This is a genomic window from Kitasatospora sp. GP30 (assembly GCF_029892145.1).
GTDB classification, from domain to species: Bacteria; Actinomycetota; Actinomycetes; order Streptomycetales; family Streptomycetaceae; genus Kitasatospora; species Kitasatospora acidiphila.
In genome coordinates, this window is record NZ_JARZAH010000039.1 from 1 (window position 1) to 56,196 (window position 56,196).

54 protein-coding genes and 5 tRNA genes (1 of these 59 only partly in view) are annotated in these 56,196 nt (G+C 72.6%); 47 read left to right on the forward strand and 12 right to left on the reverse strand.

What is annotated here, in order from left to right; translation table 11 throughout:
• Window positions 1-47: 47 nt before the first annotated feature.
• From P3T35_RS33270 to P3T35_RS33280, 3 genes are all read right to left on the reverse strand, one after another.
• Entirely contained in the window at window positions 48-470 is a 423-nt protein-coding gene (locus P3T35_RS33270) for a DUF742 domain-containing protein (protein ID WP_101382324.1), read from the reverse strand.
• Between the two features lie 103 nt (window positions 471-573).
• On the reverse strand, window positions 574-987 hold the full coding sequence (locus tag P3T35_RS33275; protein WP_101382325.1) for a roadblock/LC7 domain-containing protein: 414 nt from the start codon (window positions 985-987) through the stop codon (window positions 574-576).
• A 10-nt stretch (window positions 988-997) separates the two neighbouring features.
• Window positions 998-4,744, reverse strand: a complete 3,747-nt coding sequence (locus tag P3T35_RS33280) for a nitrate- and nitrite sensing domain-containing protein (protein WP_101382326.1) — start codon at window positions 4,742-4,744, stop codon at window positions 998-1,000.
• A 508-nt stretch (window positions 4,745-5,252) separates the two neighbouring features.
• On the opposite strand from P3T35_RS33280, the gene P3T35_RS33285 reads away from it, so the two are divergent.
• The 8 genes from P3T35_RS33285 (at window position 5,253) to P3T35_RS33320 (ending at window position 8,667) form a co-directional block, all read left to right on the forward strand.
• Window positions 5,253-5,474, forward strand: coding sequence for a hypothetical protein (locus P3T35_RS33285; RefSeq protein WP_101382327.1), 222 nt, complete (start codon window positions 5,253-5,255; stop codon window positions 5,472-5,474).
• 124 nt (window positions 5,475-5,598) lie between these two features.
• On the forward strand, window positions 5,599-6,396 hold the full coding sequence (locus tag P3T35_RS33290) for a fumarylacetoacetate hydrolase family protein (protein WP_101382328.1): 798 nt from the start codon (window positions 5,599-5,601) through the stop codon (window positions 6,394-6,396).
• Window positions 6,389-7,912, forward strand: coding sequence for a glutamate--tRNA ligase (gene gltX, locus P3T35_RS33295; protein ID WP_101382329.1), 1,524 nt, complete (start codon window positions 6,389-6,391; stop codon window positions 7,910-7,912). Before P3T35_RS33290 ends, gltX begins: the two co-directional genes overlap by 8 nt.
• Window positions 7,913-8,135: 223 nt before the next feature.
• Window positions 8,136-8,207: transfer RNA gene (locus P3T35_RS33300), tRNA-Gln, on the forward strand.
• Between the two features lie 31 nt (window positions 8,208-8,238).
• Window positions 8,239-8,311 (forward strand) — tRNA-Glu (locus P3T35_RS33305).
• 45 nt (window positions 8,312-8,356) lie between these two features.
• Window positions 8,357-8,429 (forward strand) — tRNA-Glu (locus P3T35_RS33310).
• Window positions 8,430-8,462: 33 nt separating this feature from the next.
• Window positions 8,463-8,535, forward strand: a tRNA-Glu gene (locus P3T35_RS33315).
• Between the two features lie 57 nt (window positions 8,536-8,592).
• Window positions 8,593-8,667 (forward strand) — tRNA-Gln (locus tag P3T35_RS33320).
• Window positions 8,668-8,813: 146 nt separating this feature from the next.
• Here P3T35_RS33320 and P3T35_RS33325 read toward each other — a convergent pair.
• Window positions 8,814-9,527 carry an IclR family transcriptional regulator gene (locus P3T35_RS33325; protein ID WP_101382330.1) on the reverse strand — a complete coding sequence of 238 codons (714 nt, stop codon included), beginning with the start codon at window positions 9,525-9,527 and terminating at the stop codon, window positions 8,814-8,816.
• A gap of 151 nt (window positions 9,528-9,678) precedes the next feature.
• Here P3T35_RS33325 and leuC point away from each other — a divergent pair, with 151 nt between their 5' ends.
• The 4 genes from leuC to P3T35_RS33345 all read left to right on the forward strand — a co-directional run bounded on the left by leuC (window position 9,679) and on the right by P3T35_RS33345 (window position 13,028).
• On the forward strand, window positions 9,679-11,100 hold the full coding sequence (gene leuC / locus P3T35_RS33330) for a 3-isopropylmalate dehydratase large subunit (protein ID WP_101382331.1): 1,422 nt from the start codon (window positions 9,679-9,681) through the stop codon (window positions 11,098-11,100).
• Between the two features lie 3 nt (window positions 11,101-11,103).
• Entirely contained in the window at window positions 11,104-11,700 is a 597-nt protein-coding gene (gene leuD / locus P3T35_RS33335; protein ID WP_101382332.1) for a 3-isopropylmalate dehydratase small subunit, read from the forward strand.
• A gap of 298 nt (window positions 11,701-11,998) precedes the next feature.
• A complete protein-coding gene (locus P3T35_RS33340; protein WP_101385284.1) occupies window positions 11,999-12,226 on the forward strand; it encodes a hypothetical protein in 228 nt (75 codons plus the stop codon).
• A gap of 133 nt (window positions 12,227-12,359) precedes the next feature.
• Entirely contained in the window at window positions 12,360-13,028 is a 669-nt protein-coding gene (locus tag P3T35_RS33345; RefSeq protein ID WP_101382333.1) for an HU family DNA-binding protein, read from the forward strand.
• A 154-nt stretch (window positions 13,029-13,182) separates the two neighbouring features.
• Here P3T35_RS33345 and P3T35_RS33350 read toward each other — a convergent pair whose 3' ends face one another.
• Together P3T35_RS33350 and cofC are read right to left on the reverse strand one after the other, a co-directional pair.
• A complete protein-coding gene (locus tag P3T35_RS33350) occupies window positions 13,183-13,404 on the reverse strand; it encodes a hypothetical protein (protein WP_101385285.1) in 222 nt (73 codons plus the stop codon).
• 111 nt (window positions 13,405-13,515) lie between these two features.
• Window positions 13,516-14,193, reverse strand: coding sequence for a 2-phospho-L-lactate guanylyltransferase (gene cofC / locus P3T35_RS33355; RefSeq protein ID WP_101382334.1), 678 nt, complete (start codon window positions 14,191-14,193; stop codon window positions 13,516-13,518).
• A 142-nt stretch (window positions 14,194-14,335) separates the two neighbouring features.
• Between cofC and P3T35_RS33360 the strand changes: the two genes are divergently transcribed.
• The 3 genes from P3T35_RS33360 (at window position 14,336) to P3T35_RS33370 (ending at window position 17,425) form a co-directional block, all read left to right on the forward strand.
• On the forward strand, window positions 14,336-15,211 hold the full coding sequence (locus tag P3T35_RS33360; protein ID WP_101382335.1) for a lysophospholipid acyltransferase family protein: 876 nt from the start codon (window positions 14,336-14,338) through the stop codon (window positions 15,209-15,211).
• Window positions 15,212-16,213, forward strand: a complete 1,002-nt coding sequence (locus P3T35_RS33365) for an NAD(P)H-dependent glycerol-3-phosphate dehydrogenase (protein ID WP_101382336.1) — start codon at window positions 15,212-15,214, stop codon at window positions 16,211-16,213.
• Between the two features lie 69 nt (window positions 16,214-16,282).
• Window positions 16,283-17,425 (forward strand): D-alanine--D-alanine ligase family protein, encoded by a 1,143-nt coding sequence (locus P3T35_RS33370; protein ID WP_101382337.1) that lies wholly within the window; start codon window positions 16,283-16,285, stop codon window positions 17,423-17,425.
• A gap of 75 nt (window positions 17,426-17,500) precedes the next feature.
• Here P3T35_RS33370 and P3T35_RS33375 read toward each other — a convergent pair whose 3' ends face one another.
• Window positions 17,501-17,734 (reverse strand): Lrp/AsnC ligand binding domain-containing protein, encoded by a 234-nt coding sequence (locus tag P3T35_RS33375; RefSeq protein ID WP_101382338.1) that lies wholly within the window; start codon window positions 17,732-17,734, stop codon window positions 17,501-17,503.
• 238 nt (window positions 17,735-17,972) lie between these two features.
• Here P3T35_RS33375 and P3T35_RS33380 point away from each other — a divergent pair, with 238 nt between their 5' ends.
• The 3 genes from P3T35_RS33380 (at window position 17,973) to thiD (ending at window position 20,856) form a co-directional block, all read left to right on the forward strand.
• Complete coding sequence (locus P3T35_RS33380) at window positions 17,973-18,938, forward strand: thiamine-phosphate kinase (protein ID WP_101382339.1); 966 nt, start codon at window positions 17,973-17,975, stop codon at window positions 18,936-18,938.
• Between the two features lie 19 nt (window positions 18,939-18,957).
• A complete protein-coding gene (locus P3T35_RS33385; RefSeq protein WP_101382340.1) occupies window positions 18,958-19,983 on the forward strand; it encodes a 6-phosphofructokinase in 1,026 nt (341 codons plus the stop codon).
• Between the two features lie 72 nt (window positions 19,984-20,055).
• On the forward strand, window positions 20,056-20,856 hold the full coding sequence (gene thiD, locus P3T35_RS33390; RefSeq protein ID WP_101382341.1) for a bifunctional hydroxymethylpyrimidine kinase/phosphomethylpyrimidine kinase: 801 nt from the start codon (window positions 20,056-20,058) through the stop codon (window positions 20,854-20,856).
• A gap of 148 nt (window positions 20,857-21,004) precedes the next feature.
• On the opposite strand, the gene rpmB is transcribed toward thiD, so the two are convergent.
• A complete protein-coding gene (gene rpmB, locus P3T35_RS33395) occupies window positions 21,005-21,190 on the reverse strand; it encodes a 50S ribosomal protein L28 (RefSeq protein WP_035846000.1) in 186 nt (61 codons plus the stop codon).
• A 286-nt stretch (window positions 21,191-21,476) separates the two neighbouring features.
• On the opposite strand from rpmB, the gene P3T35_RS33400 reads away from it, so the two are divergent.
• The 10 genes from P3T35_RS33400 to mutM all read left to right on the forward strand — a co-directional run bounded on the left by P3T35_RS33400 (window position 21,477) and on the right by mutM (window position 31,047).
• Complete coding sequence (locus P3T35_RS33400) at window positions 21,477-23,099, forward strand: DAK2 domain-containing protein (protein WP_101382342.1); 1,623 nt, start codon at window positions 21,477-21,479, stop codon at window positions 23,097-23,099.
• Between the two features lie 41 nt (window positions 23,100-23,140).
• A complete protein-coding gene (gene recG / locus P3T35_RS33405) occupies window positions 23,141-25,363 on the forward strand; it encodes an ATP-dependent DNA helicase RecG (protein WP_101382343.1) in 2,223 nt (740 codons plus the stop codon).
• Window positions 25,364-25,478: 115 nt separating this feature from the next.
• Entirely contained in the window at window positions 25,479-25,988 is a 510-nt protein-coding gene (locus P3T35_RS33410; RefSeq protein ID WP_101382344.1) for a hypothetical protein, read from the forward strand.
• 53 nt (window positions 25,989-26,041) lie between these two features.
• Window positions 26,042-26,623 carry a 16S rRNA (guanine(966)-N(2))-methyltransferase RsmD gene (rsmD, locus tag P3T35_RS33415; protein ID WP_280708980.1) on the forward strand — a complete coding sequence of 194 codons (582 nt, stop codon included), beginning with the start codon at window positions 26,042-26,044 and terminating at the stop codon, window positions 26,621-26,623.
• A 59-nt stretch (window positions 26,624-26,682) separates the two neighbouring features.
• On the forward strand, window positions 26,683-27,174 hold the full coding sequence (gene coaD, locus P3T35_RS33420) for a pantetheine-phosphate adenylyltransferase (RefSeq protein ID WP_101382346.1): 492 nt from the start codon (window positions 26,683-26,685) through the stop codon (window positions 27,172-27,174).
• A 72-nt stretch (window positions 27,175-27,246) separates the two neighbouring features.
• Window positions 27,247-28,392: an ATP synthase F0 subunit B gene (locus P3T35_RS33425; RefSeq protein ID WP_101382347.1), complete on the forward strand. Its 1,146-nt coding sequence runs from the start codon at window positions 27,247-27,249 to the stop codon at window positions 28,390-28,392.
• Between the two features lie 178 nt (window positions 28,393-28,570).
• Window positions 28,571-29,203, forward strand: coding sequence for a DUF177 domain-containing protein (locus P3T35_RS33430; protein ID WP_101382348.1), 633 nt, complete (start codon window positions 28,571-28,573; stop codon window positions 29,201-29,203).
• Between the two features lie 2 nt (window positions 29,204-29,205).
• Window positions 29,206-29,379, forward strand: a complete 174-nt coding sequence (gene rpmF / locus P3T35_RS33435; protein ID WP_101382349.1) for a 50S ribosomal protein L32 — start codon at window positions 29,206-29,208, stop codon at window positions 29,377-29,379.
• A gap of 20 nt (window positions 29,380-29,399) precedes the next feature.
• Window positions 29,400-30,173 (forward strand): ribonuclease III, encoded by a 774-nt coding sequence (gene rnc, locus P3T35_RS33440; protein ID WP_101382350.1) that lies wholly within the window; start codon window positions 29,400-29,402, stop codon window positions 30,171-30,173.
• Window positions 30,174-30,189: 16 nt separating this feature from the next.
• On the forward strand, window positions 30,190-31,047 hold the full coding sequence (gene mutM, locus P3T35_RS33445; RefSeq protein ID WP_101382351.1) for a bifunctional DNA-formamidopyrimidine glycosylase/DNA-(apurinic or apyrimidinic site) lyase: 858 nt from the start codon (window positions 30,190-30,192) through the stop codon (window positions 31,045-31,047).
• 7 nt (window positions 31,048-31,054) lie between these two features.
• Here mutM and P3T35_RS33450 read toward each other — a convergent pair whose 3' ends face one another.
• The gene (locus P3T35_RS33450) at window positions 31,055-31,966 is read right to left on the reverse strand and encodes a hypothetical protein (protein WP_101382352.1); all 912 of its coding nucleotides are present in this window, start codon (window positions 31,964-31,966) and stop codon (window positions 31,055-31,057) included.
• Window positions 31,967-31,995: 29 nt separating this feature from the next.
• On the reverse strand, window positions 31,996-32,583 hold the full coding sequence (locus P3T35_RS33455) for a hypothetical protein (protein ID WP_101382353.1): 588 nt from the start codon (window positions 32,581-32,583) through the stop codon (window positions 31,996-31,998).
• Between the two features lie 214 nt (window positions 32,584-32,797).
• Between P3T35_RS33455 and P3T35_RS33460 the strand changes: the two genes are divergently transcribed.
• From P3T35_RS33460 to ftsY, 5 genes are all read left to right on the forward strand, one after another.
• Window positions 32,798-34,189, forward strand: a complete 1,392-nt coding sequence (locus tag P3T35_RS33460; protein WP_101382354.1) for a hypothetical protein — start codon at window positions 32,798-32,800, stop codon at window positions 34,187-34,189.
• Between the two features lie 75 nt (window positions 34,190-34,264).
• Complete coding sequence (locus P3T35_RS33465) at window positions 34,265-34,546, forward strand: acylphosphatase (protein ID WP_101382355.1); 282 nt, start codon at window positions 34,265-34,267, stop codon at window positions 34,544-34,546.
• Window positions 34,547-34,971: 425 nt separating this feature from the next.
• Window positions 34,972-35,175, forward strand: coding sequence for a hypothetical protein (locus P3T35_RS33470; RefSeq protein WP_101382356.1), 204 nt, complete (start codon window positions 34,972-34,974; stop codon window positions 35,173-35,175).
• A gap of 275 nt (window positions 35,176-35,450) precedes the next feature.
• Entirely contained in the window at window positions 35,451-39,080 is a 3,630-nt protein-coding gene (gene smc, locus P3T35_RS33475; protein ID WP_101382357.1) for a chromosome segregation protein SMC, read from the forward strand.
• A 38-nt stretch (window positions 39,081-39,118) separates the two neighbouring features.
• Window positions 39,119-40,342: a signal recognition particle-docking protein FtsY gene (ftsY, locus tag P3T35_RS33480; RefSeq protein WP_101382358.1), complete on the forward strand. Its 1,224-nt coding sequence runs from the start codon at window positions 39,119-39,121 to the stop codon at window positions 40,340-40,342.
• Between the two features lie 93 nt (window positions 40,343-40,435).
• Here the strand turns inward: ftsY and P3T35_RS33485 are convergent, their stop codons facing one another.
• On the reverse strand, window positions 40,436-41,128 hold the full coding sequence (locus P3T35_RS33485) for a bifunctional DNA primase/polymerase (protein WP_101382359.1): 693 nt from the start codon (window positions 41,126-41,128) through the stop codon (window positions 40,436-40,438).
• A gap of 337 nt (window positions 41,129-41,465) precedes the next feature.
• Here P3T35_RS33485 and P3T35_RS33490 point away from each other — a divergent pair, with 337 nt between their 5' ends.
• The 6 genes from P3T35_RS33490 (at window position 41,466) to P3T35_RS33515 (ending at window position 49,525) form a co-directional block, all read left to right on the forward strand.
• Window positions 41,466-42,923, forward strand: coding sequence for a hypothetical protein (locus tag P3T35_RS33490; RefSeq protein ID WP_101382360.1), 1,458 nt, complete (start codon window positions 41,466-41,468; stop codon window positions 42,921-42,923).
• A 192-nt stretch (window positions 42,924-43,115) separates the two neighbouring features.
• A complete protein-coding gene (locus P3T35_RS33495; protein WP_101382361.1) occupies window positions 43,116-44,456 on the forward strand; it encodes an ammonium transporter in 1,341 nt (446 codons plus the stop codon).
• The gene (locus P3T35_RS33500; protein WP_101382362.1) at window positions 44,456-44,794 is read left to right on the forward strand and encodes a P-II family nitrogen regulator; all 339 of its coding nucleotides are present in this window, start codon (window positions 44,456-44,458) and stop codon (window positions 44,792-44,794) included. Before P3T35_RS33495 ends, P3T35_RS33500 begins: the two co-directional genes overlap by 1 nt.
• A gap of 82 nt (window positions 44,795-44,876) precedes the next feature.
• Window positions 44,877-47,273, forward strand: a complete 2,397-nt coding sequence (locus P3T35_RS33505) for a [protein-PII] uridylyltransferase (protein WP_101382363.1) — start codon at window positions 44,877-44,879, stop codon at window positions 47,271-47,273.
• A gap of 88 nt (window positions 47,274-47,361) precedes the next feature.
• On the forward strand, window positions 47,362-48,921 hold the full coding sequence (gene ffh, locus P3T35_RS33510) for a signal recognition particle protein (protein ID WP_101382364.1): 1,560 nt from the start codon (window positions 47,362-47,364) through the stop codon (window positions 48,919-48,921).
• A gap of 67 nt (window positions 48,922-48,988) precedes the next feature.
• Window positions 48,989-49,525 (forward strand): GNAT family protein, encoded by a 537-nt coding sequence (locus P3T35_RS33515; RefSeq protein ID WP_101382365.1) that lies wholly within the window; start codon window positions 48,989-48,991, stop codon window positions 49,523-49,525.
• Window positions 49,526-49,577: 52 nt separating this feature from the next.
• Here P3T35_RS33515 and P3T35_RS33520 read toward each other — a convergent pair whose 3' ends face one another.
• On the reverse strand, window positions 49,578-50,348 hold the full coding sequence (locus P3T35_RS33520) for an SAM-dependent methyltransferase (RefSeq protein WP_101382366.1): 771 nt from the start codon (window positions 50,346-50,348) through the stop codon (window positions 49,578-49,580).
• Between the two features lie 183 nt (window positions 50,349-50,531).
• Here P3T35_RS33520 and proS point away from each other — a divergent pair, with 183 nt between their 5' ends.
• The 8 genes from proS to lepB form a co-directional block, all read left to right on the forward strand.
• Complete coding sequence (gene proS, locus P3T35_RS33525) at window positions 50,532-51,944, forward strand: proline--tRNA ligase (protein WP_101382367.1); 1,413 nt, start codon at window positions 50,532-50,534, stop codon at window positions 51,942-51,944.
• Window positions 51,945-52,255: 311 nt separating this feature from the next.
• Window positions 52,256-52,843 (forward strand): hypothetical protein, encoded by a 588-nt coding sequence (locus P3T35_RS33530; protein WP_101382368.1) that lies wholly within the window; start codon window positions 52,256-52,258, stop codon window positions 52,841-52,843.
• A 208-nt stretch (window positions 52,844-53,051) separates the two neighbouring features.
• The gene (gene rpsP, locus P3T35_RS33535; RefSeq protein ID WP_101382369.1) at window positions 53,052-53,477 is read left to right on the forward strand and encodes a 30S ribosomal protein S16; all 426 of its coding nucleotides are present in this window, start codon (window positions 53,052-53,054) and stop codon (window positions 53,475-53,477) included.
• A 2-nt stretch (window positions 53,478-53,479) separates the two neighbouring features.
• Complete coding sequence (locus tag P3T35_RS33540) at window positions 53,480-53,719, forward strand: RNA-binding protein (RefSeq protein ID WP_101382370.1); 240 nt, start codon at window positions 53,480-53,482, stop codon at window positions 53,717-53,719.
• A 98-nt stretch (window positions 53,720-53,817) separates the two neighbouring features.
• The gene (gene rimM / locus P3T35_RS33545) at window positions 53,818-54,366 is read left to right on the forward strand and encodes a ribosome maturation factor RimM (protein WP_101382371.1); all 549 of its coding nucleotides are present in this window, start codon (window positions 53,818-53,820) and stop codon (window positions 54,364-54,366) included.
• Window positions 54,367-54,386: 20 nt separating this feature from the next.
• Window positions 54,387-55,205 (forward strand): tRNA (guanosine(37)-N1)-methyltransferase TrmD, encoded by an 819-nt coding sequence (gene trmD / locus P3T35_RS33550; RefSeq protein WP_101385286.1) that lies wholly within the window; start codon window positions 54,387-54,389, stop codon window positions 55,203-55,205.
• Window positions 55,206-55,358: 153 nt separating this feature from the next.
• Window positions 55,359-55,709: a 50S ribosomal protein L19 gene (gene rplS, locus P3T35_RS33555; protein WP_101385287.1), complete on the forward strand. Its 351-nt coding sequence runs from the start codon at window positions 55,359-55,361 to the stop codon at window positions 55,707-55,709.
• Between the two features lie 65 nt (window positions 55,710-55,774).
• Window positions 55,775-56,196, forward strand: partial view of a signal peptidase I gene (gene lepB / locus P3T35_RS33560; RefSeq protein ID WP_101382372.1) — the 5' portion only. 469 nt of this gene lie beyond the right edge of the window; 422 of the gene's 891 nt are visible here — the first part of the coding sequence; its start codon is at window positions 55,775-55,777; its stop codon lies beyond the right edge, outside the window.

The window sequence follows — 56,196 nt, forward strand, 5'->3', positions numbered from 1 at the left end:
CGCCCGCGACGACGATCTTCGCCGAGGTGGTGGCCCGGGTGGCGGGGCTAGAGCTTGCGAAGTCCACTGAGGACCCTTTCGAGCAGCGTGACGTCCGGCGTTCCGCCCGACTCGCCGGCGGCGGCGGGCTGGTGGATGGCGACCAGGCCGGCTTCGGCCAGGTCGGCGACGAGGATCCGGGCCACCCCCAGCGGAACCCCGGCCAGCGCGGAGATCTCCGCGACCGACTTGACCTCCTGGCACAGCTGGACGATCCGCTGGTGCTCGGGCAGCAGGCCGCCGGTACGGGCGGTGCTGGTGGTGGAGACCAGCGCCTCCAGAGCGAGCTGGTAGCGCGGGCGGGTCCGGCCGCCGGTCATGGCGTACGGCCGGACCAGCGGCTGCTGCTCGTAACCGCCGTTGCCCTGGTCACCGTAACCGGAGCCGTACCCGTTGCCGTATGAACCGGCCGGTGTCGGGGGCGGGGTCATCTGGATCCTCCTTGCGCTGCGGCTGATGCTGAGTCAGCTGTGGGGTGTGGCGTCGGACCCGGGGTGCGCAGTCGGGTCCGACGGACGGTGAAGTGACTCCCGGTCAGTGCAGGAGGCTGCCCTGGAGTTCCGCGCGCAGGGCGGGAGTGAGGACGGCACCGGCTCGGTCGACGAGCAGGGCCATCTCGTAACCGACAAGGCCGATGTCGGAGTCGGGGGCGGCCAGTACGGCGAGTGAGGACCCGTCGCTGACAGCCATCAGGAAGAGGAAGCCGCGCTCCATCTCGACCACGGTCTGGTTGACCTCGCCGCCCTCGAAGATCCGGCTGGCGCCGGACGTCAGGGAGGTGAGGCCGGAGGCGACCGCGGCCAACTGGTCGGCGCGGTCCCGGGGGAATCCCTCGGACATGCAGAGCAGGAGCCCGTCAGCAGAGACCACCACCGTGTGCGACACCCCGGGGGTGTTCGCCACGAAATTGGTGATCAGCCAGTTCAGGTTGCTGGCTGCCTGACTCATCTGACTCAACTCAACGCTCCTGGTTGTGGTTGCCGAAGCCGTTGCCGCCCGGCTGCCCGAAGTCGTTGCCCTCCGGTGCGGGAGAACGGTAGCCGCCATTTGCTGAAACGTCACCGGCGGGTCCGCCGAAGCCGTCGGACCGGCCGTCCGCCGCCGGGAACTGCCCGGTCGGCTGACCCGATTCGGAGCCGGCCCGGCGACCCTGCTGGATGCCGCGGCGCAGGTTGGTCAGCCGCCCGCGCACCTCCTCCGGCGCCCGGGACACCTGCGGTCCGGTGAGCGGGGAGGTCTCGGCGGTGCCGGCCACCAGGTTGGCCTGCGGGGTCCGGCGGGGCAGCCCGGAGAGCGTGACGCCGTCCGAGCTGGGCGTGCGCAGCTGCTCGGCCCGCCGCCAGCGCTCGTCGTTGGCGGACGAACGCCAGGGCGCCTCGCCCGCCTCGTGCTGCGGCTGCCGCTCCTGGGCCGGACGGCCGCCGTAGGGCTGCTGCTCCGGCCCACCGGTGCCCGGCTGGGGGTGGCCCGGCGCGCTGGTGCCCGGCCGCTGCGGCTGGTACCCGCGCTGGCGGCCCTGCTGCGACTGGTCGGCGTCGGGCCGGTTCACCTGCACCGAGGCCATCCGGTTGGCGCCGCCGTTGCGGAAGACCGGGTCCTCGCCGAGCGGCTGGCCGTGCTCGGGGGAGCGCGGCGGGAGCGCCGGCTGGGCCTGCTGCGGGGCGAACTGCTGGTGCCCGGGGGCCGGTTGCTGCGGCTGCAGGGCGCGGGCCTCGGGGCCGCGGTGCGGCTGCGGGGCGTCGACGCTCGGCAGCACCGGCTCGACCAGGCCCAGGCCCAGCGGGTCACGCGGGTCGATCTGGCTGGCCTCGAACCGCGGCCGGTCGAGCGGCGCGGGCTCGGGGGCGCCGAGCACCGGCTGCGGCACGGTCGGAGGACCGGGCACCTCGGCGACCGGCTGCGGCTGCTGGGGCAACTGCGGCTGCTGCTGGGGCAACCGGGGCTGCTGCGGCTGCGGCTGCTGCGGCAACTGGGGGTGCTGCGGCTGCGGCTGCTGCGGCAACTGGGGGTGCTGGGGCTGCGGCTGGCCTTGCGGGCGGCCGGAGCCGGGGCCGGCCGGGCGCTGCGGCAGACCGCCGGGGCGACCCTGCGGGCCGACGTCGGTGCGCGGCCGCCGGTCCTGCGGCAGGCCGTCCGCCCGGCCGTGCTGCGGCTGCTCGGTGGCGCCGCCCCGGGGCGTCCCCAGACCGGTACCGCGCTGCGGCAGGCCGGAGCCGCCCGGCTGCTGGGAGAACGCGCCCTCGCGCAGCGACTGGCCGACCTCCCGGGTCGGCAGCCCTGCGGTCGGCAGCCCGCCGGTCGGGGCCGACGGCCCGCCGGGCTGACCCGGCCGGCCGGGCTGCGCACCCGGAGCCTGCGCACCCGGGGCCTGGGTGGCCGCCGGGCCCTGGGCGAGCTGCGGCCGACCGCCGGCCGCGGCCGGCCCGCCGCCCTGGCCGAGCGCCGGTGCGGGGCGCGAGGGCAGGCCGGCACCCTCGGCGCCGGCCTGCAGGGTGCGCTGCTGGCGCGGCGTCGGGCCGGCCCCGCGCTGGCCCTTGGGGGCGTTGTTCGGGCGGTCGCCGCGCCGCTCACCGGAGTTGGTGACGTCGATCGGCAGCATGACCAGCGCCGTGGTGCCACCGGAGTCGCTGGGGCGCAGCTGGATCCGGATGCCGTGGCGCAGCGACAGGCGGCCGACCACGAACAGGCCCATCCGGCGGGAGACCGAGACGTCCACCGTGGGCGGGTTGGCCAGCCGCTCGTTGATCTCGGCCAGGTCGTCCGGGCTCAGGCCGATGCCGGTGTCGTGGATCTCGACCAGCACCCGGCCGTCCGGCAGGGCGTGGCCGGTGACCCGCACCCGGGTCTGCGGGCTGGAGAACGAGGTGGCGTTCTCCAGCAGCTCGGCGAGCAGGTGGACGAGGTCGTTGACGACGCGGCCGGCCACCTCGGCGGACGGCACGGCGGCCAACTCGATGCGCTCGTACTGCTCCACCTCGGAGGCGGCGGCGCGCAGCACGTCGACCAGCGGGACCGGCCGGGTCCAGCGGCGGCCCGGGTCCTCGCCCGCGAGGACCAGCAGGTTCTCGCCGTTGCGGCGCATGCGGGTGGCCAGGTGGTCCAGCTTGAAGAGGCTGGCCAGCTGGTCCGGGTCGGCCTCGCGGCTCTCCAGTTCGGAGATCAGCGAGAGCTGACGCTGGATCAGGCCCTGGCTGCGGCGCGAGAGGTTGGTGAACATCGAGTTGATGTTGCCGCGCAGCAGCGCCTGCTCGGCGGCCAGTCGGACCGCCTCGCTGTGCACCATGTCGAAGGCGTGCGCGACGTGGCCGATCTCGTCGGCCGAGTCGATGCCGACCGGGTCGACGGTGACGTCGACGTCCTGCGGGTCGGTCTCGGAGAGCGTCTTGACCAGTTCCGGCAGTCGGCGCTCGGCGACGTCCTCGGCCGCGTTCTGCAGCTTGGTGAGCGAGCGCACCATCGAGCGGGCCATCAGCGCCGCGCCGCCCACGGCGAACAGCAGCACCAGCACGATCAGCGCACTGTTGATGACCACGTCCTGGTCGGCCTGCTGCTGCAGCGACTGGGCCTTGCCCTTGAGCTCCTCGAGCAGCTGGTTCTCGATCGCGCGCTCAGCGACGATCTTGGTGGTGGCCTGGTCGTACCAGTCCTTGTAGGAGCGCGGGTCGGCCTGCTTGATGCCGTTGGTCTGCAGCACCTGGTCGCGGTAGCGGTCGGCCGCGGTGATCTCGGTGTTGAGGGTGAGCCGCTGGCGCAGCTTCGCCGCGGCGCCGGCACCGTAGATCGAGTTGAAGTTGGCGGCGGCGTTCCGGTCGGCGGTCTGCAGACGGACGCCGAAGCTCTGGTCCGAGTTGGACATGTCGGGGCTGGGCTGGCGGGCCAGCGCGGCGGCGATCAGCGCGCGCTGCTCGGAGGTGGCCTCCTTCTCCAGCGAGAACTGCTCGAGGGCCCGGGTGGCCGTGACCAGGTCGGGGGAGTTGGAGCCGAGGGCGATGTCCTGGCTGATCGAGAGCAGGTCCTTGATGACCGTGTCGTACGACGCGACCGTGGCCTCGATGTTGTTGACCTGGGTGTAGGCGTTGGTGCGGAAGTCCGACAGCAGGCCCATGTCGGTGCGGACCTGCAGCAGCAGGGAGTTGCCGCCCGACAGGTCGTGGTTGTCGAAGGAGTCGGCGCGGTCGTAGTAGGCCTTGGTCAGGTCGTCGGTGGTCTTCCGCGCCGCGTTGACGTCGTCGTCCTGCGCGTTCGGGTTGATCGTGAGCGGGCCGGCGCTGATGTCGCGCTCGGTCTCCAGCGCGTCGGCCAGCTGGGTGGCCTTGACCGCCAGGTCGCTCAGGTTGGCCATCTGGGCCAGCTGCTGGGAGCTCTGCGTCGAGCTGCTGATGCGCAGGCCGCCGAGGACCAGCGCGACCACCACCGGGAGCAGCAGCAGGGCGATCAGGCGGCTGCGGATCCGCCAGTTGCGCATCCGCAGTCGGCCGGCGCCGGTGGCGCGGCGGCGGTTGAGCGAACTGCGCAGCCGGGGCTGGGAGGGCCGGCCGGTTTCGTCCGGATCGCGGTCGGTCTCCGGCTCCGGCTGTTCGGGCGCACCGCCGTTCGGCCGGTCGCCCGTGGCGGTGTCCGCCTCCGACAGGTGGGGGGCAGCGAGGGGATCCGGCGACTCGGCCTGGCCCGCGGCGCCGCTACCCCTTTTGAAACGTCCCTGCACTGGCGTCGCAACCTCTGGACCGGGCGCCCTGGGCGAGGCCGGGGCGGTGTCGAGTTCTCGATGTCGTCGGCGAACCCGGCCGATCCGGGTATGCGCCGCGGCCGCCGTGGGTAGACCTGAGGCGGTTCGTGGCATTCCAGCACAGCGGGGGAACTCCAACAAGGGGCGGGGTGAGGCGCCGCACCGTGCTACCGACCGCGCGCGGGGCCTCACAGACGGTGTGACCAGGCCCGTTAATACGGCCCTTTTCGGACAGTCGGCCGTTCGACGAGCTCGAACGGGTCGGCCCGCCGGGCATCCGCTATTTCCGTTCTGCCGGGATTGTCGGAATTTACTTCTTGGGTGAAATATCCAATATGCGGGCCTCGCCGGTGCAATTGTGAGCAAACTCACAGGCGAATGTGTAGCTTTGGTCACGGCCGCTATGGAAAGAGGTCCCTACCCTGGCTGTTGAGTCCCGGCGGACGCCTGCGCCGGCTGTCCGTCCCCGATCCGAAGGTGTGAAGCGATGTCCCAGACGCCGGCCAAGTCGGCCAACCCGTCGACTCTCGGCTCCCGTTCGACGGCGAACCCCCGCCGGACGATCCTGGCCTCGCTGGAGGACTTCAGCCAGCTGCCGGGCGCCCGGGTCGTCGGCGAGCCCGTCGAGTACTCGACCGAGCTGCCGAAGAGCACGGCCAACCCGCGCCGCACCAAGCTCATGACCATTCCGGAGCAGCAGCAGGCCTGACCCGGCCCGCTCGTCATCGCCACGGATCCGAGGGCGCCGTCACCGCTGGTGGCGGCGCCCTCGGCCGTTCTGCGGGGGATAGCCTGGAGCGGAATCGACCCCAATACCGGAAAGGTCGCCCAGCGTGCGTATCGCGAGGTTCTCAGTCCGTGAAGGAGCGGCCGCGGGCAGCGTCTCCTTCGGCATCGTCGAGGGCGACTCCACCCAACCCGAGTCGCTGCGGGTGCACGCGATCGCGGGGCACCCGTTCGGTGACGCCCAACCGACCGGCGAGGTCTACCAGCTGGACCAGGTGCGGCTGCTCAGTCCGATGCTGCCCAGCAAGATCGTGGCGGTCGGCCGCAACTACGCGGCGCACGCGGCCGAGCTCGGCAACCAGGTCCCGGAGGTCCCGCTGACCTTCTTCAAGCCGAACACCGCGGTGATCGGCCCGACCGAGTCGATCGCCTACCCGCCGTTCTCCTCCGACGTCCAGCACGAGGCCGAACTGGCCGTGGTGATCGGCCGGATGTGCCGCGAGGTGCCGGTGGAGCGGGTGCCCGAGGTGGTCTTCGGCTACACCTGCGCCAACGACGTCACCGCGCGCGACATCCAGCAGCGCGAGGGCCAGTGGGCCCGGGCCAAGGGCTTCGACACCTCCTGCCCGCTCGGGCCGTGGATCGAGACCCAACTCGACCCCGCCGACCTGGCCGTCACCTGCACGGTCAACGGGGAGCTGCGGCAGACCGGGCGCACCTCGCTCATGCTGCACGGCATCCCCGAGCTGATCGCGCACATCTCCGAGGCCATGACGCTGCTCCCGGGCGACGTCATCCTCACCGGCACCCCCGCGGGTGTCGGATCGCTCAACGTCGGCGACGAAGTCGCCGTCTCCATCGAAGGCATCGGCACTCTCACCAACAGGGTGATCAAGCGTGGCTAACGCATCCACTAGCGGCTCCGTCGCGGCTGACCCGACCGTCCGGGTCCGTTTCTGTCCCTCCCCGACCGGCAACCCGCATGTCGGCCTGGTCCGCACGGCGCTGTTCAACTGGGCGTTCGCCCGGCACAACGGCGGCACGCTGGTGTTCCGGATCGAGGACACCGACGCGGCTCGCGACTCCGAGGAGTCGTACCAGCAGCTGCTGGACGCGATGCGCTGGCTCGGCTTCGACTGGGACGAGGGCCCCGAGGTCGGCGGCCCGCACGAGCCCTACCGGCAGTCCCAGCGGATGGACGTCTACGCCGACGTCGCCCGCCGCCTGCACGAGGCCGGCCACGCCTACGAGTGCTTCTGCACCACCGAGGAGCTGGAGTCCCGCCGGGAGGCGGCCCGCGCCGCCGGCCTGCCGTCCGGCTACGACGGCCTGTGCCGCACCCTCACCGACGAGCAGAAGGCGATCTACCGGGCCGAGGGCCGCCAGCCGATCCTGCGGTTCCGGATGCCCGACCAGCCGCTCACCTTCGAGGACCTGGTCCGCGGCACCGTCACCTTCGACGCCAAGGACGTGCCGGACTACGGCATCGTCCGGGCCAACGGCGCACCGCTCTACACCCTGGTCAACCCGGTGGACGACGCGCTGATGGGCATCACCCACGTGCTGCGCGGCGAGGACCTGCTCTCCTCGACGCCGCGTCAGATCGCGCTCTACGCCGCGCTCGCCGACATCGGCGTGGGCAGCGGCACCACCCCGCGCTTCGGCCACCTGCCGTATGTGATGGGCGAGGGCAACAAGAAGCTCTCCAAGCGCGACCCGCAGGCCAGCCTCAACCTCTACCGGGAGCGCGGCTTCCTGCCCGAGGGCCTGCTCAACTACCTTGCGCTGCTGGGCTGGTCGCTGGCCGAGGACCGGGACCGGTTCTCCATGGAGGAGCTGGTGGCGGCCTTCGACATCAGCAAGGTGAACGCCAACCCGGCCCGCTTCGACCTGAAGAAGGCCGAGTCGATCAACGCCGACCACCTGCGGCTGCTGCAGCCGGAGGACTTCGCGCAGCGGCTGGTCCCGTACCTGCAGGCCGCCGACCTGCTGCCGGCCGAGCCGACCGCCGCGCAGCTGGAGCTGCTGCGCAAGGCCGCGCCGCTCACCCAGGAGCGCATGGTGGTGCTCTCCGAGGTGGTCGACATGCTCGGCTTCCTCTTCGTCGACCCGGCCGCCTTCGCGGTCGACGAGGCCGACGCCGCCAAGGCGCTCACCGCGGACGCCCGGCCGGTGCTGGAGGCCAGCATCAAGGCCCTGGAGGCGCTGGCGGACTTCACCCCGGAGCCGATCCAGGCCGTGCTGCGCGAGGCGCTGGTGGACGGCCTGGGCATCAAGCCCAAGTTCGCCTTCACGCCGCTGCGGGTGGCCGTCACCGGCCGCCGGATCTCGCCGCCGCTGTTCGAGTCGATGGAGCTGCTCGGCCGCGCCGAGACGCTGCGCCGCCTCGGCAAGGCCTTGGACGCCCTGCCGGCGGCCTGAGCCGCCCGCGGACCTGGTCCCGGCACCCCGCCGTGACCAGGTCCGCGGCCGCCGCCCGGCCTGCCTGCGGTTATCGATTTTGGAGCCGGGCCACGCGTCGGGTAATGTTCTTTCTGCGCCGCCCGGGAGGGCAACGGAGAGGGACCAGAGACCTCGCCCGGAACACTCCTCCGGACCACGGTGCGAACATCTGAGCAAGACCCCGAAGGGGGTTGAGTTCTGATGGGGTATGGTGTAATTGGCAGCACGAGTGATTCTGGTTCATTTAGTCTAGGTTCGAGTCCTGGTACCCCAGCGCAGTACCCGCAGTGATGCGGAAACAGCAAGCCCCCGTTGTGTAGCGGCCTAGCACGCTGCCCTCTCACGGCAGTAGCGCCGGTTCGAATCCGGTCGGGGGTACGCAATGCGAGTTGTGTGTCTGACACAGTAAATTGCATAGCAGGAGCCCCCGTTGTGTAGCGGCCTAGCACGCTGCCCTCTCACGGCAGTAGCGCCGGTTCGAATCCGGTCGGGGGTACGCAGTGCGGGATCCGTCCCGCATCGCAGGGAAGCCCCCGTTGTGTAGCGGCCTAGCACGCTGCCCTCTCACGGCAGTAGCGCCGGTTCGAATCCGGTCGGGGGTACGAGCAGATCGGCCGGTGGTGCCCTATGCCTTGGTGTGGGCCATCGGCCGATTGCTGTGGGATATGGTGTAATTGGCAGCACGACTGATTCTGGTTCAGTTAGTCTAGGTTCGAGTCCTGGTATCCCAGCCAGTGAATGGAAAGCCCCCGATGCGGGGGCTTTTTTGTTTTCCGGGATTCCGCGGGAACCGGGATGCGGCGGGAACCGGAAGGCCGCGGGAAAGCGAGGGGCCGCACACCGTGATCCGGTGTGCGGCCCCGTCGCCGTTCGTCGCGGGTCAGCCGCGCCGCAGCGCCTCGCTGAGGCGGTTGGCGGCCTCCACGATGGCCTGGGCGTGCAGCCGGCCCGGGTGGCGGCTCAGCCGCTCGATCGGCCCGGAGACCGAGACGGCCGCCACCACCCGGTTGGAGGGCCCGCGAACCGGCGCGGAGACGGAGGCCACGCCGGGCTCCCGCTCGCCGATCGACTGCGCCCAGCCGCGCCGCCGCACACCGCTCAGCGCGGTGGCGGTGAACCGGGCGCCCTGCAGGCCGCGGTGCAGCCGCTCGGGCTCCTCCCAGGCCAGCAGCACCTGGGCGGCCGACCCGGCCTTCATCGGCAGCGTGGAGCCCACCGGGACGGTGTCGCGCAGGCCGGAGAGCCGCTCGGCGGCCGCGACGCAGATCCGCATCTCGCCCTGGCGGCGGTAGAGCTGCGCGCTCTCGCCGGTGACGTCGCGCAGGTGGGTCAGCACCGGGCCCGCGGTGGCGAGCAGCCGGTCCTCGCCCGCGGCGGCGGAGAGCTCGGCGAGTCGGGGGCCGAGGATGAACCGGCCCTGCATGTCCCTGGTGACCAGGCGGTGGTGTTCGAGTGCGACGGCGAGTCGGTGGGCCGTGGGCCGCGCCAGACCGGTGGCGGCGACCAGCCCCGCCAACGTGGCGGGGCCCGACTCCAGTGCGCTGAGCACCAGAGCGGCCTTGTCGAGAACGCCGACGCCGCTAGTGTTGTCCATGCAACGATACTGCAGTCTCAGTAGGCGAGACGCAAGTTCAAAGTCTCGCGAAACGCGTCACTCTGGGAAGCAGTCCGGGACAAACCCCCGGAGAACGGGCACCCCCACGACCACGATCAGGCCGGCAGAGCGGCCGGCTGGAGGGAACGCGATGGGACGGACACTGGCAGAGAAGGTCTGGGACGACCATGTCGTCCGGCGCGCCGAGGGCGAGCCCGACCTGCTCTACATCGACCTCCACCTGCTGCACGAGGTGACCAGCCCGCAGGCCTTCGACGGCCTCCGCCTGGCCGGCCGCCCGGTCCGCCGCACCGACCTCACGATCGCCACCGAGGACCACAACACCCCGACCCTGGACATCGACAAGCCGATCGCCGACCCGGTCTCCAAGGTGCAGTTGGAGACCCTGCGCCGCAACGCCGCCGAGTTCGGCGTCCGGATCCACTCGCTGGGCGACGTCGAGCAGGGCGTTGTCCACGTGGTGGGACCGCAGCTGGGACTGACCCAGCCCGGCACCACCGTGGTCTGTGGCGATTCCCACACCTCCACCCACGGCGCCTTCGGTGCCCTGGCCTTCGGCATCGGCACCAGCCAGGTCGAGCACGTGCTGGCCACCCAGACGCTGCCGCTGGCCCCGTTCAGGACCATGGCGATCACGGTCGAGGGCGAGCTGCCCGAGGGCGTCACCGCCAAGGACCTGATCCTGGCGATCATCGCCAGGATCGGCACCGGCGGCGGCCAGGGCTACGTCCTGGAGTACCGCGGTTCGGCCATCCGGAGCCTGTCGATGGAGGCCCGGATGACCGTCTGCAACATGTCCATCGAGGCGGGCGCCCGGGCCGGCATGATCGCCCCGGACCAGACCACCTTCGACTACCTCCAGGGCCGCCCGCACGCCCCGCAGGGCGCCGACTGGGACGCGGCCGTCGCGTACTGGCAGACCCTGGCCACCGACGAGGACGCGGTCTTCGACGCCGAGGTCGTCATCGACGCCAGCGAGCTGACGCCGTTCGTCACCTGGGGCACCAACCCGGGCCAGGGCGCTCCGCTGGGCTCCGCCGTGCCGGACCCGGCCGGCTTCGCCGACCCGCAGGAGCGGACCGCCGCCGAGAACGCCCTGGCCTACATGGGCCTGGCGGCCGGCACCCCGCTGCGCGAGGTCGCGGTCGACGCGGTCTTCGTCGGCTCCTGCACCAACGGGCGGATCGAGGACCTGCGCGCCGCCGCGGCGGTCATCGAGGGCCGCCAGGTCGCCGACGGCGTACGGATGCTGGTGGTCCCGGGCTCGGTGCGGGTCGCGCTGCAGGCCGTCGAGGAGGGGCTGGACAAGGTGTTCACCGCGGCCGGCGCCGAATGGCGGCACGCGGGTTGCTCGATGTGCCTGGGCATGAATCCCGACCAGCTCGCCCCCGGCGAGCGCTGCGCCTCCACCTCGAACCGCAACTTCGAGGGCCGGCAGGGCAAGGGCGGCCGCACCCACCTGGTCTCCCCGCAGGTCGCCGCCGCCACCGCGGTACTGGGCCGACTGGCCGCGCCCGCCGATCTCACCGCCAACGTCCCCGCGGAGGTCTGAGCCATGGAGAAGTTCACCGTCCACACCGGTCGGGCCGTTCCGCTGCGCCGCAGCAACGTGGACACCGACCAGATCATCCCCGCCCATTGGCTCAAGAAGGTCACCCGCACGGGTTTTGAGGACGGCCTGTTCGAAGCCTGGCGCAGGGACGAGTCGTTCATCCTGAACCGGCCCGAGCGGCGGGGGGCCACGGTGCTGGTGGCCGGGCCTGAGTTCGGCACCGGATCGTCGCGTGAACACGCGGTCTGGGCGCTGCAGAACTACGGCTTCCAGGCGGTGATCTCGTCCCGCTTCGCCGATATCTTCCGCGGCAACTCGCTGAAGAACGGGCTGCTGACCGTGGTGCTGCCGCAGGCGACGGTGGAGCGGCTCTGGGAGCTGACCGAGGCCGACCCGAATGCCGAGATCACCGTCGACTTGGAGGCGCGCGAGGTGCGCGCCGAGGGCGTGACGGCGCCGTTCGAGCTGGACGAGAACGTGCGTTGGCGGCTGCTCAACGGCCTGGACGACATCAGCATCACGCTGCAGAACGCTGATGACATCGCGGCGTTCGAGGCGTCCCGGCCGGGCTTCAAGCCCCGCACCCAGCCGGTTGCCTGACCTCACGCAATCCGATGGCCCGTTCCCTTCCCGGGGAGCGGGCCATCGCTCGTAGCGGGGGGGAGTTCACTCCTCACACCGGGTCAGAGTGCGGCCCGGATAGTGCGTCGATTTGCCGGAACACCGGGGCCCGCGCGTCACAACTCCGAGTTGATGGCACAATCAGAGCATGCACCGGCACCATGAACCTCCGTACGCGGGCGGCGATCCCGCGTCATCGGAGTTCGTGGCCCGGGATCCCGAGAGTCGAATTGACGATCGGCTGGACATCGAGACCTCCGTCGACGCCGTCGACGAGGTGCCGGATGACCCGGAAGTCGCAGCGCTCTACGCGCTAGTGGCAGAGCGGTTGAAGCAGGCTCACGCCCGCGTGCACGCGCTCCACGTGTCCGCTGAAGCAAAGACCGCTCTCGCCCGGCAACTGCTGATCGTCACCGAGACCGCCAAGCGCGATCTCCCGGAGGCGGCACGGCGGTTGAGTCGCTTTGTGCATGACCTGGACGAGGGGCACCCGCCCCGCGGCTGAGGTCACAGACGCGCAAATCCATTGCGACACTAGGGTGATTCGCGCGTTTGGTAATTGAAAGTCCGCAAATACATGCCTAACGTGCGAATTGAACGGATGGAATCATCCGGCGCCCGTTTCTGAAGGGGAAGACGTGAACAAGGCTCAGCTTGTCGAAGCGGTGGCCGAGCAGCTGGGTGGTCGCAAGGCTGCCGCAGAGGCCGTCGACGCAGTGCTCGACACCATGGTGCGTGCCGTTGTGGCCGGTGACCGGGTCTCGGTCACCGGGTTCGGCACCTTCGAGAAGGTGGAGCGCTCCGCGCGCTTCGCCCGCAACCCGCAGACCGGTGAGCGCGTCAAGGTCAAGAAGACCGCGGTGCCGCGCTTCCGCCCCGGCCAGGGCTTCAAGGACCTGGTCAGCGGCAGCAAGAAGCTCCCGAAGGAAGGCCCCTCGGTCAAGAAGGCCCCCAAGGGCTCGCTGACCCCGGGCAAGGCCGGCGTCGCCGCCACCGCCGCCGCCAAGCGTGCCGCCACCAAGCGCGCCGCGGCTGCCGCCGAGGCCGCTCCGGCGAAGAAGGCCGCTGCCAAGAAGGCGACCGCGGTCAAGAAGACCACCGCGGCGAAGAAGGCCACCACCGCCAAGACCACTGCGGCGAAGAAGACCACCGCCACGGCTGCCAAGAAGGCGACCACGGCCAAGACCGCGGCCAAGAAGACCACCACCGTCAAGGCGACCGCGGCCAAGACCACGGCCAAGAAGACCGCCCCGGCGAAGAAGACCACCACGCGCAAGACCACCGCGCGCAAGACCGCCGCGAAGTAACGCGCGGTCGGGTGCCGTTGAGGCACCCGGTGGCAGGTCACGCAGGACCCAGCAAACCGCCGCGGCGGCCCGCTCCCGATCAAGGGACGGGCCGCCGCGGCGGTTTCTTGGTGTTTCCGAAGGCGTTTCTGACGGAGCGACAGCTGATGGATCGTCAGCCCTGCTGCGGGTCAGGGAAGGTCTGCAGCGTGACGAACACCACGCGGCGCTGCTCCCCGCTGCCCTCGGTGCGGATCCGCACCCGCTGACCGGGGCGCAGCAGCCGCAGGCCGCCCGCCTCGAACGCGGCGGCGTCGAACGGCACCGGGGTGCCGTCGTCGAGCAGCACGGAGCCCTCGTGGGTGGCGGGGTCGAAGGTGAACGCGGTGGCCTGCATGCCGCCCAGCATAGGGCCGCCTAGGGCCTCTCTTATGGGGCAGGTCGGATCAGCGCGCAGCGAGGTACGTGCTCCGGCGTCGCGCGCCCGGCATGATCCGTAAGAGCGGCCCTAGACCAGTGCGGCGGCGGCCGCCCGGGTGTGCGGGCCGACCCCGAGGGCGAGCGCCTCGGCCAGGTCGGCGGCGGTGTCCACGTCCCGGCGCACCGACGGCACACCCGGCAGGATCAGCTCGTGGGCGCCGCCGGCCGCATGGCGCAGCCGGGAGGCGCCGCCGAAGGCCGGGTCCAGGCGCCGGCCCTCGGTGCAGGCCAGCAGGGTGGTGCCCTCACCCGGGGCGTCCGCCAGGAACGCGCGCTCCCCGGGCGGGACCGCGCCCAGCACCCGGGTCAGCTCTTCCGCCCGCAGCGCCGGCAGGTCGGCCGAGAGCGCGGCCAGGGGCGCGTCGGGGCGCAGCCGTCGCGCCTGGTCCGCGCCGTGCGACAGCGCCTCGTTGAGCCCGTCGCCCGGTTCGTCGGCCAGTACCAGCGCGCCGAGCGCGGCCAGCGCCGCCCCCGCCTCGCGGTCCTTGGAGACCACCAGCACCTGGGCGACGGCCGGACAGGCGAGCGCGGCCGTCACCGTGTCCAGGGCGAAGGCCAGCGCCAGCCGCGGCCGGTGCGCCCCGGCGAACGGCGCGAGCCGGCTCTTCGCCCGGGCCAGCGTCTTGACCGGCAGGACCAGGCTCCACCGCGCGGCGGGGCGTACGGTGGGCTGCGGCACGGGCAGTTCGGGCTGCGGAGGAGTCATCGGCGGCATCGTCGCCATTCTGCTGTCGGCCCGTCGGCGGTCGCCAGTGCACCCCCGTGCGAGGATGACCGGCGGAAGTGACCAACGAGCCCGATGAAACCGCGGCACCTCACGTTGCCGCACCACACGAGGAGGACCTGGGGTGGCCCGCCGCTCGTACGCCCGATTCGGCAACGCGGACTACGGAGTCTGGTACCGCTTCGCCGCGGTGCTGGTGAAGCCGGTGCTGACCGCGTTGGTGAAGCCCGACTGGCGGGGGTGGGAGAACTTCCCCGAGCGAGGCGGATTCATCACCGTGGTGAACCACAACTCGGCCTTCGACCCGGTGGTCTACGCCCACTTCCAGTACAACAGCGGCCGCCCGCCGCGCATTCTGGCGAAGTCCTCGCTGTTCACCGTGCCGTTCATCGGCTTCATGCTCCGCAAGACCGGCCAGATCCCGGTCTACCGCGACAGCACCGACGCCGCCCAGGCGTTCCGGGCGGCCATCGACGCGATCGACCGCGGCCAGGTGGTCCAGTTCTACCCGGAAGGAACGATCACTCGGGATCCGCAGCTGTGGCCGATGACCGGCAAGAGCGGTGCGGCCCGGGTGGCGCTGATGAGCGGGGCGCCGGTGATCCCGGTCGCGCACTGGGGTGCCCATGAGGTCGTGCCGCCCTACGGTCGCGGACTCGGCGGCGGCAAGGCCAAGGTGAGCCTGTTCCCGCGCAAGAAGGTGATCGTCAAGGCCGGTCCGCCGGTCGACCTGAGCCGGTTCCAGGGGCAGGAGTTGACCACCCAGGTGCTGCGCGAGGCGACCGAGGAGATCATGGCCGCGATCACCGCGGTGCTGGAGGACATCCGCGGCGAGCAGGCACCCGCCGAGCGCTACGACTTCCGCAAGGCGGCCAGGAAGAGCGCGGCGGCCAAGAAGGCTGCCACCGCCGACAAGAACGCCGAGAATAACGCCGCCGAGAAGTACGCCGCCGCCGAGAAGGGCGCGGACCAGAAGAACGTGAACGAGGAGAACGAGTAGATGACCCGCTGCGCCGTCTTCGGCACCGGCTCCTGGGGCACCCCGTTCGCCATGATCCTGGCCGACGCGGGTTGCGAGGTGAGCCTGTGGGGCCGCCGCAAGGAGCTGGTGGACACCATCAACGCCACCCGCACCAACCCCGAGTACCTGCCCGGGATCGAGCTGCCGGAGGGCATCACCGCGACCACCGACCCGGCCGTCGCGCTGGCGGGCGCCGACTTCGCGGTGCTCGCCGTGCCGTCCCAGACGCTGCGCCAGAACCTGGCCGCCTGGGCGCCGCTGCTCGGCGAGCGGACCGTGCTGGTCTCGCTGATGAAGGGCATCGAACTCGGCACCGTCAAGCGGATGACCGAGGTGATCCGCGAGGTCGCCGGGGTCGGCGAGGACCGGGTCGCGGTGGTCTCCGGACCCAACCTGGCGCGCGAGATCGCGGGGCGCCAGCCGGCCGCCAGCGTGGTCGCCTGCGCCGACGAGCAGGTCGCCCAGCGGCTCCAACAGGCTTGCCACACACCGTACTTCCGCCCGTACACCAACACCGACGTGATCGGCTGCGAGCTCGGCGGGGCGGTCAAGAACGTGATCGGCCTGGCGGTCGGGATGGCCGACGGGATGGGTCTGGGCGACAACACCAAGGCCACCCTGATGACGCGCGGGCTCGCCGAGATCACCCGGCTCGGGGTGGCGCTCGGCGCCGACCCGCTGACCTTCTCCGGCCTCGCCGGGATGGGCGACCTGGTGGCCACCTGCTCCTCGCCGCTCTCCCGCAACCACACCTTCGGCGTCAACCTGGGCCGCGGCATGACCCTGGAGCAGACCATCGCCGCCACCAAGCAGACCGCCGAGGGCGTCAAGTCCTGCGAGTCGGTGCTCGACCTGGCCCGGCGCAACGGCGTCGAGATGCCGATCGTGGCGGCCGTGGTCGACGTGGTGCACAACGGCCGGCCGCCGCACGCGGTGATGAAGGACCTGATGGCGCGCTCGGCGAAGCCCGAACGGCGCTGACCCGAACGGCGCTGACCCGAACCGCGCTGACCCGGATCGAAACAACCGCACGGTAGTCTCGGCTTCGATATGAGCATCGAATCGCACTCCCCGAGCCAGGCGGCCAAGCCGCGCGTCGCGATCGTCTTCGGCGGCCGCTCCTCCGAGCACGGCGTGTCCGTGGTGACCGCCGCCAGCGTGCTGCGCGCGATCGACCGCGACCGCTACGAGGTGCTGCCGGTCGGCATCACCCAGGAGGGCCGCTGGGCGCTGACCAGCGACGAGCCCGACCGGATGGCCATCGAGGGCGGCGAGATGCCCGACGTCGAGCGGGTCGCCGAGTCCGCCGAGGGCCAGCTGGCGCTGCCCGCCAGCCCGGCCTCCCGCGAGGTGGTCTGGACCGAGCCCGGCGCCGCGCCCAAGATGCTCGGCGAGGTCGACGTGGTGCTGCCGCTGCTGCACGGCCCGTGGGGCGAGGACGGCACCCTGCAGGGCCTGCTGGAGCTCTCCGGCGTGCCGTACGTCGGCTCCGGGGTGCTGGCCAGCGCGGTCGGCATGGACAAGGAGTACACCAAGCGGGTGCTGGAGTCCTTCGGCATCGGCGTCGGCCCGTACACCATGATCCGGCCGCGTGACTGGGAGAGCGAGGAGGGCCGCGCCGCCGCCCGGGAGCGGGTCGCCGCGCTCGGCCTGCCGGTGTTCGTCAAGCCCTGCCGGGCCGGCTCCAGCATCGGCATCACCAAGGTCAAGGACCTGGCCGAGCTGGACGGCGCGATCGCCGAGGCCCGCCGGCACGACCCCAAGGTGATCGTCGAGGCGATGCTGGCGGGCCGTGAGATCGAGTGCGGCGTGCTGGAGTTCGAAGACGGGCCGCGGGCCAGCCTGCCGGCCGAGGTGCTGGTCGGCGAGGGCTACGAGTTCTACGACTTCGAAGCCAAGTACATCGATTCCTCCGAGGTGCGGATCCCGGCCGACCTGACCGAGGAGGAGACCGCCGAGATCCGCCGCCAGGCGGTGGCCGCCTTCGAGGCGCTCAGCTGCGAGGGCCTGGCCCGGGTCGACTTCTTCCTGCTGGAGGACGGCCGCTGGGTGGTCAACGAGGTCAACACCCTGCCCGGCTTCACCCCGATCTCCGCCTACCCGAAGATGTGGGAGGCCACCGGCGTGCCCTACGGCGAGCTGATCGACCGGCTGCTGCAGGCCGCGCTGCGCCGCTCCACCGGCCTGCGCTGACCCCTGCCGCCCACGGGCAGCACTCGGCGCCGCACCCGGACAGCGGGTGCGGCGGCCGGGAGCCGACCGGGCGGGTCAGATGTGGACCACCGGGCAGGTGAGCGTCCGGGTGATGCCGTCGACCTTCTGGATCTTCGCCACCACCATGCGGCCCAGCTCGTCCACGCTGTCCGCCTCGGCGCGGACGATCACGTCATAGGGACCGGTCACGTCCTCGGCCATGATGACGCCCTCGATCTTGGCGATGGTCTCGGCCACTGCACTGGCCTTGCCCACTTCGGTCTGGATCAGAATGTATGCCTGTACCACGGAGGACCTCCCTGCGGCTGGGGTGGTGTGCACGACTACCGGGGTGACGCATCGAGCGAACGCGCCCCGCGCAGGGCGGGTGGCCGCGCGGGGGCGCTACGGAAGAAGACTGGATCACCACGCTACCGCGCCCCGGCCCCGGTAGGGGAGACCCGCCGTGTCGCGGTGGGCGTACGCTTCGCGCGGGGAGCGCGCCGCGTTCCCGTGACCGCACCGGAAACGCGCGAGAGGACGGCAGATGCAGGGGACCGTGGGCGAGCTCGGCGAGTTCGGCCTGATCAGTCAGCTCACCGCCCGGCTGACGCCGACCCCGGCGGTGGAGCTCGGCCCCGGCGACGACGCCGCCGTGGTGAAGGCGCCCGACGGCCGGGTGGTCGCCACCACCGATGTGCTGATCGAGGGCCGGCACTTCCGCCGGGACTGGTCCACCGCCTACGACGTGGGCCGCAAGTCCGCCGCCCAGAACCTGGCCGACGTCGCCGCGATGGGCGCGGTGCCGACCGCGCTGCTGCTCGGCCTGGTGGTGCCGGCCGACCTGCCCACCACCTGGGCCACCGAGTTGATGGACGGGCTGCGCGACGAGTGCCAGGTGGCCGGCGCCGCGGTGGTCGGCGGCGACGTGGTGCGCGGCGACACCATCACCCTGGCCATCACCGCCCTGGGCGACCTGCAGGGCCGGGCGCCGGTGACCCGCTCCGGCGCCCAGGTGGGCGACGTGGTCGCGGTGACCGGCTGGCTGGGCTGGTCGGCCGCCGGGCTCAGCGTGCTGGCCCGCGGCTTCCGCTCGCCGCGCGCCTTCGTGGAGGCGCACCGCCGTCCCGAGCCGCCGTACCACGCCGGGCCGGCGGCCAGCGAGCTGGGCGCCACCGCGATGGTGGACGTGAGCGACGGCCTGGTGGCCGACCTGGGCCATGTCGCGGCCGCCAGCGGGGTGGACATCGACCTGCGGGCCGCCGACTTCGACGTCCCCGCGCAGATGGCCGACATCGGGCAGGCGGTCGGGGTGGACCCGCTGGTCTGGGTGCTCTCCGGCGGCGAGGACCACGCGATCGCGGCCACCTTCCCGGCCGGCGCGCAGCTGCCGGCCCGCTGGCGGGTGGTCGGCAAGGTCGCCGACAAGGCCCGCCCGGGCAGCCGGGGCCGGGTCACCGTCGACGGCGCGCCCTGGGACCGCACGGCCGGTTGGGACCACTTCGCCGACTGAGCTGGCTAACCTGGCCACCATGCGTATCGGTGTCCTTACCAGCGGTGGTGACTGTCCCGGGCTGAACGCGGTGATCCGATCGGTGGTGCACCGGGGTCTCGATGTGCACGGTGACGAGATCCTGGGCATCGAGGACGGGTTCCGTGGCCTGATCGAGGGCCGGGCCCGGGTGGTCGGGCACGACGACGTCACCGGTCTGCTCACTCTGGGCGGCACCATCCTCGGTTCCGCCCGGGTGCACCGGGAGAAGATCGACTGGGCGGTGGCGCACGCCCACCAGCTGGCCGCCGACCTGGGCATCGACGCGCTGATCGCCATCGGCGGCGAGGGCACCCTGGCCGCCGCCCGGAAGTTCAGCGACGCCGGGCTGCCCGTGGTCGGGGTGCCCAAGACCATCGACAACGACATCGACGCCACCGACGCCACCTTCGGCTTCGACACGGCGGTGCACGTCGCCACCGAGGCGATCGACCGGCTGAAGACCACCGCCGAATCCCACCAGCGGGTGCTGGTGGTCGAGCTGATGGGCCGGCACACCGGCTGGATCGCGTTGACCGCCGGCATCGCCGGCGGCGCGCACGGCATCCTGATCCCGGAGAAGCCGTTCGACATCGAGGCGGTGGCCCGGATGATCGAGGAGCGGTTCGCCCGCGGCAAGAAGTTCGCCATCGTCGCGGTGGCCGAGGGCGCCGTCCCGGTGCCCGGCACCATGCTCTTCGACCACGGCGGGGTCGACCAGTTCGGGCACCGCACCTTCGGCGGCATCGGCACCCGGCTGGCCGACGAGCTGGAGGACCTGCTCGGCAAGGAGGCCCGCCCGGTGATCCTCGGTCACACCCAGCGCGGCGGCACCCCCACGGCCCGGGACCGGGTACTGGCCACCCGGTTCGGCTGGCACGCGGTGGAGGCCGTCCACCAGGGCCTGTTCGGCCACTTCACCGCGCTGCGCAACACCGAGATCAAGCTGGTGCCGGTGGAGGAGGCGATCACCCGGCTGAAGACCGTCCCGCCCGAGCTGTGGGCGGAGTGCGAGTCGGTGCTCTGAGCCGGGTCCCAAGGCGTCGGGCCGAGCCGGGCCGGTCCGGGCGGGTCGCGGGGGCGCGACTAGATTAGGGGCATGGCCGTTTCCGCACCCCCACGGGTCCTCACCATCGCCGGCTCCGACTCGGGCGGCGGCGCCGGCATCCAGGCCGACCTCAAGACCATGCTGGCCCTCGGCGTGCACGGGATGAGCGTGCTCACCGCCGTCACCGCGCAGAACTCGCTCGGCGTCCAGGGCTACTGGGAGCTGCCCGCCGAGGCGGTGCGGGCGCAGTACCGCAGTGTGGTGGACGACATCGGGGTGCAGGCCGTCAAGACCGGGATGCTGGCCTCGGTGGCACTGGTGGAGACGGTCGCCGAGCTGCTCGCCGACTGCCCCGCCCCGGTCGTGGTGGACCCGGTCGGCGTCTCCAAGCACGGCGATCCGCTGCTGGCCGCCGAGGCGGTGGCCACCGTCCGGGACCGGCTGCTGCCGCACGCCACCCTGGCCACCCCCAACCTGCACGAGGTGGCGCAGCTCACCGGCATCACGGTGCTGGAGGAGGGTGAGATGCGCCCGGCCGCCGACGCCCTGCTGGCGCACGGCCCGCGCTGGGTGCTGGTCAAGGGCGGGCACCTGCCGGGGGAGGCCGCCGACCTGCTGGCCGGCCGGGACGGCGAGGAGTACTGGTTCCGGTCGCCGCGGTACGACAACCGGCACACCCATGGCACCGGCTGCACGCTGGCCAGCGCGATCGCCGCCGAGCTCGCCAAGGGCAGCCCGATGCCGGAGGCGGTGGCGGCGGCCAAGGAGTACGTCACCGGCGCGATCCGCGGCGGCTTCGCGCTCGGCGCCGGGATCGGCCCGGTCGACCACGGGTGGCGGATCCGTCACTAGCCGGGATCCGGCACCGGCCAGGATGCGTCACCAGCCGGCCGGCCGGGCTCCGGCACGCGGGTCGGCAGGCCGGGGAAAAGCAGCAGGCCGGCCCATCCGCGAGGATGGACCGGCCTGCTGAAAGAGGACCGGCGTACCGGTCTGCGCGTCAGCGCGAGACCTTACCGGCCTTGATGCACGAGGTGCACACGTTGAGCCGCTTCGGCGTACGCCCGATCACAGCGCGCACCGTCTGGATGTTGGGGTTCCAACGACGGCGGGTACGGCGGTGCGAGTGGGAGATGTTGTTGCCGAAGCCCGGCCCCTTGCCGCAGACGTCGCAGTTGGCAGCCACAGGAGTCACTCCAAGACTTCAGAATCAATTACGTTCGAAAACCCCGGCTGATCCACCCGGACCACTCTGCGTGGACCTGATCGGGTCAAGGGGGCAGCCCGGCTTGTTCCAGGCAACCGGAGCAGCATACAACGACTGCTCCGCCTCCACGAAACTACCATGGCCGGTCGCTTGATCACTCCCGCAGCGGACCCGGTGCCACCACCGGCGATAACCTGCCCAGGCCTGGATAACCTGCCCAAAAGGCCCACCCCCGATTCCCGTCCCGTTCACCCGAGGAGCCCCGGTGCTGGACACGCTCGACGCCCCCGCCGTCCGCACCTGGTGCCGCCTCGCGCTCTCCGCCCTCGGCCAGGCCCGGGAGGAGATCGACGCGCTCAACGTGTACCCGGTGCCGGACGGGGACACCGGGACCAACCTCTACCTGACCGTGGAGTCCGCCACCGCCGCCGTGGAGCACTGCTTCGACGGTGCCGCGGCCCCCGCACTGGACCAGGCGGCGCGGGCGATGGCCGACGGCGCGCTGATCGGCGCCCGGGGCAACTCCGGGGTGATCATGGCCCAGCTGCTGCGCGGGGTGGCCGAGGTGCTGGCGGCGGACGGCGGCGGCCCGCAGGCGCTGCGCGACGCCCTGGTCCGCGGTGCCGAGGCCGCCTACCAGGCGGTCTCCGAGCCGGTCGAGGGCACCCTGCTGACCGTTGCAGGCCAGGCCGCCCAGGACGCCGCCCGCACCCGGGGCCCGCTGGCCGAGGTGGCCGGCGCCGCCCACCGCAGCGCCCGCGACGCCCTGCTGCGCACCCCCGAGCAGCTCTCGGTGCTGGCCCGGGCCGGGGTGGTGGACGCCGGCGGCCGGGGCCTGGTGGCGGTGCTGGGCGCGCTGGCCGACGCGGTGGCCGGCCAGCAGCCGATGGGCCCGGTGGCGCTCGGCGAGGACCTGCCGCCCACTCATGCGCCGTGTGGCGAGCCCGAGCGGCTGCCCGGCCACCCCGCCTTCGAGGTGATCTACCTGCTGGACGCGCCGGACCAGACGCTGCCCCGGCTGCGGGCCCGGCTGGCCGAGCTCGGCGACTCGCTGGTGGTCGGCGGCGGCGACGGGCTGTGGAACGTGCACGTCCATGTGGACGACGCCGGCGCTGCGGTGGAGGCGGGCATCGAGGCGGGCCGCCCGCACCGGATCCGGATCACCCACTTCGCGGAGGCCGCGGCCCGCGCCGGGGCCCGCGGCGGGGCGGCCGCCGAGCCCGCCGCCGAGCGCGCGGTGCTCAGCGTGGTGACCGGGGCCGGCCTGGCCGAGCTGTGCCGCTCGGCCGGCGCCGCGGTGCTGCCCGCCGACCCGGACGCCCCGCCGTCCAGCAGCGAGCTGGTCGAGGCGGTCCGCCGCTGCGCCGCCCGTGAGGTGATCCTGCTGCTCAACGACCCGGAGCTGCGGGCCGGCGCCGGCGCCGCCGCCGACCAGCTGCGGGAGGAGGGCCTGCGGATCGCGGTGCTGCCGACCCGCTCGCCGGTGCAGGGCCTGGCCGCGCTCGCGGTGCACGAGGCCGGCCGCCGGTTCGACGAGGACGTGGTGGCGATGACCTCCGCGGCCGGCGCCACCCGCTACGCCGAGCTGGCGATCGCCGAGGGGCAGTCCTGGACGATGGCCGGGGTCTGCCAGGCCGGCGACGTGCTCGGCCTGATCGACGGGGACGTCGCGGTGATCGGTACCGGGATCGCCGGGACCGGCGCCGAGGTGCTGAGCCGGATGCTGGCGGCCGGCGGCGAGCTGGTCACCCTGGTGCTCGGCGACGGCGCCCCGCAGGGGCTGGCCGACCGGCTGGTGGCGCACGCCCGGCGGCAGCGCCCGGAGGTCGACGTGTCGGTCTTCGAGGGCGGCCCGGAGTGCGCGCCGCTGCTCATCGGGGTCGAGTAGTGCCGCCCGGCTGTCCGTTCCGTGGTGTTCCATAGGGCGTGATGGCCGCTCTCGACGAACCCCTGACCAAGCTGGTCGGCGACCGCACCGCGAAGGTGCTCGCCGACGGCCTCAAGCTGCGCACGGTCGGCGACCTGCTGCACCACTACCCGCGCCGGTACGCCGAGCGCGGCGAGCTGACCAGCCTGGACGACCTCCAGGTGGACGAGCACGTCACCGTGCTGGCCCGGATCGAGAAGGTGACGCTGATCCCGTTCCGCGGTCGCAAGGGCGACCGCCTTGAGGTGATCGTCACCGACGGGCGCAGCAAGCTCACCCTGGTCTTCTTCAACCAGGGCTGGCGGCAGAAGGAGTTGCGGCCGGGCGCCCAGGGCCTGTTCGCGGGCAAGGTCGGGCTGTTCAACCGGACCAGGCAGCTGGCCTCGCCGGACTACCAGCTGCTCGACGAGGAGGCGGACTCCGGCACGGCGAAGCAGTTCGCCGGCCGGCTGATCCCGGTCTACCCGGCCAGCGCCCAACTGCCCAGCTGGAAGCTGGCCAAGGCGGTCGAACTGGCCCTGGACACCCGGCTCGACGACGTGGGCGAACCGCTGCCCGCCGAACTGCGCGCCGACCGCGCGCTGATCGGGCTGCCCGAGGCCCTGGAGCTGATCCACCGCCCGCGCAGCCGGGCCGAGTTGGAGCGGGCCAAGGACCGGCTGCGGTGGGACGAGGCCTTCGTGCTGCAGATCGCGCTGGCCCAGCGCCGCGCCGCCGCCGGCGCGCTGCCGGCCAAGCCCCGCCCGGTGCGCACCGGCGGCCTGCTGGAGGCCTTCGACGCCAAGCTGCCGTTCACCCTGACCGCGGGCCAGCAGGCGGTCGGCCGGGAGATCTTCGCCGACCTGGCCACCGAGCACCCGATGCACCGGCTGCTGCAGGGCGAGGTCGGTTCGGGGAAGACGCTGGTGGCGCTGCGCGCGATGCTCGCCGTGGTGGACGCCGGCGGGCAGGCGGTGCTGCTGGCGCCCACCGAGGTGCTGGCCCAGCAGCACCACCGCTCGATCGTGGAGATGATGGGGGAGTTGGCCGAGGGCGGGATGATCGGCGGCTCCGAGATCGGCACCAAGGTGGCGCTGCTGACCGGCTCGATGGGCATGCCGGCCCGCCGCAAGATGCTCTCCGACATGGCCTGCGGCAATGCCGGGATCACCATCGGCACCCATGCCCTGATCGAGGACAAGGTGCAGTTCCAGGACCTCGGCCTGGTGGTGGTGGACGAGCAGCACCGGTTCGGCGTGGAGCAGCGGGACGCGCTGCGCGCCAAGGGCGGCCAGCCGCCGCACCTGCTGGTGATGACCGCCACCCCGATCCCGCGCACGGTCGCGATGACGGTCTTCGGCGATCTGGAGACCTCGGTGCTGGACCAGCTGCCGGCGGGCCGTTCGCCGATCTCCAGCCATGTGGTGCCGGCCCTGGAGAAGCCCAACTTCCTCACCCGGGCCTGGGAGCGGGTCCGCGAGGAGGTGGCCAAGGGCCACCAGGCCTATGTGGTCTGCCCGCGGATCGGCGACGAGGAGGACGACCCCAAGACGGCGAAGAAGAAGCGCAAGGCCCCCGAGGACCTGGAGGAGCTGACGGGCGAGGACGCCGGCGCGGGCAGTGACGAGCGGCGCCCGCCGCTGTCGGTGGTGGAGACCGCCGAGATGCTGGCCAAGGGCCCGCTGGCCGGGCTGCGGCTGGAGATCCTGCACGGCCGCCTCGCCCCGGAGCAGAAGGACGACGTGATGCGCCGGTTCGCGGCCGGCCAGGTCGATGTGCTGGTCGCCACCACGGTGATCGAGGTGGGTGTCAACGTGCCGAACTCCACCGCGATGGTGATCATGGACGCCGACCGGTTCGGGGTCTCCCAGCTGCACCAGCTGCGCGGCCGGGTGGGCCGGGGCAGCGCGCCGGGCCTGTGCCTGCTGGTCAGCGAGATGCCGGCCGGCTCCGCCGCGCGGGCCCGGCTGGACGCGGTGGCCGGCACCCTGGACGGCTTCGAGCTCTCCCGGATCGACCTGGAGCAGCGCCGCGAGGGCGATGTACTGGGCCAGGCCCAGTCCGGCGTGCGCTCCTCGCTCAAGGTGCTCTCGGTGCTGGACGACGAGGACGTGATCGCCGCGGCCCGTGAGGAGGCGGCCCGACTGATCGCCGCCGACCCGGAGTTGACGGACCATCAGGAGCTGCGCGCCGAGCTGGCCGGGCTGCTGGACGAGGACCGCGCGGCCTATCTGGAGAAGGGCTGACCGGGCCCTTCGCGGCAGGCCCTGGCAGGCCGGATTGTCAGTGCCCCGAGGGAGAATGAAGGTGTTCAGGACGCAGCCAACATGCGTTCCTGGCACGACACTTGGGGGTTCTCACATGGCATTCCGTCATCTCAACGAGCTTCCGCTGGGCGACAAGGTGTTCCGGGTCGAACTGGCCAGCGACGACGACCGCGAGGTCACCCTCACCCTGACCGGCTGGCGCGAGGGGGCCGCGGCCGCCCCGCTGGCCAGCGGTCGGCTGCGCCTCCCGGTGGAGGACGTCGCCAACCTGCGGATCGCGCTCAACCGGGCGCTGCGCGCGCTGGCGATCGTGGCCGACGTCTCCGAGCCGATCCCCGACCGCGATGTGCTGCGCGAGCTCTACCCCGGCCACGGCGCCCCCTGGGTGCCGCAGCACGAGGAGGAGCTGACCCGGCGGTTCCACGAGGGCGAGACCATCGCCCGGATCGCCGCCCGGTTCGGCCGCACGCCCGACTCCGTCCGCACCAAGCTGCGCGAGCTCGGCCACGACCCGCGCCGCCCCGAGTACTGCCCCCCGGACGGCTGCCTGTCCTGGTCGCGGTACGCCTCGCCGGCCCTGCTCGGCGCAACCCCGCAGGAGTAACCCGTCGCCCGGGCCGCCGGTCGCCCCGTATAGCGTGGTCGTACCCGAGACCGATCGCACGAAGGATGGGTATGACCCGCGTCATCGCCGGGGCGGCCGGCGGCCGCCGGCTGGCCGTCCCGCCCGGCCGGGGCACCCGGCCGACCTCCGACAAGGCCCGTGAGGCGATGTTCTCCACCCTGGAGGCGCTGCGCGGCACCCTGGCCGGGGCCCGGCTGCTCGACCTGTACGCCGGCTCCGGCGCGGTCGGCCTGGAGGCGCTCTCCCGGGGCGCCGCGCAGGTGCTGCTGGTGGAGGCGGACGCGGCGGCGGCCCGGGTGGTCCGGGCCAATGTGAAGACGGTCGGCCTGCCCGGCGCCGAGGTGCGGGCCGAGCGGGCCGAGCGGGTGGTGGCAGGGCCGGCGCCGCAGACCCCGTTCGACCTGGTCTTCCTGGACCCGCCGTATGCGGTGACCGACGCCGAGGTGCGCGAGATGCTGATCACACTACGGGCTGGGGGCTGGATCACGGACGACGCACTCGTCACCGTGGAACGCAGCACCCGGGGCGGCGAGTTCGCCTGGCCCGGGGGATTCGACGCGCTCCGCTCCCGCCGCTACGGCGAGGGCACGCTCTGGTACGGACAGGCCGTCTGAGGCCCGCCCCCGCCGAGCTCCGCAGCGACCAGCGACCTGCCGAAAGGGACACCACCGAAATGCGCCGCGCCGTCTGTCCGGGGTCCTTCGACCCGATCACCAACGGGCACCTCGACATCATCGAACGGGCCTCCAAGCTCTACGACGAGGTGTACGTCGCGGTGCTGATCAACCCGAACAAGCGGGGGCTGTTCAGCGTCGAGGAGCGGATCGAGATGATCGAGGAGACCTGCGCGGCGTACGGCAACGTCAAGGCCGAGTCGCACCAGGGCCTGCTGGTGGACTTCTGCCTGGAGCGCGACATCCCCGCCATCGTCAGGGGCCTGCGCGCGGTCAGCGACTTCGACTTCGAGCTGCAGATGGCGCAGATGAACCGCGGTCTGACCGGCGTGGACACCCTCTTCATGCCCACCTCGCCGACCTACAGCTTCCTGTCATCGACCCTGGTCAAGGAGGTCGCCGGCTACGGGCGGGACGTCTCCCACCTGATCCCCCCCACGGTGCACCGCCGCCTGGTGGACCGCATCGCCGAGCGGGCCGCCGCGCAGTGAGGAGGGGGGCGGGGATTCTGACGTACAGTCGGTATCCCCGCCCCGCGGTACTCACGGAAAGACGGAAGCCCCGTGGACGTGCAGAACAGAGTCGACGAGATCATCGGCGTGGTCGAGAGCGCCAGGTCGATGCCCATGTCGGCGTCCTGTGTGGTGAACCGGGCCGAGCTGGTCGCGCTGCTGCGCGAGCTGCGCGAGGGGCTGCCCGCCGAGCTCGCGCAGGCGCAGTCCGTGATGGCGGACCACGAGCAGATGGTGGCCGACGCCCGCGGGGAGGCCGAGCGGATCATCCAGGGCGCGCACGCCGAGCGCGGCTCGCTGATCTCCGACACCGAGGTGGTCCGGCGGGCCCAGGCCGAGGCCGACACGATCCTGGCCGAGGCCCGCGAAGAGGTCGCGGTCAAGCGCCAGGAGGCCGACGACTACGTCGACTCCAAGCTGGCCAACTTCGAGGTGGTGCTCACCAAGACGCTCGGCGCGGTCGGCCGCGGCCGCGACAAGCTGCGCGGCGCGGGCGGCTACGAGGCCGAGGACGGCGAGGAGTTCCAGCCGCACACCAGCCCCAGCCCGGAGGTCGACGAGTACGTCGACGCCAAGCTGGCCACCCTGCAGACGGTGCTCAGCGGCACCCTGGAGGCGGTCGGCCGGGGCCGCGACAAGCTGCTCGGCAAGAAGCCGATCGACGAGCTGGCCGCCTACCTCGCCCTCGCCGACGAGGCGCAGGAGCAGAAGGACCGGGCCGAGGCGGTGGCCGCCGGCTTCGCCGGGGACGGCGAGGAGGAGCGGCCCTGGTACCGCGAGCCGGAGCAGCAGCCGGCCGCCGCGGCCTGGCCGGGGCAGCAGGGCGCCGAGAGCGGGTGGCCGCAGAGCGCCGAGCAGGGCGGCTATCCGGCCCAGCAGCCCGCCGTGGCCGGCTACCAGGGCGGGGAGTACCAGGATCCGTACGGCGGCGCCTACGACCCCGCCGCGGCGGCCTATGGGCACGGCCAGTACGGCTACCAGCAGCCCGAGCACGCCGACCCGTACGCGGCCGGCTACGGCACCGGCTACCCGGAGCCGGCCGGCGGCTACCAGGTCCCCCCGCAGCCCGGCTACCAGCCGCAGCAGTACCAGGGCTACCAGCAGGGCGGCGCCCAGCAGCCGGCCCTGGACGAGACCAGCTTCTTCGACACCAGCATGATCGACATGACCAGGCTGCGCGAGCTCGGCGGCCGCTGAGCCGATGGCGTCCAGGGGTGCGAAGTTGGGCCTGGGCCCGACCTCGGGTACGCTGACCACTCCGGCCCCTTGAACGCCGCCCCGTTCGGCTGCCCGCGCACCCCTCGTGCGTGACCCGGACCACACAGCCCCCACCGCGCGCCGCAGGGATGCGCCCGCCGCCAGGAAGTCAGGAACCGTGAACCGCCTCGACCATCGCGACCCGCTCGTGTTCGACACGCATGAGCTCGGCCGTCGCCCCGGCTCGATGCGCCAGGTGTCCCGCACCCTTCCGGCGCCCGAGGGCTTCGGCATCGAGGACGTGATCGGCGTCCCGGTCGGCAGCGAGATCGCGCTGGACCTGCGACTGGAGTCGGTGGTCGAGGGAGTGCTCGTCACGGGCACCGCCGAGGCCGATGTGACGGGCGAGTGCGTGCGCTGCCTGGAGCCGGTCGAGGACGAGCTCGACGTCGAGTTCCAGGAGCTGTACTACTACCCGGAGAGCGACGAGCGCGGCCGGGCGGCCTCCAAGGACGACGAGTCCGACGAGGACGAGGATGAGACTTACCGGTTGGAGGGCGATTTCTTCGACCTGCAACCGGTGCTGCGTGACGCGGTGGTGCTCGCACTGCCGCTGCAGCCGGTGTGCCGGGAAGACTGCCTGGGCCTGTGCTCCGTTTGCGGGGCGCTGCTCAACGAGGACCCGGACCACCACCACGATGCCGTCGACCCCCGGTGGGCGGCTCTGCAGGGACTCTCCGCCGGCCACGGCGACGAGGGTGACGAGAACAGCGACACCCGTGAGGGTCTCGCCGAGAACCAGGAGAAGTAGCCGTGGCTGTTCCGAAGCGGAAGATGTCGCGCAGCAACACGCGCCACCGCCGTAGCAACTGGAAGGCTGCCGTCCCCGCGCTCGTCGCGTGCGACCGCTGCCACGAGCCGAAGCTTGCGCACATCGCGTGCCCGAGCTGCGGCACGTACAACCGTCGCCAGGTCCTCTCGGTCTGATCGGCGGGGTGCATCGATCGATGTCGGACGCTCACTCCTCCCGCAAGTCGTCTCCCGGCAACGGGGCCAAGGGCAGCGGGCCGGCTTCGACGGCATACGACGTCCTGGAAGGGCGCCTCGGGTACACACTTGAGCGCGCCCTTCTGGTACGTGCCCTGACACACCGCTCGTTCGCCTACGAGAACGGCGGTCTGCCCACCAATGAGCGCCTGGAGTTCCTGGGCGACTCGGTGCTGGGCCTGGTGGTGACCGACACCCTCTACCGCATCCACCCGGATGTCCCGGAGGGCACGCTCGCCAAGTTGCGCGCAGCGGTGGTCAATTCGCGCGCGCTGGCCGAGGTCGGCCGAGGCCTGGACCTCGGTGCGTTCATCCGGCTCGGCAAGGGCGAGGAGGGCACCGGCGGACGCGACAAGTCCTCGATCCTCGCGGACACCGTCGAGGCGATCATCGGCGCCGTCTACCTGGACCAGGGTCTGGACGCGGCGACCGAGTTCGTGCACCGGCTGTTCGACCCGCTGATCGCGGAGTCCTCGCAGCTGGGCGCCGGCCTGGACTGGAAGACCAGCCTGCAGGAGCTGACCGCCCAGGTGGGCATCGGCGTGCCGGAGTACGTCGTCGAGGAGTCCGGTCCGGACCACGAGAAGACCTTCAACGCCGCGGCCCGAGTGGCCGGCGAGGCCTTCGGCAGCGGCACCGGCCGCTCCAAGAAGGAGGCTGAGCAGAAGGCCGCCGAGAGCGCCTGGCGGGCCATCAAGGCCAAGTACGGCGACCCGTCCGCACCCGCCGCCTGAGGGCGGTGAGCCGGTCATGCCCGAACTCCCCGAGGTCGAGGTGGTCCGGCGCGGTCTGGACAGCTGGGTTTCCGGCCGCACCGTGGCCGGGGTCGAGGTCTGCCACCCGCGCGCGGTGCGCCGGCAGACCGGCGGCGGTCCGGACTTCGCCGCCCGGCTGACCGGCCGCACCCTGGGCCCGGCCCAGCGGCGCGGCAAGTACCTGTGGCTGCCGGTCGACGAAGGCTCGGCACTGCTCGGGCACCTCGGGATGAGCGGCCAGCTGCTGGTGCAGGACCCGGCCGTCCCCGACGAGACCCATCTGCGGATCCGGCTGCGGTTCACCGACGGCGGCCGCGAGCTGCGCTTCGTGGACCAGCGCACCTTCGGGCACCTGGCCGTCGACGAGACGGACGCGCAGGGCCTGCCCGCCGCGCTCGCGCACATCGCCCGCGACCCGCTGGACCCGCTCTTCGACGACGCCGCGTTCTTCACCGCCCTGCGCGCCAAGCGCAGCACCGTGAAGCGGGCGCTGCTCGACCAGTCGCTGATCAGCGGCGTCGGCAACATCTACGCCGACGAGGCGCTGTGGCGCTCCAAGCTGCACTACGACCGCCCCACCGAGACCCTGACCCGTCCGCTGGCGGCCACCCTGCTGGCCAACGCCCGGGACGTGATGGCGGCCGCGCTGGCCGTCGGCGGCACCAGCTTCGACAGCCTCTACGTCAACGTCAACGGCGAGAGCGGCTACTTCTCCCGCTCACTGGACGCCTACGGGCGCGAGGGCGAGCCCTGCTACCGCTGCGGCACCCCGATCCGCCGGGCGGCCTGGATGAACCGCTCCAGCTACTTCTGCCCGCGCTGCCAGCGCCTGCCGCGCCAGCGCACCTCCTGACGCACCGTCAGTGCGCGGGTTCGGGCTCCCCGGCCTCCGGGTCCAGCGCGCCCTCGCCCTCGCCGTAGTGGGCCACCGCGACCGCACCGACCACCGCGAGCACGAAGCCGAGCAGGCCCAGCCAGGTCAGGCCGGCCCGGGTCGCGTCGCCCAGCCAGACCACCCCGACCACCCCGGGCACCACGGTCTCGCCCACCACCAGGGCGGCGGTCGCACCGTTCACCGAGCCGACCTGCAGCGCCACCGTGTGCAGGTACATCCCGCCCAGGCCGCCGACCATGATCGCGTACAGTGCCGGGTCGCTGAGCAGCGTGCCGAGGTCGAACGGGTTGATGCCGCCCAGCACCCGCACTCCGATGCCGAGCGCCCCGAAGAGCAGGCCGGAGACCAGCCCGGCCACCACCGCGCCGCTCGCACCCAGTCGGCGCACCAGCAGGGTGCCGCCGGAGATCAGCACCACCGAGATCAGCAGCAGCAGCCAGTGGCTGCTGACCGGCGTGTGGGTGTGGCCCTCCGGGCCGGCGGCGATGGCCAGCAGCACCAGCGCACCGCAGACCGTGCCGATCGCCGCCCACTCCGGCCGGCGCAGCCGCAGGCCGAGCATCTTGACGCTGGCCAGCGCGGTGATCACCAGGTTGGCGCTGATCACGGTCTGGGAGAGGAAGAGCGGCAGCAGCCGGGAGGCGAACGCGGCGAGCGCGAACCCGACGGAGTCCAGCACCGTGCCGAGCAGGAACTCCCAGGTGACCACGGCCTTGGCGGTGGAGTTGAGGCTCGGACCGCCGTGCTCGGTGCGCTGCCGGTCGGGCTGCTCGGCGGCCTCCTGGCGGGCCGAGCGGCGGGAGCCGACGGCCTGCAGTACCGAGCCGAGTCCGTAGCAGGTGGAGGCCGCGATGGCGGTCACCAAGCCGATGATCACAAGTACTCCTGATGGGGGTGCGATCCCCACTATGCCCTGTCGCCGTCGGCCCCGAGAACACGCCTGGGGCGGCTGCGGCGTTCGCACAGCACCCGCAGCCCGATCGCGGCCCCGGCCGCCGCCATCGCCGTGATCATCACCGGGAACCCCTGCACGGCCCACCTGGCGGCCCCGGCGGCCAGCGCCTTGGCGTCGCCGTAGCGCTCACCCTGGGCCAGCAGCTCGACGCCGGCCGTGGTCGCCAGCACCACCGGCGCGATCGCGCTGACCACCCACCACCAGCCGGCCCGGGTCGCCAGCCAGGCCCCGGCCGTGGCGCCGGCCACGGTGAGCACCCCGAAGATGCCGGCCGGCGCGGAGCCGCGCAGCTCGTCGGCGAGCGCCCCGACCACCGGCAGGCCCAGCGAGACGGTCAGCACCTGCCCGGAGGTCAGCCGCCGGGCCCGGCAGTGAGCGCGGTACTTGGCGCGCGCCCGGGCCCGGGCGCCGACCCGTCCGGCGCCCGCCCCGTCCGCGGCCCGGCGCGGACCGGGCAGCGCGGCCCGCCCCCGGGTCCGGCCGCGGGGCCGGGGCGCTGCTGCGTCACCGGTGACCGAGGAAGCCCGTTGCCCTGCCATGATTCCCGACCTCGTCCCTTGGGCGGTCCGCCGAGTGGCGAACGTAACTATTGCGTAAGAGAAAGACTCTTGACCCGGTTTTGAGAGTTCCTTGGCGAACATCGCAAACGCCTTGCCGGGGTGCGGAGTTGACGGGCCCGGCGGCCTGGCGGCCGGAGGTCCGGAACCGGGTGCTCCTGATCGGTCCGGTGAGCGGCCCGGTAGCGTCTGAAGTATGAGAATCGTTCTTCGCCGCTCCCGGGCGGGCGGCCCGGCGGCAGTCCTGGCCGTCCTGGTCGGGCTGCTGCTCCTGCTCCTGCCCGGCACCGCCATGGCGTCCGGCGGGCTGGACGACGCCGCCGCCTCCCTCAAGCAAGGCAAGGTCTACGTCGACCCGGCCATGACCGGCCGGTTCTCCCAGGCCCAGGCCGACGCCCTGACCAAGAAGATCAAGGACGCCGACAAGCCGATCATGGTGGCCGTCGTCCCGGACAGCTCGCAGTACCCGGCGAAGAGCGTCTTCCAGGACCTGCGCACCAAGGCGGGCATCACCGGCGTCTACGCCGTCTGGCGCGGCGACCAGTTCGCCGTGCGGACCGACCCGAGCGCGCTGAACGGCCAGACCGCGCGGAACTACGCTCAGGCCGCCTATGACTCGCACCACGGTGACATCAACGGCACACTGACCGATTTCGTCACCAATGCCGCGCCGAAGGTCTCCGGCCACGCGCCCGGTTCGTCCAAGTTCAGCGCCGCGATGATCGTGGTGCCGCTGGTGCTGCTCGCCCTGGTCGGCGTCGGCGCCTTCCTGCTGGTCCGCCGCTCCCGCAAGCTCAAGGCCGAGAAGCAGGCCAACGAGCTGCGGGCGCTGCGCACCGTGGTGGACGAGGACATCACCGCCTTCGGCGAGGAACTGGAGCGGCTGGACTTCAACCCCGGTGCGCCGGGCGCCGACGACGCCCAGCGCGCCGACTACACCCGCGCGCTGGACTCCTACGAGAGCGCCAAGAAGCTGATGGACGCGGCCACCCGGCCCGAGGAGGTCACCGCGGTGACCACCGCGCTGGAGGACGGCCGGTTCTCGCTGGCCACCCTGGCGGCCCGCCGCGAGGGCCGGGCGCTGCCCGAGCGCCGTCCGCCGTGCTTCTTCGACCCGCGGCACGGCCCCTCGATGCAGGACGCGATGTGGTCGCCGGCCGGCGGCGCGCCGCGCCAGGTGCCGGTCTGCGCCGATGACGCGATGCGTCTGGCCAGTGGCCTGGACCCGGCGATCCGCACCGTGCAGACCGACCAGGGCCCGCAGCCGTACTGGAACGCCGGCCCGGTCTACGGTCCGTGGGCGGGCGGCTACTTCGGCGGCTACGGCTCCGGTCTGCTGCCCGGCCTGCTGGTCGGCACCATGCTGGGCTCGGTCTTCTCGGGCCCGCCGGCCTACGGCTACGGCGACGGCGGGTTCGACGGCGGCTTCGACGGCGGTCACGAGCGCTACGAGGGCGGCGACGTCTCCGGCGGCGACTTCAACAGCAACGACTTCGGCGGCTTCAACAGCTCCGACTTCGGCGGCTCCGACTTCGGGGGCGGGGACTTCGGCGGCGGTGGCGACTTCGGTGGTGGCGGCGACTGGTAGGCCCGCCACCCGGCCGATGCCCGTGGCCCGTCCGCTCCTCCTCTTGAGCGGGCGGGCCACGGGCATAATCGACGGATGCACGAGCACGTCCGAGCCACTGCCTGGGTGCGCGGCAAGGTCCAGGAGGTCGGCTTCCGCTGGTGGACCAGGGCCCGCGCGCTGGAGATCGGCGGCCTCACCGGCTACACCTCCAACCTCTCGGACGGGCGGGTCCAGGTGGTCGCCCAGGGCACCCGGGCCGACTGCGAGCGGCTGCTGGAGCTGCTGCGCGGCCCCGGTACCCCCGGACGGGTCACCGGGGTGACCGAGATCTGGGGCGACCTGCGGCCCGGCTACGACGGCTTCGCGATCCGCTGACCGAGTCAGCCGACCGGGTCCGCCGGGCGACCGGGCGGTCATGCGGTGTTGGGGCCGGTGTCAACCCGTGTTGTTCGACGGTTGCCATTTCGCTCCGTCCGTGGTTGACTCCGCATCGTGCAGTGATCCACCGCAGTCTGCGGTGTGGTCGCCGCTGCCCATGGCGTGAGTCAACCGCCATGCAGGTGACAGCGGCGTTGTAGCGCGCGGTGATCGTGTTGACCCGTACGGTCTTTGGTGAGACGCTGGAAGCCCGCGCACGTGACGGCGATTTTGAGCAAGGTCATGCCCTGTGGCCGCATAACCACGGTGTCTGACCTGTGGTGCCGAGCCGGCACTGCCCTTGTCGTGCAGCGCGTGCGTCATCCCTTCCCCTCGACCTGTACCGTACCGGTTCGGTCACTCAGCGTGGAGGACCATTCATCATGGCAAAGGCGCTTCTCGGGTACGTCGGCGGCCCCGACCCGCGAATGCTCTCCGAGATGCGGCGGCTGCAGCAGCGCGTCCTGGACCTGGAAGCCGAACTCGTTCGGATGCAGGCCGAGAACAACGCGCTCGTCGCTGTCGCTGCCGAGCACTCCCTGCTCGACAGCATCGATCTTGGGCAGCGGGAGCCCGCACTCACCTGAATATTCAGGATTGAATCGACCGGCCAGACACCGGCCGATTTTGTCGAGCAGGCCGATTTTGCCGCGCACCGACGCGACACCTCGGGACGCGATCATCAGGGACGTCGTCAGCGGCGTCCCTTCGTGCCTTCCACCACGCCCTTGACCCGGTTTCCGCTAAGGCTGCCGCCGACACCAGCGCCGCGCCTGCCACCCACCTCCAGCTGTGTTTTCCTCAGGCTGCCCACGGCCCGGCCGACCGAAACCGGGCGACGGCGGCGATTACAGTCTCACGGGTGCACCTGAAGAGCCTGACCCTGCGCGGCTTCAAGTCATTCGCCTCGGCGACCACGCTGCGCTTCGAACCCGGCATCACCTGCGTGGTCGGCCCGAACGGCTCGGGCAAGTCCAATGTGGTCGACGCGCTCTCCTGGGTCATGGGTGAACAGGGTGCCAAGTCGCTGCGCGGCGGCAAGATGGAGGACGTCATCTTCGCCGGGACCAGCGGTCGGCCGCCGCTCGGCCGGGCCGAGGTCAGCCTCACCATCGACAACACCGACGGCGCCCTGCCGATCGACTACGCCGAGGTGACGATCACCCGGACCATGTTCCGCAACGGCGGCAGCGACTACGCGCTGAACGGCCAGACCTGCCGGCTGCTGGACATCCAGGAACTGCTCTCCGACTCCGGCATCGGCCGGGAGATGCACGTGATCGTCGGCCAGGGCCGGCTCGACTCGGTGCTGCACGCCGACCCGCAGGGCCGCCGGGCCTTCATCGAGGAGGCAGCCGGGGTGCTCAAGCACCGCAAGCGCAAGGAGAAGGCGCTGCGGAAGCTGGACGCGATGGCCGCCAACCTCAACCGGGTGCAGGACCTGGTCGCCGAACTGCGCCGGCAGCTCGGACCGCTGGGCCGCCAGGCCCGGATCGCCCGGCGGGCCGCCGGCATCCAGGCCGAGCTGCGCGACGCCCGGCTGCGGCTGCTCGCCGACGATATGCTGACCCTGCGTCAGGCGGTCCAGGCCGAGGCCGCCGACGAGCAGGCACTGCGGCAGCGCCGGGACGCGGTGGAGCGGGACCTGCTGGCCGCGCGGCAGCGCGAAGCCGTGCTGGAGGCCCAGGTGGAACAGCTCGGGCCGCGCCTGGAGGCCGCCCGCACCGCCTGGTACCGGCTGGCCGCCCTGGGTGAGCGGACCCGCGGCACCATCGGGCTGGCCGAGGCGAGGGTGCGGCACGCCACCAGCGGCGGCGAGCCGGAGCGGCGCGGCCGCGACCCCGAGGAGCTGGCCGCCGAGGCCGAACGGGTCCGCGAGGAGGAGGCCGCGCTCAGCGAGGCCCTGGAGGCGGCCCAGCAGGCGCTGGACGAGGCGGTGGCCCGCCGCGCCGAGTCGGAGCGCGAACTGGCCGCCGAGGAGCAGCGGCTGCGCGCCGCCGCCCGGGCCGCCGCCGACCGGCGCGAGGGGCTGGCCCGACTGCAGGGGCAGGCCGGCGCGGCGGCCTCCCGGGCGGCCGGCGCCGAGGCCGAGATCGAGCGGCTGACCGCGGCCCGCGACGAGGCCGCGGCCCGCGCCGAGGCGGCCGGCGCCGAGTACCACGAACTGCGCGACCAGGTGGCCGAGCTGGAGAGCGGCGACCAGGAGCTGGAGGCGGCGCACGGGCAGGTGCGGGACCGGCTGGCCGGCGCGGAACGCGAGGTCAGCGGCGCCCGCGAGGCGACGGCCGCCGCCGAGCGCGAGCTGAGCGCGCTGACCGCCCGCCACGAGACCCTGGCGCTCGGGCTGCGCCGCAAGGACGGCACCGGCGCGCTGCTGGCGGCGGGGGAGCGGCTGACCGGACTGCTCGGCCCGGCGGCGGCGCTGCTCACCGTGGCGCCGGGCGACGAGGCGGCGCTGGCGGCGGCGCTCGGCGCGGCCGCCGACGCGCTCGCGGTCAGCGATCGGCCGACCGCCGTGGCGGCGCTGCGACTGCTGCGCACCGAGGACGCCGGACGGGCCGCGCTGCTGATCGCCGACGCGCCTGATGCCACGTCACCTCGGAATGCCCTGCCCGGGGGTGCCCGCTGGGCCGGTGAGCTGGTGGCCGGCCCGGCCGAGCTGCTGCCCGCCGTGCGCGCCCTGCTGGCGGACGCCGCCGTGGTGGCCGACCTGGACGCCGCCCAGCACCTGCTGGACACCCACCCGGAGCTCACCGCCGTCACCGCCGAGGGCGACCTGCTGGCCGCCGGCTTCGCCCAGGGCGGTGCGGCCGGCCCGCCCAGCCAGCTGGAGACCCAGGCCGCGGTGGATGCCGCCGCCCGGCAGATCGAGGAGCTCACCGAGCGCTGCGCCGAGCTCGCCGAGCGGCTCGCCCAGGCCAAGGAGGCGCGCCGGGAGCTCGCCGCCGACCTGGAGCGGCTGGCCGCCGAGCAGCGCGGCGCCGAGAAGCAGCGCGCCCAGACCGCCGGCGCGCTGGGCCGGCTCGGCGGCCAGGCCCGGGCCGCCGCCGGGGAGGCCGAGCGCGCGGCGGCGGCGCTGCAGCGCGCCGAGGAGGGCCGCGAGGCGGCGGTGCGGGCCGCCGAGGAGCTGGCCGAGCGGCTGGCGGTGGCCGAGGAGCTGGCCGACCAGGACGCCGACGAGCCCGACCAGGCCGAGCGCGACCGGCTCGCCGAGCAGTCCGTGCAGGCCAGGCAGCAGGAGTTGGAGGCCAGGCTCGCGGTGCGCACCCATGAGGAGCGGGTCCGTTCGCTGGCGGGGCGCGCGGACAGCCTGGACCGCGCCGCCCGGGCCGAGCGGGAGGCCCGGGTCCGGGCCGCCGACCGGGCCCGCCGGGCCGCGCACGAGGCGGCGGTGGCCGGCGCGGTACTGGCCGGCGCCCGGCAGCTGCTCGCCTGCCTGGAGGTATCCACCTCCCGGGCCGAGGCCGAGCGCACCGGCATCGAGCAGGCCCGCGCCGCCCGGGAGGCCGAGCTGCGGGCCGCCCGCGAGCTGGGCCGGGAGCTCAAGGACGAACTCGACAAGCTGGTCGACGCCGGGCACCGGGACGAGGTGCTGCGCGCCGAGAAGTGGCTGCGGATCGAGCAGTTGGAGGCCAAGGCGCTGGAGGAGTTCGGCGTCGAGTCGCAGGCGCTGCTGGCCGAGTACGGCCCGGACCAGCCGGTGCCCCCGGCCCCGGTCGAGGAGGGGGAGCAGCCCGGCGAGCCGCGCCCGTACGTCCGCGCCGAGCAGGAGAAGCGGCTGCGTGCCGCCGAGAAGGCCTACCAGCAGCTGGGCAAGGTCAACCCGCTGGCGCTGGAGGAGTTCGCGGCGCTGGAGGAGCGCCACAAGTTCCTCGGCGAGCAGCTGGAGGACCTCAAGCGCAGCCGCCGGGACCTGCTGGACATCGTGCGGGACGTGGACCAGCGGGTCCAGGAGCTGTTCACGGCCGCGTTCCACGACACCGCCGCCCAGTTCGAGGGCGTCTTCTCGCGGCTCTTCCCGGGCGGCGAGGGCCGGCTGGTGCTGACCGACCCGGACGACATGCTGGCCACCGGGGTGGAGGTGGAGGCCCGCCCGCCCGGCAAGAAGGTCAAGCGGCTGTCGCTGCTCTCCGGCGGCGAGCGCTCGCTGACCGCGGTCGCCATGCTGGTCGCCATCTTCAAGGCCCGGCCCAGTCCGTTCTACGTGATGGACGAGGTGGAGGCGGCGCTGGACGAGACCAACCTGCGCCGGCTGATCGCGATCATGGAGGAGCTGCGGGACAGCTCCCAGCTGATCGTGATCACCCACCAGAAGCTGACCATGGAGTGCGCCGACGCGCTGTACGGCGTGACCATGAAGGGCGACGGCATCTCCCAGGTGATCAGCCAGCGGCTGCGCGTGGGGGCACCTCCCAGCCGCCAGGCTGGGGGCGAACACCGGGAGCGCAAGGTACCGATGCGGCAACAGCGCAAGGCCGTCCAGCCCGCCTGACCCCGCTTCGGCCGCTCGTCACGGATACTTGCAGGGTTATGGAATACGTGATCCTTGCCGTAGTCATCGCCGTGATCGCCGTTGGTGCGGTTGCCGGCCTCGTCGTCAGCGGCAGACGACGTAAGGAACTGCCCCCGAAGTCCACGACGACCATCGCGCCGCCGGCGCCCAAGGCCGAGGCGCCCGCGCCGCAGGCCGAGGAGCCCCACGTCGGCGACGAGGCCGCGCCGCCGCGCGAGGCGCCGGTGCAGACCGTCGAAGAGGTCGAGCTCCCGGCCGAGCCGGTCGAGGTCACCCCCGAGCAGGTCACCGAGGCCCCCGCGCTGGAGGTGCCGGAGCCGACCGCCGGCCGGCTGGTGCGGCTGCGCTCGCGGCTGTCGCGCTCGCAGAACGCGCTCGGCAAGGGCCTGCTGACCCTGCTCTCCCGGGACCGCCTCGACGAGGACACCTGGGAGGAGATCGAGGACACCCTGCTCACCGCCGACATAGGAGTGGCCCCCACCCAGGAGCTGGTCGAGCGGCTGCGCACCCGGGTGAAGGTGCTCGGCACCCGCAGCCCCGACGAGCTGCGCGGTCTGCTGCGCGAAGAGCTGGTCGAGCTGATCGGTGCCGACACCGACCGCTCGCTGCACACCGCCAAGCAGGAGGACGGCCGCCCCGCGGTGCTCCTGGTGGTCGGCGTCAACGGCGTCGGCAAGACCACCACCTCCGGCAAGCTCGGCCGGGTCCTGGTGGCCGACGGCCGCACGGTGGTGCTCGGCGCGGCCGACACCTTCCGCGCCGCCGCCGCCGACCAGCTGCAGACCTGGGGCGAGCGGGTCGGTGCCCGCACGGTGCGCGGCCCGGAGGGCGGCGACCCGGCCTCGGTCGCGTTCGACGCGGTCAAGGAGGCGATCGCCGAGGGCGCCGACACGGTGCTGATCGACACCGCCGGCCGGCTGCACACCAAGACCGGCCTGATGGACGAGCTCGGCAAGGTCAAGCGGGTGGTGGAGAAGCACGGCCCGGTGAACGAGGTGCTGCTGGTGCTGGACGCCACCACCGGGCAGAACGGCCTGGTGCAGGCCCGGGTCTTCGCCGAGGTGGTGGACATCACCGGCATCGTGCTGACCAAGCTGGACGGCACCGCCAAGGGCGGCATCGTGGTCGCGGTGCAGCGCGAGCTGGGCGTGCCGGTCAAGCTGATCGGCCTGGGCGAGGGTGCCGACGACCTGGCGCCGTTCGAGCCGGGTGCCTTCGTGGACGCGCTGATCGGCGACTGATCCGATCGCCGACCGCGCAGCTGGGCCGCTTCCCCGACGGGGGAGCGGCCCAGCTGCGTTTCTCGCTATCGCCCTGTCAGGAGGACCGCCCTGTCAGGAGGCGAGCCAGGCCGGCTCGGCGGCCAGCCGGCGCTGCCGGCCGCGGTGGCAGGCGTAGGCCAGGGTGCCGAGCAGCAGCCGCGCCTGCGGCGGGCGGACCGCGCTCTCCCGGCACGGCGGGCGCAGCCAGCGCACCGCGCCCTGGCCGGGCAGCGCGGTGGGCGGCGCGGTGAGGTAGCCGCCGGCGCCGTGGCAGACCAGGTCCAGCGCGGCGTCGTCCCAGCCCATCCGGTAGAGCAGGTCGGGCAGCTTGTCCGCGGTGCCCTGGGCGACGAAGAACAGCAGCCGGCCGGTGGCGGAGGCCAGCACCGGGCCGACCTGGGTGCCCATCCGCTCCAGCCGGACCAGGGCGTGCAGCCCGGCCGGCTCGGGCACGTCGAGCACGTCGAAGGAGCGCCCGGTGGGCAGCAGCACCGCGCCGTCCCGCTTGCCGTCCCAGAGCGCGCACACCTCGTGCGGGGTGGCGCCGGGCGGCAGCTCGCGGGCCGGCTCGCCGGGCAGCGGGTGCAGTCCGGGGGCGGCGCAGTGCGGCCGGCCGCAGCGGCACGGTCCGGCCGGCACCCGGGCGGGTCCGCCGAGCGCCACCGCCCAGCCCCAGCGGCCGGCGTACTCGGCCGCGGCCCGGCACGCGGTGGCGCGGCTGCGGCGGCGGACGCCGAACCTCAGATCGCCGAACAGGTTGTCCATGCCTCCCCCAACAGATTTCGATTGCCGTCGGTTACGGGATCGTGACATTGTGTCAAAATTCTGCCCCCCGGCGTGACTTCATGGGGGGCGGCGCGCGGATGATGGTGTGCGCCGGGTGGCGCGGGCAGGCCCGAGCGGAGGGTCGCCTTCCAGTGAAGCGCCGCTGACGGTTCGTCGCTTCACTCCTGGGGGTGGCGAATGGTGGCGTTTCTCGGGGAAGCATCCCCCGGACGGCCCACGGCGGGCTACGTTCGGATCACGCCCCGGCAGGGGTGCGGTGCCGAGCGGGAAACGAGAACGGGGACCCCGGCGGGGTCGGGCGGGACAGGTGGACCCAATGGCAGAGAAGCAGCCCAACGAGAAGCTCACCGCGTGGTTCACGCGCAGCGGGTGGTCGAAGGGCGAGTTCGCCCGGCAGGTGAACCGGCAGGCCCGCCAGCTCGGTGCCCACCACGTCAGCACCGACACCTCGCGGGTGCGCCGCTGGCTGGACGGCGAGCAGCCGCGCGAGCCGATCCCGAAGATCATGTCCGACCTGTTCTCGGAGCGGTTCGGCTCGGTGGTCTCCGAGGAGGACCTGGGCCTGCGAGTGGCCGTGCCGGTCTCCGCGGTGGCCGGCGGCGGGGTCGACCTGCCCTGGAGCGGCCCGCAGACGGTGCAGCTGATCAGCGAGTACTCGCGCAGCGACCTGATGCTCAACCGCCGTGGCTTCCTGGGCACTTCGCTGGCCCTGACGGCCGGTGCGGCGCTGATCGAGCCGATGCAGCGCTGGCTCACTCCCGGCCCGAACGGCCACCCGACCCCGATCCTGACCGCGGCCAACGGCGGTGAGCAGTACACCGGGCGGCTCTCCGAGCCGGAGCTGCAACTGCTGGAGCAGACCACGGTGATGTTCCGCCAGTGGGACGCGCAGAACGGCGGCGGACTGCGCCGCAAGGCCGTGGTCGGCCAGCTGCACGAGGTCACCGACCTGCTGCAGGAGACCTACCCGCCGGCCGTCACCCAGCGGCTCTTCCGGCTCACCGCCGAACTCGCCCACCTGGCCGGCTGGATGTCGTACGACGTGGGCATGCACCCCAGCGCCCAGAAGTACTACGTGCTGGCGCTGCACGCGGCCAAGGAGGCCGGCGACCGGCCGTTCGGCGCGCTGATCCTCACCGACATGAGCCGCCAGATGATCCACCTGAACCGCGGCGAGGACGCCCTGGAGCTGATCCACCTCGCCCAGTACGGCAGCCGGGACACCGCCACCCCGCGCCAGCAGGCGCTGCTCTACGCCATGGAGGCCCGCGCCTACTCCAACATCGGCGAGGTCAACCGCTGCGCCCGGGCGGTCCGGCTGGCCGAGGACACCTTCACCGACGCCGGCCCGGTCGAGCAGGCCCCGGACTGGCTGCGGTTCTTCTCCGAGGCCGAGCTGTACGCGGAGAACGCCCACTCGTTCCGCGACCTCGCCTACCACTCCAGCCGCAGCCCGCGCTACGCCTCGCTGGCCGCCCCGCACATGGAGACCGCGGTCAACCTGTTCCGCCAGGACATGGAGAACCACACCCGCACCTACGCCTTCAACCTGGTAGGCATGGCCAGCGTCCACCTGCTGCAGGGCGAGCCCGAGCAGGCCGCGGTGATAACGGAGCAGGCGGTGGAGATCGCCGGCAAGGTGCGCTCGGAGCGGCTGAACACCCGGGTCCGCAAGACCACCGAGGCGGCCACCCGGGACTACGGCTCCGTTCCGGCCGTCAACCGGCTGGCCGATCTGGTGGTGGAGCAGATCCCCGAGTACGAGGCGGTCTGATCGGTCAAGGCGGCCGCGACCGGCGCAGTTCACGCGCACGTAACGCGGCCGTCAACCGTGTCACGGCCGCGAAACACCGAGCCGCACTGACCGAAACCCGTCTTCGGCACTCTCCTCTTCATCGCCGACACCCCGGGATCACATGGGACGGAATCCCTCGGGTGGCACGGCCATCACCACGAGGAGACGCCGATGCCGGACGGCTTCAGCGGCGGCGATACCGCCTTCGTACTCATCAGCGCGGCCCTGGTCATGTTGATGACCCCCGGGCTGGCCTTCTTCTACGGCGGCATGGTCCGGGTCAAGAGCACGCTGAACATGCTGGTCATGAGCTTCATTGCGCTGGGGATCGTCAGCGTGCTCTGGGTGCTCTACGGCTACACGCTCAGCTTCGGCACCGACGCCTTCCACGGCCTGATCGGCAACCTGGACCACCTGGGGATGCGCGGCATCGGGATGAACGAGCTGAACGGCTCGATCCCGGTCACCGTGTTCGCGGCCTTCCAGCTGATGTTCGCGGTGATCACGCCGGCGCTGATCAGCGGGGCGATCGCGGACCGCGCCAAGTTCGGCGCCTGGGCGCTGTTCATCGCGGTCTGGGTCACCATCGTCTACTTCCCGGTCGCGCACTGGGTGTTCTTCTTCGACAACGGGCACGGCGGCTGGCTCGGCGACCGGCAGGGCGTGATCGACTTCGCCGGCGGCACCGCGGTGCACATCAACGCCGGTGTCGCGGGCCTGGCGCTGTGCCTGGTGCTCGGCAAGCGGGTCGGCTTCAAGAAGGACCCGATGCGCCCGCACAGCCTGCCGCTGGTGATGCTCGGCTCCGGGCTGCTCTGGTTCGGCTGGTTCGGTTTCAACGCCGGCTCGGCGCTGGCCGCCAACGGCGTGGCCGGCATGGCGTTCATGAACACCCAGATCGCCACCGCCGCCGCGATGCTCGGCTGGCTGGCCTACGAGAAGCTCAGGCACGGCGCCTTCACCTCGCTCGGCGCGGCCTCCGGCGCGGTGGCCGGCCTGGTCGCCATCACCCCGGCCTGCGGCTCGGTCTCGATGCTCGGCGCGGTGGCCATCGGCCTGATCGCGGGAGCCGTCTGCGCGGCCGCGATCAGCCTCAAGTACCGCCTGGGCTTCGACGATTCGCTCGACGTGGTGGGTGTGCACGCGGTCGGCGGGGCGATCGGCTCGCTGCTGATCGGCCTGTTCGCCACCGGGCACGTCGGCCAGACCGCCAAGGGGCTGTTCTACGGCGGCGGCTTCGGTCAACTCGGCAAGCAGGCCATGGGCGTGGCCGTGGTCGCGGCCTACTCCTTCGTGCTCTCCTGGCTGATCGGCCAGGCGATCCAGAAGACCATCGGCTTCCGGGTCTCGGAGGACGTCGAGGTGGCCGGCATCGACCAGGCCGAACACGCCGAATCCGCCTACGACTTCAGCTCGGTCGGCGCCGCCCTGGCCCGAACCGTCGGCTCCCCGGTACCGGCCGGCGCCGCACCCAAGCCCAAGAGCACCGAGAAGACCGAGGTCGACGCCTGATGAAGCTGATCACCGCCATCGTCAAGCCGCACCGGCTGGAGTCGGTGAAGGACGCGCTGCAGTCCTTCGGCGTGCACGGACTGACCGTCACCGAGGCCAGCGGCTACGGCCGGCAGCGCGGCCACACCGAGGTCTACCGGGGTGCCGAGTACACCGTCGACCTGGTCCCGAAGGTGCGGATAGAGGTCGTGGTCGAGGACGCCGACGCCGACGACGTGATCGACGTGCTGGTGACGGCGGCCCGCACCGGCAAGATCGGCGACGGCAAGGTCTGGAGCGTGCCGGTGGAGACCCTGGTCCGGGTCCGGACCGGCGAACGCGGCCCCGACGCCCTGTAACCGACCGTTCCCCCAAGCCCCTTGAGCGGACCCGCGACCAACTCGCGGGTCCGCTGACGGCGTTCACCACCCGGGAGGCCCAGTGACGACCACCGACCCCGCCGACCCCGCCGCCCACCAGCGGGCCAGGTCCGCCCTGCTGGCCGACCCGGAGCTGACCGGCCAGGCCCGCCGCACCGCGCTGGCCCGGCTCACCGACGACTGGCTGGCCGCGCTGTTCCAGCGGGCCGACCCGCCGCCCGGCACCGCACTGGTCGCGGTCGGCGGCTACGGCCGCGGCGAGCTCTCGCCGCGCAGCGACCTCGATCTGGTGCTGCTGCACGACGGGGCCGCGGTCGGCGAACTCGCCGACCGGCTCTGGTACCCGGTCTGGGACAGCGGGATGAAGCTCGACCACTCGGTGCGCAAGCTCGCCGAAGCCCGCTCGGTGGCCGCCGCCGACCTCAAGGCCCAACTCGGCCTGCTGGACGCCCGGCACCTGGCCGGCGAGGCCGACCTGACCGCGGCGCTGCGCTCGGCGGTGCTGGCCGACTGGCGGGCCACGGCAGCCAGGCGGCTGCCCGAGCTGCGCGAGCTCGGCCTGGCCCGGGCCGAGCGGCACGGCGAGCTGTCGTTCCTGCTGGAGCCGGACCTCAAGGAGGCCAGAGGCGGCCTGCGGGACGTGGTGGAGCTGGACGCCATCGCCGCCTCCTGGCTGGCCGACGCACCCCGCGAGGGACTGGCCGCGGCCCGGCAGCGGCTCAGCGACGTGCGCGACGCCCTGCACCTGGCCACCGGGCGGGCCACCGAGCGGCTCGCGCTGCAGGACCAGGACCAAGTGGCGGCCGAACTCGGGGTGTTGGACGCCGACACGCTGCTGCGCGAGGTCTACCGGGCCGCTCGGACCATCGCCTACGCGGGCGAGGTGACCTGGCGGTCCGTGGACCGGCTGCTGGCCGGCCGCCGGTCGCGCGGCCGGCGCGCCCTGCTGCGCCCGTTCGGCGGCGGCGCCCGGGTCGCGGCGGGGCGCGAGCCGCTGGCCGAGGGCGTGGTGGCGCAGGACGGCGAGGCGGTGCTGGCCCAGGCCGCCCGCCCGGCCGACGATCCGGTGCTGCCGCTGCGGGCCGCCGCCGCGGCCGCGCAGAACGGGCTGCCGATCTCGCACGCCACAGTGCGCCGGCTGGCCGCCGAGTGCCGGGCGCTGCCGGTGCCGTGGCCCACCGAGGCCCGGGAGCAGCTGGTCACCCTGCTCGGCGCGGGGCGGGCCGGCCTGCCGGTCTGGGAGGCGCTGGACGCGGAGGGGCTGATCGACCGGCTGCTGCCGGACTGGGAGCGGGTGCGCTGCCGGCCGCAGCGCAACGCGGTGCACACCTGGACGGTGGACCGGCACCTGGTGGAGACGGCGGTGCGGGCGGCCGCGCTGACCCGCCGGGTGGCCAGGCCCGACCTGCTGCTGGTGGCGGCGCTGCTGCACGACATCGGCAAGGGCTGGCCGGGGGACCACTCGGAGGCGGGCGAGGTGATCATCCGCGACCTGGCCGTGCGGATGGGCTTCGACCACGACGACACCGAGACCCTGGCGCTGCTGGTCCGCCACCATCTGACCCTGGTGGAGACCGCCACCCGGCGCGACCCGGACGACCCGGCGACCGTGGAGCTGATCGCCAAGACGGTCGGCACCGCGACCCACCTGGAGCTGCTGCACGCCCTCACCGAGGCGGACGCGCTGGCCACCGGCCCGGCCGCGTGGAGCGCCTGGCGGGCCTCGCTGGTGTCCGGGCTGGTGCACCGGGTGGCCGCGGTGCTGGCCGGTGCGGAGCCCGCTCGGCCCGCCGCGGCCGTCTGCGTGGCCGAGGAGCGGCTGGCGGTGGAGGCGGCCCGCACCCGGGAGCCGGCGCTGCTGCTGCGCGCCGAGCACGATCCGTTGGCGGGCGAGCCGATGGGGGTGGAGCTGGCGCTGGCGGTGCCGGACCGGCCGGGGCTGCTCGGCACCGTCTCCGGGGTGCTGGCGCTGAACCGGCTGACGGTCCGCTCGCTGAACCTGTGCGAGCTGGACCCGATCGGCGCCGGCCCGGTGCTGCTGCTCTCCTGGCGGGTGGCGGCCGAGTTCGGCGAGCTGCCGGCGGTGGACCGGCTCCGCTCCGATCTGCGCCGGGCGCTGGACGGCTCGCTGGACACCGGCCGCCGGCTGGCCGAGCGGGACGCCGCCGCACCGCGCCGGCGCGGCATCACCCCGCCGCCGCCGGTGGTCACGGTGGCGCCCGGCGGCGCGTCGGCCACCGCGACGGTGCTGGAGGTGCGGGCGCACGACGCCCCGGGGCTGCTGCACCGGATCGGGCAGGCGCTGGACGCGGCCGGCGCCCGGGTGCGCACCGCCCATGTCAGCACCCTGGGCGCGGACGCGGTGGACGCCTTCTACCTGACCGACGCGGCCGGCCGGCCGCTGGCGCCGGACGCCGCCGGGGCCCTCGCCGAACAGGTGCAGCAGGCCTTGCGCTGACCGGGTTGGGGTCCTTTGCGGGCGGGCCGGATACGCTGGTGGGCGACGACCGTACTCACACCGATGCCGCAAGGGACCCGCGACCGACGTGTTCGACACTCTTTCCGACCGCCTCGCAGCGACGTTCAAGAACCTGAGGGGCAAGGGCCGCCTCAGCGAGGCGGACATCGACGCCACCGCCCGGGAGATCCGGATCGCGCTGCTGGAGGCGGATGTCGCGCTGCCGGTGGTGCGGGCCTTCATCAAGCAGGTCAAGGAGCGCGCGCTCGGCTCCGAGGTGTCGGGCGCGCTCAACCCGGCCCAGCAGATCATCAAGATCGTCAACGAGGAGCTCATCAACATCCTCGGTGGCGAGACCCGCCGACTCCGGTTCGCCAAGACCGGCCCCACCGTGATCATGCTGGCCGGTCTGCAGGGTGCCGGTAAGACCACCCTGGCCGGCAAGCTCGGCCACTGGCTGAAGAAGCAGAAGCACACCCCGCTGCTGGTCGCCTGCGACCTGCAGCGCCCCAACGCCGTCAACCAGCTGAACATCGTGGCCGAGCGCGCCGGGGTGGCCTTCTACGGCCCCGAGCCGGGCAACGGCGTGGGCGACCCGGTCAAGGTGGCCCGCGACTCGATCGAGTACGCGAAGCAGAAGCAGCACGACATCGTCATCGTCGACACCGCGGGCCGCCTCGGCATCGACGCCGAGCTGATGCAGCAGGCCGCCGACATCCGGGCCGCCATCAACCCGGACGAAGTCCTCTTCGTGGTCGACGCGATGATCGGCCAGGACGCGGTCACCACCGCGCAGGCCTTCCTCGAGGGCGTCGACTTCACCGGCGTGGTGCTCTCCAAGCTGGACGGCGACGCCCGTGGTGGTGCCGCGCTCTCGGTGGCGCACGTCACCGGCCGGCAGATCATGTTCGCCTCCAACGGCGAGAAGGTCGACGACTTCGACGCCTTCCACCCGGACCGGATGGCCTCCCGGATCCTCGGCATGGGCGACATGCTGTCGCTGATCGAGAAGGCCGAGCAGACCTTCTCGCAGGCCGAGGCCGAGAAGATGGCCGCCAAGCTGCGCGGCGGCCCGAAGGCCTTCACCCTGGACGACTTCCTGTCCCAGCTGGAGCAGGTCCAGAAGATGGGCTCGATCTCCAAGCTGCTCGGCATGCTCCCGGGCATGGGCCAGATCCGCGAGCAGATCAACAACATCGACGACAAGGACGTCAACCGGGTCGGCGCGATCATCAAGTCGATGACCCCGCTCGAGCGGACCGAGCCGGAGCTGATCAACGGCTCCCGCCGGGCCCGCATCGCCAAGGGCGCCGGTGTCGGCGTCGGCGAGGTCAAGAACCTGGTGGAGCGGTTCTTCGACGCCCGCAAGATGATGTCCGCGATGGCCTCCGGCAAGGGCGTGCCCGGCATGCCGGGGATCCCGGGCATGGGCGGCGGCGGCAAGAAGTCCGGCAAGAAGCCCGCGCAGGCCAAGGGCAAGCGCAAGTCCGGCAACCCGCTGAAGCGCGCCCAGCAGGAGCAGGAGGCCGCGGCCCGCAAGGCGCTGGGCCCCGGCGCCGGCGCGGAGCCCGGCGGCGCCTTCGGACTGGGCGCGGGCCAGGGCCCGGCCGACTTCGAACTGCCCAAGGAGATCAAGGACCTGCTCTAGGTCCACCGGTCGTACCGATGGCCCGTCAGCTCGCTGGCGGGCCATCGGCATGCTCCATGATGTTCGGATGAGCCGAGTGACCATCCGCCCGCCCAGGGCCTCCGACGTCAAGCAGTATGCCGAGACGGTGCGCCGGTCGGCCACCCACATCGGGCAGTGGAACCCGGTGGAGCCGGACGGCCTGCCGGACCTGCTGCAGCGTCAGGGTCCGGGGCTGCGCACCTATCTGATCATCGACAGGGCGGACGGCGGCTTCGTCGGCAAGTGCAACGTCTCCAACATCGTGATGGGACGTTTCTGCAACGCCGCGCTCGGCTACGACAGTTACCTGCCCTATGCGGGCACCGGCCGGATGACCGAGGGGATGCGGCTGGTGGTGGACCGCTGCTTCGCCGACCAGCTGGTCGGCGGGCTGGGGCTGCACCGGCTGGAGATCAGCGTGCAGCCGGAGAACGAGCGGTCGATCGCGTTGGCCCGCCGACTCGGCTTCCGGCACGAGGGCTTCACACCGCGGATGCTCTTCCTGGACGGCGCCTGGCGCGACCACGAGCGGTTCGCGCTGACCGCGGAGGAATGGCAGCCGCTGGGGGCACGGGAGGAGTAGCGCCGCGCCCACCGCAAGCCCGGCGCCCCGGACGCGTGACGGCGGCCGCCGGTCAGTCGCGCGCCGCCAGCACGAAGCGCGCGCCCATCGGCAGCCAGACCGAGCCGTCCGACCGGGTGAACGAATGCAGCGCCTCGGCCAGCTCCTTGGCCGCCGGCAGCTCGCCCGCGAAGCCGACCGCCGCGTCGTACCAGCCGGTGGAGAGCAGCCCGCGCACCGCACTGTCCAGGTCCGGATAGCCGAACGGGCAGTCGGTGTGGCCGCGGCCGATCAGCCGCAGTCCGGTCGCGGCGGCCAGCGCCTCCGGATCGCCGACCGGGTCCAGCGGGTCCGGCACCCGGGCCCCGCCGGCCCGCCGCCGGGCCGGCGCCAGCACCGCGGCCGCGCGCCCGGCGGCGACCGGGTCCAGACCGGCCAGCACCAGCACCCCGCCGGGCAGCGCGAGCCGCAGCGCCTCGCGGACCGTGCGGCGCGGGTCGGGCCCCAGCCGCAGCGGCTCGAACAGGGTGACCACGGCATGCGCCGTCCGGGTGGCGCCGGGGTGCGCCGACACCGGCAGCCGGCGCGCCCGGGCCAGCTCGCGCAGCGGCCCGTCCGGCTCCAGGCCGGCCACCTGGGCGCCGCGGGCAGCGGCCAGCAGCAGGGCCAGCCCGGAGCGGCAGCCGAGCCCCAGCAGGCTGGTGGCCGGGCCCACTCCCAGCCGCTCGTGCACCGCCTCGTAGAGCGGTACCAGGGTGCGCTCCTGGATCTCGGCCCAGTCTCGGGCCGACGAGCCGGATCGGGACCTGGACGGGTCCAGGGCGGTACCGTGCGCCACAGCCATCGGGCGGGCCTCCAAATCGGGTCGGTGTGCCGAATCTCCGCAGTCGTGCGCCCCGGCTCTAGCGAACCGCCGTGCGGCCGCCGCGTCCAGAGGAGCGCGCCGGGCTGTCGCTACTCCCGGTGGTGCGCCAGGGTGCGGATATCGATTCACGCTCCAAGCGCCCCACCCCGTACGATTCGGCGCATGGCTAAGGCTCCCGTTCTCACCCCCCAGGCGGACGACTTCCCGCGCTGGTACCAGGATCTGATCAACAAGGCCGAGCTGGCCGACAACGGTCCGGTGCGCGGCACCATGGTCATCCGACCGTACGGCTACGGCCTGTGGGAGCGGATGCAGCAGGAGCTGGACGGCCGGATCAAGAAGGCCGGCGCGCAGAACGCCTACTTCCCGATGTTCATCCCGCAGCACTACCTGACCAAGGAAGCCGAGCACGTCGAGGGCTTCGCCCCCGAGCTCGCGGTGGTCACCCACGGCGGCGGCAAGGACCTGGAGGAGCCGGTCGTGGTCCGGCCGACCTCCGAGACGATCATCAACGAGTACTTCTCGAAGTGGGTGCAGAGCCACCGCGACCTGCCGCTGCTGATCAACCAGTGGGCCAACGTGGTCCGTTGGGAGCTGCGCCCGCGGATCTTCCTGCGCACCACCGAGTTCCTCTGGCAGGAGGGGCACACCGCCCACGCCAGCTACGAGGACGCCCGCGACTACGCCTCGATGATCCACACCGACGTCTACGGCGACTTCATGACCAACGTCCTCGGCATCGACGTGGTGCTGGGCCGAAAGACCGTCAAGGAGCGGTTCGCGGGCGCCATCAACACCCTCACCCTGGAGGGCATGATGGGTGACGGCAAGGCGCTGCAGATGGGCACCAGCCACGAGCTGGGCCAGAACTTCGCCAAGGCGTTCAACACCACCTACCAGCTGCAGGGCGCCGAGCGCGAGTTCGTCTGGCAGACCTCCTGGGGCGTCTCCACCCGCATGGTCGGCGGCCTGATCATGTCGCACGGCGACGACAACGGTCTGCGGGTGCCGCCGCGGCTGGCCGCCGTGCAGGCCGTGGTGCTGGCCATCAAGGGCGACGACGCGGTGATCGCCAAGGTCCGCGAGATCGGCGCCGAGCTGGAGGCCGCCGGCATCCGCACCGTGGTGGACGACCGCACCGACACCCCGTTCGGCCGCCGCGCGGTGGACTGGGAGCTCAAGGGCGTGCCGCTGCGCATCGAGGTCGGCCCGCGCGACCTGGAGGCCGGCACCGCGATGCTGGCCCGCCGGATCCCCGGCGGCAAGGAGCCGGTGTCGATCGACGCACTGGCCGCGCTGCTGCCCGGCATCCTGGAGGAGGACCAGGCGCTGCTGCTGCGTCAGTCCCGGGAACGCCGGGAGGCCCGCACGGTGGACGTCAAGACCCTCGACGAGTGCGTCGAGGCCGCGGCCACCGGCTGGGGCCGGATCTCCTGGGCCGACCTCGGCCCGGAGGGCGAGGCCAAGCTGGCCGAGCAGGGCGTGTCGGTTCGCTGCCTGCTTGCCGCCGACGGCTCGGTCCCGTCCTCTTACGACCAGGACGGCAATATCGCGATTGTCGCGCGCGCGTACTGAATAGGTGACGGTGTCCCGTCTACTGGCCAGTCAGCTCCCAGCGCGGCCGAACTAGCGGTACGGTGTACGGCCCGTGGCCCTGTCAAAAAGTACGGGGTCCGGGCCGTCCAGCGCGGCACGGCGCCTGCTGTGCCCTGGAATCGGCCGCCCCGGCGAATGATCGACGGGTGCAGAAAACGGAGGGGGTTGGTCTTGCGTCAGAATTCGAATACTCAGCACGGGTACTGTCACGCCCGGCTGGGAGTTTCCGGGGAATTGCCCGCAGGCTCTCAGGAATGGAACGTCGGAACCGATTCCCTCGTTGGTATAGCGTGAGCACGACACAGCCCCTCGTCCTCGCGGCCGAACTGGCCGCCGCCTGGAGCGACATCCAGGCCTATCACCGAGACCTGCCCGACCTCGCCTCACCCGAGGCGCTGATCGGCGAGTCGTCGTCGGCCTGCGGCACCACGCTCGGTTTCGAGCGGCTGCTGCACGAGGCCGCCCACGGTCTGGCCGCCGCCCGCGAGATCCGGGACACCTCCCGGGCCGGGCGCTACCACAACCGCCGATTCCTGTTGCTCGCCTCCGAGTTGGGCCTGGCCCACCCGGTGGAGCCGCACGCCAGCAGCGGCTTCTCCCAGGTGACCATGCTCGCCGAGACCCAGGAGCGCTACGCCGCCACCATCGAGCGGCTCGAGCGCGCCCTCGGCGCCCACCAGCAGGCCGTCGCCGGCTCCGCCGACGGCGGGGTGCTGCGCACCTTCCGCGGCCCGGCCGCGCGGCACGGCTCCTCGGGCGGCGGCGTCCGGGTCAAGGCCGTCTGCGGCTGCGGGCGCAATGTCCGGGTGGTGCCGTCGGTGCTGGCCCAGGCGTCGATCGTCTGCGGCGCCTGCCAGCAGCCCTTCAAGATCGCATAAGCGCTCAGCCACGTAGGGCGCCCTCCCCCCGGCCGGGCCCGGAGCCCCGGTCGGGGGAGGCGTGCGTGATGTGGCACAATCGATAGCTGATACCCGACAGCCGAGGACCCTCTCTCCTTCCGGCTGGCGTGTCACCGGAACGACCGGCCCCGCAGCCCCACGCGGCGCGCGGTCGCTCACCCACGTCAACTCCAGGAGAACCGCTCCAGTGGCAGTCAAGATCAAGCTCAAGCGTCTCGGCAAGATCCGCTCCCCGCACTACCGCATCGTCGTCGCCGACTCGCGCACCAAGCGCGACGGCCGCGCGATCGAGGAGATCGGCATCTACCAGCCGACCTACAACCCCTCGAAGATCCAGGTCGACGGCGACCGCGCCCAGTACTGGCTGTCCGTCGGTGCCCAGCCGACCGAGCCGGTGCTCGCCATCCTCAAGCTGACCGGCGACTGGCAGAAGTTCAAGGGCCTGCCGGCTCCGGAGCCGCTGAAGGTCGCCGAGCCGAAGACCGAGGACTTCTCGCACCTCTTCGCCAAGGCCGTCGCCGGCTTCGAGGACGCCACCACCGGTGTCGCCATCACCCCGAAGGCCAAGAAGTCGGACAAGGTCGAGGCTGACGCCGAGACCACCGAGGCCTGATCGTGATCGAGGACGCCCTGGACCACTTGGTGAAGGGCATCGTCGAGCACCCCGACGACGTGCAGGTGCGCTCGCGCAACCTGCGTCGCGGGAACACCATCGAGGTGCGGGTGCACCCCGATGACCTCGGCAAGGTGATCGGTCGCGGCGGTCGGACCGCCCGGGCGCTGCGCACCGTGGTGGGCGCGCTGGGCGGCCGCAACGTCCGCGTCGACCTGGTCGACGTGGACAACGTCCGCTGACGGTCACCACCGTTGCTCGGAACGGCCGGGACGCCTCGCGCGTCCCGGCCGTTCGCCGTTCTCAGCAAGATCCAGTAGCAAGATTCAGGAGTGGAACCGTGCAGCTCGTCGTCGGCCGGATCGGTCGCGCCCACGGCATCCGGGGGGACGTCTTCGTCGAGGTCCGCACCGACGAGCCGGAACTGCGGCTCGGCCCGGGGGCGGTCCTGCTCACCGACCCCGCCGCCACCGGCCCGCTGACCGTGGAGTCCGGCAAGGTGCACAGCGGCAAGCTGCTGATCCGGTTCGCCGGGATCAAGGACCGCACCGCCGCCGAGGCCCTGCGCAACACCATGCTGATCGCCGAGGTCGACCCCGACGAGCGGCCGGAGGAGGAGGACGAGTACTACGACCACCAGCTGATCGGCCTGGACGTGGTCCTGACCGACGGCACCCCGGTCGGTGAGCTCACCGAGGTGGTCCACCTGCCCTACCAGGACCTGCTGACCGTCAAGCGCCCGGACGGCAGCGAGGCGCTGGTGCCGTTCGTCAGCGAGCTGGTGCCCGAGATCGACCTCGAGAACCAGCGCTGCGTGATCGACCCGCCGCCCGGGCTGATCGACCTCGCCGGGGCCGAGCTCGACGGCGGCCCGGAGCAGGACCGATGACGGAGAACCCGCGGCACGGCATGCGGATCGACGTCGTCACGATCTTCCCCGAGTACCTGGAGCCGCTCAACGTCTCGCTGGTCGGCAAGGCCCGGGCCCGCGGCCAGCTCGACGTGCACCTGCACGACCTGCGCTCCTGGACCCACGACGTGCACCGCACCGTGGACGACACCCCGTACGGCGGCGGCCCCGGCATGGTGATGAAGCCGGAGCCCTGGGGCGAGGCGCTGGACGCGGTGCTGGCGGCCGGCCCCGAGGGCGAGCTGCCCACCCTGGTGGTGCCCACGCCCAGCGGCGTGCCGTTCACCCAGCAGCTGGCCCAGGAGCTGGCCCAGCGGCCCTGGCTGGCGTTCGCCCCGGCCCGCTACGAGGGCATCGACCGCCGGGTGATCGATGAGGCCGCCACTCGGATGCCGGTGGTGGAGGCGTCGATCGGCGACTACGTGCTGGCCGGCGGCGAGGTCGCGGTGCTGGTGATGGTCGAGGCGATCGCCCGGCTGCTGCCCGGTGTGCTCGGCAACGCCGCCTCGCACCAGGACGACTCCTTCGCCCCCGGTGCGATGGCCGATCTGCTGGAGGGCCCGGTCTACACCAAGCCCGCCGAGTGGCGCGGCCGCGCGGTGCCGGAGGTGCTGCTCAGCGGCAACCACGGCAAGATCGCCCGGTGGCGCCGAGAGCAGGCCTTCGCCCGCACCCTGGCCAACCGCCCCGACCTGGTGGCGCGCTGGCGGCAGGACGGATTCGACAAGAAGGAGCGCGAGGCGCTCAGCGTGCTCGGCCTGCGCTGGGACGAGGCGGCCGGTCGATTTCTCGGCGTGACCGAGGCTGTGGAAGAATAGGCCGCTGTTGTCTGTCGCCCGGCCCCCGCGAGGGGGCCAGTGGACCGGTGAGCCCCGCCACGGGGGAGTCGCCGCCAGCCGAAGCGGCCCGCAACTGACCCCATTGTGACGAATTTCCGTGGGCGGCCCGTGGCGCCTGCGATGGAGAGCATCATGAGCAACAAGCTCGCTGCTGTCGACGCGGCCTCGCTGCGCACCGACATTCCGGAGTTCCGCGCCGGTGACACCCTGAAGGTCCACGTCCGGGTCATCGAGGGCAACCGCTCCCGTGTCCAGCTCTTCCAGGGCGTCGTGATCCGCCGCCACGGTGCGGGCATCGGTGAGACCTTCACCGTCCGCAAGGTGAGCTTCAACGTCGGCGTGGAGCGCACCTTCCCGGTGCACACCCCGATCGTCGAGAAGATCGAGGTCGTCACCCGCGGTGACGTCCGTCGCGCCAAGCTGTACTACCTGCGTGATCTGCGCGGCAAGGCCGCGAAGATCAAGGAGAAGCGGGAGCGCTGAGTCGTGGCCCCCGGTTCTCCCCGGGGGGTCAGCCTGCTCAGAAGGGGCCGCTAAGCTCAGCCCCGATGAGCACCCACGAACCGATCGCGGACCGCGACGGCGACCTCGCACCCTCGGGTGCGCGGGAGCCGGCGCGGTCCGCGGCCGTTTCGGGGCCCGATGCGCAATCCGTCGCGGAGCTCGCCCCGGAGTCCCCCTCGGAGCCCGTTTCGGAATCCGTCTCGGAATCCGTGTCGGAGGGGGCGGCCGAGCAGCCGGAGCGGTCCGAGCCCGGTTGGGACTGGCGTTTCGCGGCCAAGCTGCTGGCCGTCTGCGTCGGCGTGCTGCTGCTGGTGAACGCCTTCGTGGCCCAGCCCTTCTCCGTCCCGTCCGCCTCGATGGAGAACGCGCTGCGCCCCGGCGACCGGCTGCTGGTCGACAAGCTCGCCTACCAGTTCGGCGGCACCGTGCGGCGCGGCGACGTGGTGGTCTTCGACGGCACCGACTC

What these genes read in the sequence shown, in the direction of transcription:
- recG (WP_101382343.1), top strand. Translation starts at nt 23,141, where the DNA reads ATGGCCGCTCTCGACGAACCCCTGACCAAGCTGGTCGGCGACCGCACC.
- leuC (WP_101382331.1), top strand. Translation starts at nt 9,679, where the DNA reads ATGGGACGGACACTGGCAGAGAAGGTCTGGGACGACCATGTCGTCCGG.
- P3T35_RS33495 (WP_101382361.1), top strand. Translation starts at nt 43,116, where the DNA reads ATGCCGGACGGCTTCAGCGGCGGCGATACCGCCTTCGTACTCATCAGC.
- P3T35_RS33520 (WP_101382366.1), bottom strand. Translation starts at nt 50,348, where the DNA reads ATGGCTGTGGCGCACGGTACCGCCCTGGACCCGTCCAGGTCCCGATCC.
- P3T35_RS33410 (WP_101382344.1), top strand. Translation starts at nt 25,479, where the DNA reads ATGGCATTCCGTCATCTCAACGAGCTTCCGCTGGGCGACAAGGTGTTC.
- cofC (WP_101382334.1), bottom strand. Translation starts at nt 14,193, where the DNA reads ATGACTCCTCCGCAGCCCGAACTGCCCGTGCCGCAGCCCACCGTACGC.
- P3T35_RS33380 (WP_101382339.1), top strand. Translation starts at nt 17,973, where the DNA reads ATGCAGGGGACCGTGGGCGAGCTCGGCGAGTTCGGCCTGATCAGTCAG.
- P3T35_RS33365 (WP_101382336.1), top strand. Translation starts at nt 15,212, where the DNA reads ATGACCCGCTGCGCCGTCTTCGGCACCGGCTCCTGGGGCACCCCGTTC.
- ftsY (WP_101382358.1), top strand. Translation starts at nt 39,119, where the DNA reads ATGGAATACGTGATCCTTGCCGTAGTCATCGCCGTGATCGCCGTTGGT.
- P3T35_RS33275 (WP_101382325.1), bottom strand. Translation starts at nt 987, where the DNA reads ATGAGTCAGGCAGCCAGCAACCTGAACTGGCTGATCACCAATTTCGTG.
- mutM (WP_101382351.1), top strand. Translation starts at nt 30,190, where the DNA reads ATGCCCGAACTCCCCGAGGTCGAGGTGGTCCGGCGCGGTCTGGACAGC.
- rnc (WP_101382350.1), top strand. Translation starts at nt 29,400, where the DNA reads ATGTCGGACGCTCACTCCTCCCGCAAGTCGTCTCCCGGCAACGGGGCC.
- P3T35_RS33270 (WP_101382324.1), bottom strand. Translation starts at nt 470, where the DNA reads ATGACCCCGCCCCCGACACCGGCCGGTTCATACGGCAACGGGTACGGC.
- trmD (WP_101385286.1), top strand. Translation starts at nt 54,387, where the DNA reads ATGCGGATCGACGTCGTCACGATCTTCCCCGAGTACCTGGAGCCGCTC.
- P3T35_RS33325 (WP_101382330.1), bottom strand. Translation starts at nt 9,527, where the DNA reads ATGGACAACACTAGCGGCGTCGGCGTTCTCGACAAGGCCGCTCTGGTG.
- P3T35_RS33385 (WP_101382340.1), top strand. Translation starts at nt 18,958, where the DNA reads ATGCGTATCGGTGTCCTTACCAGCGGTGGTGACTGTCCCGGGCTGAAC.
- P3T35_RS33455 (WP_101382353.1), bottom strand. Translation starts at nt 32,583, where the DNA reads ATGGCAGGGCAACGGGCTTCCTCGGTCACCGGTGACGCAGCAGCGCCC.
- leuD (WP_101382332.1), top strand. Translation starts at nt 11,104, where the DNA reads ATGGAGAAGTTCACCGTCCACACCGGTCGGGCCGTTCCGCTGCGCCGC.
- P3T35_RS33485 (WP_101382359.1), bottom strand. Translation starts at nt 41,128, where the DNA reads ATGGACAACCTGTTCGGCGATCTGAGGTTCGGCGTCCGCCGCCGCAGC.
- P3T35_RS33460 (WP_101382354.1), top strand. Translation starts at nt 32,798, where the DNA reads ATGAGAATCGTTCTTCGCCGCTCCCGGGCGGGCGGCCCGGCGGCAGTC.
- P3T35_RS33285 (WP_101382327.1), top strand. Translation starts at nt 5,253, where the DNA reads ATGTCCCAGACGCCGGCCAAGTCGGCCAACCCGTCGACTCTCGGCTCC.
- P3T35_RS33350 (WP_101385285.1), bottom strand. Translation starts at nt 13,404, where the DNA reads ATGCAGGCCACCGCGTTCACCTTCGACCCCGCCACCCACGAGGGCTCC.
- P3T35_RS33470 (WP_101382356.1), top strand. Translation starts at nt 34,972, where the DNA reads ATGGCAAAGGCGCTTCTCGGGTACGTCGGCGGCCCCGACCCGCGAATG.
- P3T35_RS33370 (WP_101382337.1), top strand. Translation starts at nt 16,283, where the DNA reads ATGAGCATCGAATCGCACTCCCCGAGCCAGGCGGCCAAGCCGCGCGTC.
- proS (WP_101382367.1), top strand. Translation starts at nt 50,532, where the DNA reads ATGGCTAAGGCTCCCGTTCTCACCCCCCAGGCGGACGACTTCCCGCGC.
- thiD (WP_101382341.1), top strand. Translation starts at nt 20,056, where the DNA reads ATGGCCGTTTCCGCACCCCCACGGGTCCTCACCATCGCCGGCTCCGAC.
- P3T35_RS33465 (WP_101382355.1), top strand. Translation starts at nt 34,265, where the DNA reads ATGCACGAGCACGTCCGAGCCACTGCCTGGGTGCGCGGCAAGGTCCAG.
- coaD (WP_101382346.1), top strand. Translation starts at nt 26,683, where the DNA reads ATGCGCCGCGCCGTCTGTCCGGGGTCCTTCGACCCGATCACCAACGGG.
- P3T35_RS33490 (WP_101382360.1), top strand. Translation starts at nt 41,466, where the DNA reads ATGGCAGAGAAGCAGCCCAACGAGAAGCTCACCGCGTGGTTCACGCGC.
- P3T35_RS33500 (WP_101382362.1), top strand. Translation starts at nt 44,456, where the DNA reads ATGAAGCTGATCACCGCCATCGTCAAGCCGCACCGGCTGGAGTCGGTG.
- rplS (WP_101385287.1), top strand. Translation starts at nt 55,359, where the DNA reads ATGAGCAACAAGCTCGCTGCTGTCGACGCGGCCTCGCTGCGCACCGAC.
- P3T35_RS33515 (WP_101382365.1), top strand. Translation starts at nt 48,989, where the DNA reads ATGAGCCGAGTGACCATCCGCCCGCCCAGGGCCTCCGACGTCAAGCAG.